This is a genomic window from Phaeobacter sp. JH20_26, from assembly GCF_048056275.1.
Classification (GTDB): Bacteria; Pseudomonadota; Alphaproteobacteria; order Rhodobacterales; family Rhodobacteraceae; genus Phaeobacter; species Phaeobacter bryozoorum.
Genome location: NZ_JAYMWL010000016.1, coordinates 1 through 54741 on the forward strand (window position 1 = coordinate 1; position 54741 = coordinate 54741).

The 54741-nt window shown below is 59.8% G+C and carries 63 protein-coding genes (1 of these 63 only partly in view); 23 read left to right on the forward strand and 40 right to left on the reverse strand.

The features are described from left to right. Nucleotides 1-275 precede the first annotated feature (275 nt). Together VWY60_RS14515 and VWY60_RS14520 are read right to left on the reverse strand one after the other, a co-directional pair. Entirely contained in the window at nt 276-887 is a 612-nt protein-coding gene (locus tag VWY60_RS14515) for a hypothetical protein (RefSeq protein WP_416540983.1), read from the reverse strand. Between the two features lie 128 nt (nt 888-1015). After that, nucleotides 1016-3364 carry a DNA topoisomerase IV subunit A gene (locus tag VWY60_RS14520; protein ID WP_416540984.1) on the reverse strand — a complete coding sequence of 783 codons (2349 nt, stop codon included), beginning with the start codon at nt 3362-3364 and terminating at the stop codon, nt 1016-1018. Between the two features lie 313 nt (nt 3365-3677). Between VWY60_RS14520 and VWY60_RS14525 the strand changes: the two genes are divergently transcribed. The 6 genes from VWY60_RS14525 to VWY60_RS14550 all read left to right on the forward strand — a co-directional run bounded on the left by VWY60_RS14525 (nt 3678) and on the right by VWY60_RS14550 (nt 8100). Beyond that, nucleotides 3678-4391: an SH3 domain-containing protein gene (locus tag VWY60_RS14525; protein WP_416540985.1), complete on the forward strand. Its 714-nt coding sequence runs from the start codon at nt 3678-3680 to the stop codon at nt 4389-4391. Between the two features lie 33 nt (nt 4392-4424). After that, complete coding sequence (locus VWY60_RS14530) at nt 4425-5255, forward strand: SDR family NAD(P)-dependent oxidoreductase (RefSeq protein WP_416540986.1); 831 nt, start codon at nt 4425-4427, stop codon at nt 5253-5255. Nucleotides 5256-5322: 67 nt separating this feature from the next. Further along, nucleotides 5323-5529, forward strand: a complete 207-nt coding sequence (locus VWY60_RS14535; RefSeq protein ID WP_040176068.1) for a twin transmembrane helix small protein — start codon at nt 5323-5325, stop codon at nt 5527-5529. Nucleotides 5530-5532: 3 nt separating this feature from the next. Continuing rightward, nucleotides 5533-6105, forward strand: coding sequence for a cob(I)yrinic acid a,c-diamide adenosyltransferase (locus VWY60_RS14540; RefSeq protein ID WP_340546565.1), 573 nt, complete (start codon nt 5533-5535; stop codon nt 6103-6105). Between the two features lie 310 nt (nt 6106-6415). Next, nucleotides 6416-7174, forward strand: a complete 759-nt coding sequence (locus VWY60_RS14545; RefSeq protein WP_340546564.1) for an electron transfer flavoprotein subunit beta/FixA family protein — start codon at nt 6416-6418, stop codon at nt 7172-7174. Continuing rightward, a complete protein-coding gene (locus VWY60_RS14550; RefSeq protein ID WP_340546563.1) occupies nt 7174-8100 on the forward strand; it encodes an electron transfer flavoprotein subunit alpha/FixB family protein in 927 nt (308 codons plus the stop codon). The genes VWY60_RS14545 and VWY60_RS14550 overlap by 1 nt, the downstream gene beginning before the upstream one ends. Before the next feature lie 79 nt (nt 8101-8179). Here VWY60_RS14550 and VWY60_RS14555 read toward each other — a convergent pair whose 3' ends face one another. Further along, complete coding sequence (locus VWY60_RS14555; RefSeq protein ID WP_340546562.1) at nt 8180-9001, reverse strand: DUF6473 family protein; 822 nt, start codon at nt 8999-9001, stop codon at nt 8180-8182. A 155-nt stretch (nt 9002-9156) separates the two neighbouring features. Between VWY60_RS14555 and VWY60_RS14560 the strand changes: the two genes are divergently transcribed. Further along, a complete protein-coding gene (locus VWY60_RS14560) occupies nt 9157-10032 on the forward strand; it encodes a 3-hydroxybutyryl-CoA dehydrogenase (protein WP_340546561.1) in 876 nt (291 codons plus the stop codon). A gap of 120 nt (nt 10033-10152) precedes the next feature. Here the strand turns inward: VWY60_RS14560 and VWY60_RS14565 are convergent, their stop codons facing one another. Genes VWY60_RS14565 through VWY60_RS14595 form a run of 7 tightly spaced genes read right to left on the reverse strand, consistent with a single transcriptional unit; the run spans nt 10153 to nt 15536 of the window. After that, nucleotides 10153-11043, reverse strand: a complete 891-nt coding sequence (locus VWY60_RS14565) for a lysophospholipid acyltransferase family protein (RefSeq protein ID WP_416538345.1) — start codon at nt 11041-11043, stop codon at nt 10153-10155. A gap of 34 nt (nt 11044-11077) precedes the next feature. After that, nucleotides 11078-11347 carry an HPr family phosphocarrier protein gene (locus VWY60_RS14570; RefSeq protein WP_340546559.1) on the reverse strand — a complete coding sequence of 90 codons (270 nt, stop codon included), beginning with the start codon at nt 11345-11347 and terminating at the stop codon, nt 11078-11080. After that, the gene (locus tag VWY60_RS14575; protein WP_416540987.1) at nt 11348-11755 is read right to left on the reverse strand and encodes a PTS sugar transporter subunit IIA; all 408 of its coding nucleotides are present in this window, start codon (nt 11753-11755) and stop codon (nt 11348-11350) included. A gap of 9 nt (nt 11756-11764) precedes the next feature. Further along, nucleotides 11765-12655 (reverse strand): RNase adapter RapZ, encoded by an 891-nt coding sequence (gene rapZ / locus VWY60_RS14580; RefSeq protein WP_416540988.1) that lies wholly within the window; start codon nt 12653-12655, stop codon nt 11765-11767. After that, nucleotides 12648-13085, reverse strand: a complete 438-nt coding sequence (locus VWY60_RS14585) for an HPr kinase/phosphorylase (RefSeq protein ID WP_340546556.1) — start codon at nt 13083-13085, stop codon at nt 12648-12650. Before VWY60_RS14585 ends, rapZ begins: the two co-directional genes overlap by 8 nt. 3 nt (nt 13086-13088) lie before the next feature. Beyond that, nucleotides 13089-14801: a sensor histidine kinase gene (locus VWY60_RS14590; protein ID WP_340546555.1), complete on the reverse strand. Its 1713-nt coding sequence runs from the start codon at nt 14799-14801 to the stop codon at nt 13089-13091. 33 nt (nt 14802-14834) lie between these two features. Further along, nucleotides 14835-15536 (reverse strand): response regulator transcription factor, encoded by a 702-nt coding sequence (locus VWY60_RS14595; protein ID WP_340546554.1) that lies wholly within the window; start codon nt 15534-15536, stop codon nt 14835-14837. Nucleotides 15537-15884: 348 nt separating this feature from the next. Here VWY60_RS14595 and VWY60_RS14600 point away from each other — a divergent pair, with 348 nt between their 5' ends. Beyond that, on the forward strand, nt 15885-17483 hold the full coding sequence (locus VWY60_RS14600) for a phosphoenolpyruvate carboxykinase (RefSeq protein ID WP_340546553.1): 1599 nt from the start codon (nt 15885-15887) through the stop codon (nt 17481-17483). 70 nt (nt 17484-17553) lie between these two features. Here VWY60_RS14600 and VWY60_RS14605 read toward each other — a convergent pair whose 3' ends face one another. Together VWY60_RS14605 and VWY60_RS14610 are read right to left on the reverse strand one after the other, a co-directional pair. Next, on the reverse strand, nt 17554-18453 hold the full coding sequence (locus VWY60_RS14605; RefSeq protein WP_416540989.1) for a cation diffusion facilitator family transporter: 900 nt from the start codon (nt 18451-18453) through the stop codon (nt 17554-17556). Nucleotides 18454-18510: 57 nt separating this feature from the next. Next, a complete protein-coding gene (locus VWY60_RS14610) occupies nt 18511-19299 on the reverse strand; it encodes a sulfite exporter TauE/SafE family protein (protein WP_416540990.1) in 789 nt (262 codons plus the stop codon). Between the two features lie 146 nt (nt 19300-19445). Between VWY60_RS14610 and VWY60_RS14615 the strand changes: the two genes are divergently transcribed. Together VWY60_RS14615 and VWY60_RS14620 are read left to right on the forward strand one after the other, a co-directional pair. Continuing rightward, complete coding sequence (locus VWY60_RS14615; protein WP_416540991.1) at nt 19446-21131, forward strand: acyl-CoA dehydrogenase family protein; 1686 nt, start codon at nt 19446-19448, stop codon at nt 21129-21131. Between the two features lie 119 nt (nt 21132-21250). Then, nucleotides 21251-21655, forward strand: a complete 405-nt coding sequence (locus VWY60_RS14620) for an META domain-containing protein (protein ID WP_416540992.1) — start codon at nt 21251-21253, stop codon at nt 21653-21655. On the opposite strand, the gene recO is transcribed toward VWY60_RS14620, so the two are convergent. From recO to folK, 11 genes are all read right to left on the reverse strand, one after another. Continuing rightward, the gene (gene recO, locus VWY60_RS14625) at nt 21639-22364 is read right to left on the reverse strand and encodes a DNA repair protein RecO (RefSeq protein ID WP_416538339.1); all 726 of its coding nucleotides are present in this window, start codon (nt 22362-22364) and stop codon (nt 21639-21641) included. The two genes, VWY60_RS14620 and recO, sit on opposite strands and share 17 nt — an antisense overlap. Before the next feature lie 2 nt (nt 22365-22366). Beyond that, nucleotides 22367-22696, reverse strand: a complete 330-nt coding sequence (locus VWY60_RS14630; protein WP_416534640.1) for a DUF1491 family protein — start codon at nt 22694-22696, stop codon at nt 22367-22369. 6 nt (nt 22697-22702) lie between these two features. After that, nucleotides 22703-23608 (reverse strand): GTPase Era, encoded by a 906-nt coding sequence (gene era, locus VWY60_RS14635; RefSeq protein ID WP_340546546.1) that lies wholly within the window; start codon nt 23606-23608, stop codon nt 22703-22705. Further along, nucleotides 23605-24291, reverse strand: coding sequence for a ribonuclease III (gene rnc / locus VWY60_RS14640; protein ID WP_340546545.1), 687 nt, complete (start codon nt 24289-24291; stop codon nt 23605-23607). The genes era and rnc overlap by 4 nt, the downstream gene beginning before the upstream one ends. Beyond that, the gene (gene lepB, locus VWY60_RS14645) at nt 24288-25124 is read right to left on the reverse strand and encodes a signal peptidase I (protein WP_416540993.1); all 837 of its coding nucleotides are present in this window, start codon (nt 25122-25124) and stop codon (nt 24288-24290) included. Before lepB ends, rnc begins: the two co-directional genes overlap by 4 nt. A 63-nt stretch (nt 25125-25187) precedes the next feature. Continuing rightward, on the reverse strand, nt 25188-25619 hold the full coding sequence (gene acpS / locus VWY60_RS14650; protein WP_340546543.1) for a holo-ACP synthase: 432 nt from the start codon (nt 25617-25619) through the stop codon (nt 25188-25190). 59 nt (nt 25620-25678) lie between these two features. Next, entirely contained in the window at nt 25679-26440 is a 762-nt protein-coding gene (locus tag VWY60_RS14655; RefSeq protein WP_416538338.1) for a pyridoxine 5'-phosphate synthase, read from the reverse strand. Nucleotides 26441-26539: 99 nt separating this feature from the next. Then, nucleotides 26540-27193: a DUF2062 domain-containing protein gene (locus VWY60_RS14660; protein ID WP_340546541.1), complete on the reverse strand. Its 654-nt coding sequence runs from the start codon at nt 27191-27193 to the stop codon at nt 26540-26542. 33 nt (nt 27194-27226) lie between these two features. After that, nucleotides 27227-29359 carry a RelA/SpoT family protein gene (locus VWY60_RS14665; RefSeq protein ID WP_340546540.1) on the reverse strand — a complete coding sequence of 711 codons (2133 nt, stop codon included), beginning with the start codon at nt 29357-29359 and terminating at the stop codon, nt 27227-27229. A 40-nt stretch (nt 29360-29399) separates the two neighbouring features. Further along, nucleotides 29400-29753, reverse strand: a complete 354-nt coding sequence (rpoZ, locus tag VWY60_RS14670; protein WP_061049565.1) for a DNA-directed RNA polymerase subunit omega — start codon at nt 29751-29753, stop codon at nt 29400-29402. 93 nt (nt 29754-29846) lie between these two features. After that, on the reverse strand, nt 29847-30416 hold the full coding sequence (folK, locus tag VWY60_RS14675; RefSeq protein ID WP_416540994.1) for a 2-amino-4-hydroxy-6-hydroxymethyldihydropteridine diphosphokinase: 570 nt from the start codon (nt 30414-30416) through the stop codon (nt 29847-29849). A gap of 139 nt (nt 30417-30555) precedes the next feature. Between folK and VWY60_RS14680 the strand changes: the two genes are divergently transcribed. From VWY60_RS14680 to VWY60_RS14710, 7 genes are all read left to right on the forward strand, one after another. After that, a complete protein-coding gene (locus VWY60_RS14680; RefSeq protein WP_340546538.1) occupies nt 30556-31125 on the forward strand; it encodes an NYN domain-containing protein in 570 nt (189 codons plus the stop codon). Between the two features lie 188 nt (nt 31126-31313). Beyond that, entirely contained in the window at nt 31314-32264 is a 951-nt protein-coding gene (gene ispH, locus VWY60_RS14685) for a 4-hydroxy-3-methylbut-2-enyl diphosphate reductase (RefSeq protein ID WP_416540995.1), read from the forward strand. 123 nt (nt 32265-32387) lie between these two features. Further along, nucleotides 32388-33005 carry a LysE family translocator gene (locus tag VWY60_RS14690; protein ID WP_416540996.1) on the forward strand — a complete coding sequence of 206 codons (618 nt, stop codon included), beginning with the start codon at nt 32388-32390 and terminating at the stop codon, nt 33003-33005. Continuing rightward, on the forward strand, nt 33002-33454 hold the full coding sequence (locus VWY60_RS14695) for a DUF3429 domain-containing protein (RefSeq protein ID WP_340546535.1): 453 nt from the start codon (nt 33002-33004) through the stop codon (nt 33452-33454). The genes VWY60_RS14690 and VWY60_RS14695 overlap by 4 nt, the downstream gene beginning before the upstream one ends. Further along, the gene (locus VWY60_RS14700) at nt 33451-34050 is read left to right on the forward strand and encodes a class I SAM-dependent methyltransferase (protein WP_416534648.1); all 600 of its coding nucleotides are present in this window, start codon (nt 33451-33453) and stop codon (nt 34048-34050) included. The genes VWY60_RS14695 and VWY60_RS14700 overlap by 4 nt, the downstream gene beginning before the upstream one ends. Then, entirely contained in the window at nt 34043-34510 is a 468-nt protein-coding gene (rnhA, locus tag VWY60_RS14705; RefSeq protein ID WP_340546533.1) for a ribonuclease HI, read from the forward strand. Before VWY60_RS14700 ends, rnhA begins: the two co-directional genes overlap by 8 nt. Continuing rightward, nucleotides 34507-35130, forward strand: coding sequence for a trimeric intracellular cation channel family protein (locus VWY60_RS14710; protein ID WP_340546532.1), 624 nt, complete (start codon nt 34507-34509; stop codon nt 35128-35130). Before rnhA ends, VWY60_RS14710 begins: the two co-directional genes overlap by 4 nt. Before the next feature lie 20 nt (nt 35131-35150). On the opposite strand, the gene VWY60_RS14715 is transcribed toward VWY60_RS14710, so the two are convergent. The 5 genes from VWY60_RS14715 to def (VWY60_RS14735) all read right to left on the reverse strand — a co-directional run bounded on the left by VWY60_RS14715 (nt 35151) and on the right by def (VWY60_RS14735) (nt 37973). Continuing rightward, nucleotides 35151-35387 carry a hypothetical protein gene (locus VWY60_RS14715; protein ID WP_416534650.1) on the reverse strand — a complete coding sequence of 79 codons (237 nt, stop codon included), beginning with the start codon at nt 35385-35387 and terminating at the stop codon, nt 35151-35153. An 11-nt stretch (nt 35388-35398) separates the two neighbouring features. Then, nucleotides 35399-36304 carry a methionyl-tRNA formyltransferase gene (fmt, locus tag VWY60_RS14720; protein WP_416540997.1) on the reverse strand — a complete coding sequence of 302 codons (906 nt, stop codon included), beginning with the start codon at nt 36302-36304 and terminating at the stop codon, nt 35399-35401. A gap of 71 nt (nt 36305-36375) precedes the next feature. Continuing rightward, the gene (gene def / locus VWY60_RS14725; RefSeq protein ID WP_340546529.1) at nt 36376-36873 is read right to left on the reverse strand and encodes a peptide deformylase; all 498 of its coding nucleotides are present in this window, start codon (nt 36871-36873) and stop codon (nt 36376-36378) included. Continuing rightward, nucleotides 36870-37379, reverse strand: a complete 510-nt coding sequence (def, locus tag VWY60_RS14730) for a peptide deformylase (protein WP_416540998.1) — start codon at nt 37377-37379, stop codon at nt 36870-36872. Before def (VWY60_RS14730) ends, def (VWY60_RS14725) begins: the two co-directional genes overlap by 4 nt. Before the next feature lie 72 nt (nt 37380-37451). Next, a complete protein-coding gene (gene def, locus VWY60_RS14735; RefSeq protein ID WP_340546527.1) occupies nt 37452-37973 on the reverse strand; it encodes a peptide deformylase in 522 nt (173 codons plus the stop codon). A 97-nt stretch (nt 37974-38070) separates the two neighbouring features. On the opposite strand from def (VWY60_RS14735), the gene VWY60_RS14740 reads away from it, so the two are divergent. Continuing rightward, nucleotides 38071-39243 carry a MalY/PatB family protein gene (locus tag VWY60_RS14740; protein ID WP_416540999.1) on the forward strand — a complete coding sequence of 391 codons (1173 nt, stop codon included), beginning with the start codon at nt 38071-38073 and terminating at the stop codon, nt 39241-39243. A gap of 119 nt (nt 39244-39362) precedes the next feature. Here VWY60_RS14740 and VWY60_RS14745 read toward each other — a convergent pair whose 3' ends face one another. Further along, nucleotides 39363-39725, reverse strand: coding sequence for a hypothetical protein (locus VWY60_RS14745; RefSeq protein ID WP_340546525.1), 363 nt, complete (start codon nt 39723-39725; stop codon nt 39363-39365). A 311-nt stretch (nt 39726-40036) separates the two neighbouring features. Here VWY60_RS14745 and VWY60_RS14750 point away from each other — a divergent pair, with 311 nt between their 5' ends. From VWY60_RS14750 to VWY60_RS14765, 4 genes are all read left to right on the forward strand, one after another. Further along, complete coding sequence (locus VWY60_RS14750; RefSeq protein WP_416541000.1) at nt 40037-41011, forward strand: glutathione S-transferase family protein; 975 nt, start codon at nt 40037-40039, stop codon at nt 41009-41011. Between the two features lie 408 nt (nt 41012-41419). Continuing rightward, on the forward strand, nt 41420-42373 hold the full coding sequence (locus VWY60_RS14755; protein ID WP_416541001.1) for a threonine-phosphate decarboxylase: 954 nt from the start codon (nt 41420-41422) through the stop codon (nt 42371-42373). Continuing rightward, nucleotides 42370-43281, forward strand: coding sequence for an adenosylcobinamide-phosphate synthase CbiB (gene cbiB, locus VWY60_RS14760; protein WP_416541002.1), 912 nt, complete (start codon nt 42370-42372; stop codon nt 43279-43281). Before VWY60_RS14755 ends, cbiB begins: the two co-directional genes overlap by 4 nt. A gap of 39 nt (nt 43282-43320) precedes the next feature. Next, nucleotides 43321-44493, forward strand: a complete 1173-nt coding sequence (locus VWY60_RS14765) for a lytic murein transglycosylase (RefSeq protein ID WP_416541003.1) — start codon at nt 43321-43323, stop codon at nt 44491-44493. A 25-nt stretch (nt 44494-44518) separates the two neighbouring features. Here VWY60_RS14765 and VWY60_RS14770 read toward each other — a convergent pair whose 3' ends face one another. The 4 genes from VWY60_RS14770 to VWY60_RS14785 all read right to left on the reverse strand — a co-directional run bounded on the left by VWY60_RS14770 (nt 44519) and on the right by VWY60_RS14785 (nt 49408). Then, nucleotides 44519-44890, reverse strand: a complete 372-nt coding sequence (locus VWY60_RS14770) for a hypothetical protein (RefSeq protein ID WP_340546520.1) — start codon at nt 44888-44890, stop codon at nt 44519-44521. A gap of 75 nt (nt 44891-44965) precedes the next feature. Continuing rightward, on the reverse strand, nt 44966-45433 hold the full coding sequence (locus VWY60_RS14775) for a YbjN domain-containing protein (RefSeq protein ID WP_416534658.1): 468 nt from the start codon (nt 45431-45433) through the stop codon (nt 44966-44968). 58 nt (nt 45434-45491) lie between these two features. Continuing rightward, nucleotides 45492-48947, reverse strand: coding sequence for a chromosome segregation SMC family protein (locus VWY60_RS14780; RefSeq protein WP_416541004.1), 3456 nt, complete (start codon nt 48945-48947; stop codon nt 45492-45494). A 134-nt stretch (nt 48948-49081) separates the two neighbouring features. Further along, nucleotides 49082-49408, reverse strand: a complete 327-nt coding sequence (locus VWY60_RS14785) for a hypothetical protein (RefSeq protein WP_416538328.1) — start codon at nt 49406-49408, stop codon at nt 49082-49084. Nucleotides 49409-49567: 159 nt separating this feature from the next. Here VWY60_RS14785 and VWY60_RS14790 point away from each other — a divergent pair, with 159 nt between their 5' ends. Beyond that, on the forward strand, nt 49568-50338 hold the full coding sequence (locus tag VWY60_RS14790; protein WP_340546517.1) for a FadR/GntR family transcriptional regulator: 771 nt from the start codon (nt 49568-49570) through the stop codon (nt 50336-50338). Nucleotides 50339-50371: 33 nt separating this feature from the next. Here VWY60_RS14790 and VWY60_RS14795 read toward each other — a convergent pair whose 3' ends face one another. The 7 genes from VWY60_RS14795 to VWY60_RS14825 all read right to left on the reverse strand — a co-directional run. Further along, nucleotides 50372-51121 carry an N-acetyltransferase gene (locus tag VWY60_RS14795; RefSeq protein WP_416541005.1) on the reverse strand — a complete coding sequence of 250 codons (750 nt, stop codon included), beginning with the start codon at nt 51119-51121 and terminating at the stop codon, nt 50372-50374. A gap of 194 nt (nt 51122-51315) precedes the next feature. Further along, nucleotides 51316-51876 (reverse strand): F0F1 ATP synthase subunit B, encoded by a 561-nt coding sequence (locus VWY60_RS14800; RefSeq protein ID WP_260082157.1) that lies wholly within the window; start codon nt 51874-51876, stop codon nt 51316-51318. 4 nt (nt 51877-51880) lie between these two features. Further along, nucleotides 51881-52426 (reverse strand): F0F1 ATP synthase subunit B', encoded by a 546-nt coding sequence (locus VWY60_RS14805; RefSeq protein ID WP_260112726.1) that lies wholly within the window; start codon nt 52424-52426, stop codon nt 51881-51883. 86 nt (nt 52427-52512) lie between these two features. Then, nucleotides 52513-52737, reverse strand: a complete 225-nt coding sequence (locus VWY60_RS14810; protein ID WP_008562443.1) for a F0F1 ATP synthase subunit C — start codon at nt 52735-52737, stop codon at nt 52513-52515. A 57-nt stretch (nt 52738-52794) separates the two neighbouring features. Continuing rightward, complete coding sequence (locus VWY60_RS14815) at nt 52795-53598, reverse strand: F0F1 ATP synthase subunit A (RefSeq protein ID WP_340546514.1); 804 nt, start codon at nt 53596-53598, stop codon at nt 52795-52797. A gap of 27 nt (nt 53599-53625) precedes the next feature. Beyond that, nucleotides 53626-53970, reverse strand: coding sequence for an AtpZ/AtpI family protein (locus tag VWY60_RS14820; RefSeq protein WP_374015478.1), 345 nt, complete (start codon nt 53968-53970; stop codon nt 53626-53628). Nucleotides 53971-54167: 197 nt separating this feature from the next. Further along, nucleotides 54168-54741, reverse strand: the 3' portion of a protein-coding gene (locus VWY60_RS14825) for a DMT family transporter (RefSeq protein ID WP_340546512.1). Its footprint extends 320 nt past the window's final position; 574 of the gene's 894 nt are visible here — the last part of the coding sequence; its start codon lies beyond the right edge, outside the window — the gene reads right to left on this strand; the stop codon is at nt 54168-54170.

The following is a 54741-nucleotide window of genomic DNA, read 5'->3' on the forward strand; positions in this document are numbered from 1 at the left end:
CTGTAGGCGCCCTTTTGAATTGGGGGTCGAAACCCGACCCGAATTTCCTCTGCGCGCGCGGCTTATTTGGTTTATAGGTGAAAATCAACCCGTTCCTGTGCGTCCTGTCGCAAATCACCGCCAGATCATGAACCATAGGCCACAGAGTTGCCGCCACAGGGGAATGGCAACAGGGTTCATTGCATCGGGCATGATCGGCCATGTCGGTGTCAGGGGTCCGGCCGGTCAGAGCCTGGCGGAAACGGATCTGGATCCACCGCGCGCGTGAGGCGGAATCAGCCCGCCGCGGCTACCGGTGGTTCTGTCGCCCCGGTGGTGCGCGGTTGGTCGACCTGTCCGGAGGTCTGTTCGGGCCCGAACCAGCCCTCTTTCTTGCGCTGCTCGACCAGCCAATCCTCGATCTGGCCCACAGCGTTGCGCGCCAGTCCCCGCATCTGTTCTTCGCGGGTCCGGGCATGACCGGATCCGACCAGGAAACTGTCTGCCGTTGTTGTCTCAAAGACGGTGAATTTCTTGACGACCTTGTTCAGTTTGGCACCTGCGGCGTCGTCCCAAACGGTCACATTGACCGCCAGAACCGATTTCGGGCTGAGCACGAGGGGTACGCCGCCGGGGGCGACAAAATACCCTTCAACGCTGATCCCGAAATGATAGATCTTGTCGCCCTGATACTGGCTGAAGCGGGCATTGACCTCATTGGTGAGGATATCGACCCATTCCTCTTTTGAGACTTTCCGCGACCCCGGCACCATCTGAACCTTGGATGCGATGACGATGTTATGACCCAGCTTGAAGTTCCCGAGTTCCTCCAGCGGTTCGTCCGGCGCAGCGGCGGTACAGGCGGCGACAGCGACCATGGCGGCCAGGAGGGTAAAGATCCGGATCATAGCAGTCTCATTTCAGTTAGAAGACACCCCCAGATAGCCGCCCGGTACGGAACCGGTAAAGCCGTCATGGCCCTACGGTTCCACCGGGTGGCGCTGAGGTCACAGGTACAGGGCAGCCACATCTGATCCTATTTGAACTTGTAGTTGCGCGGGAACCCGTAGGGCGGCCGTTTGCCGACACCTGCGCGCTTGCCCAACCACTGGCCCAGATCGGCTTCATGACGGGTCTTGCCACCGCCCATTTCCCAGCTGAGACCGTCATCCCAGTTGAACGTGGTGACATCGCTCAAACCGCCATCCAGCTCCAGCGACCCCTGCTTGCCACGGGCCATATTGTATTTCTGCAACCGCACGCCCTTGCCACGGGACAGCTCGGGCATCTCCTCAACCGCGAAGACCAGGAATTTGCCATTCTCAGACACCACTGCAACGTGATCGCCAATCACGGGGATGCAGATCTTGGCACGGTCGTCATCCTTGACGTTCAGCACCTGCTTGCCGCCGCGTGTCTGGGCAACGATATCTTTCTCGGCGCAGATAAAGCCGTTGCCCGCATCCGAGGCGACCAGCAGGCGACCGTCTGGATTGTGGATCAGGATATCGACAATCTCGACCTCATTGGGCAGATCCACCATCAGGCGCAGGGGTTCACCCATGCCGCGCCCGCCGGGCAGGTTGGACGCGGAAATCGTATAAAACCGCCCGTTGGACGCAAAGACCAGAAGCCGGTCCGTGGTTTCGGCATGGAAGATGAAGCGAGGGCCATCGCCATCCTTGAACTTCAATTCCCGGCCCAGGTCGATGTGGCCGGTCATAGCGCGGATCCAGCCCATCTGCGAGCAGACCACGGTGATCGGTTCGCGGTCGATCATCGCTTCGAGCGGCACATCTTCGACTTCGCCCGCCTCGGCAAAGCGGGTGCGACGCGGACCGCCCTCATAGGATTTGCCAAACTGCTTCTTGGTGTCCTTCAGCTGTTCGGCGATGCGGCTCCACTGGAGCTCTTCGGAGGCCAGCAATTCGACCAGCCCGGCGCGTTCTTCCTGCAGGGCATCGCGTTCGCGCACCAGTTCGATCTCTTCCAGGCGACGCAGGCTGCGCAACCGCATGTTCAGGATCGCTTCGGCCTGGACTTCGCTCAGCTCTCCAGGCCCGGCGGCGGGCGAGATATAATCGGCTTCGGTATAGGCGCGCGGGTGATCCAGCGCCCAGTTCTCGCGCATCAACGCGGCCTTGGGATCATCGTCATAACGGATGATATCAATCACGCGATCCAGATTGAGGAAGGCGATAATGAACCCTTCCAGAACCTCGAGCCGGTGGTCGATCTTGTCCATCCGGTGCTGCGACCGGCGCTGCAACACGTCGCGACGATGATCAAGGAAGGCGCGCAGCACCTCCTTCATCGAACAGACCTTGGGGGTCACGCCGTCGATCAGCACGTTCATGTTCAGGCTGAAGCGGATTTCCAGATCCGAATTGCGGAACATCATGTTCATCAGCACTTCGGGATCCACATTCTTGGACTTCGGCTCAAGAATGATGCGGATATCCTCGGCTGATTCGTCCCGAACATCGGCCAGGATCGGAATCTTCTTGGTCTGGATCAGCTCGGCGATCTTTTCGATCAGCTTGGATTTCTGGACCTGATAGGGGATTTCGGTAATGACGATCTGCCACTGGCCACGACCCAGATCCTCAACCTCATGGGTACAGCGCAGACGGAAGGATCCGCGCCCGGTGTTATAGGCCTTGGCGATATTTTCGCGTGGCTCGACAATCACGCCGCCGGTCGGAAAGTCCGGTCCCGGCACGTAGTTCAACAGCGTATCATCACGGGCATCCGGGGTCTTGATCAGATGCAGGCAGGCATCGATCAGTTCGCCGATATTATGCGGCGGGATATTGGTCGCCATGCCCACCGCGATACCGGCCGCACCATTGGCCAGGATATTCGGGAAGGTTGCGGGCAAAACAACCGGTTCGGTCAAACGCCCGTCGTAATTGTCACGGAAATCAACGGCGTTCTCGCTCAGCCCGTCCAGCATCGCCTCGGCTACAAAGGTCATCCGTGCCTCGGTGTAACGAGAGGCCGCCGGGTTATCGCCGTCGATATTGCCGAAGTTGCCCTGCCCGTCGACCAGCGGATAGCGGACGTTGAAATCCTGCGCCAGACGCGCCATCGCGTCGTAGATCGCCGCGTCGCCGTGGGGATGGAAATCACCCATGGTGTCGCCGGAGATCTTGGCCGATTTCAAAAAGCCGCCCGTCGAGGTGAGACGCAGGCGGCTCATCGCGTAGAGAATGCGGCGGTGCACCGGTTTCAGGCCATCGCGGGCATCGGGCAGCGCCCGGTGCATGATGGTGCTGAGAGCATAAGTCAGGTACCGCTCGCCAATCGCACGGCGCAGCGGCTCCAGTATTTCTCCGGTTGCGGGGGAATCGGGGGTGTCTTGATCATCTACCAGGTCGGTCATGCTCTGGTGATACTGCCCCCTCCGGTCTTGGTAAAGCGGGGCCGTGCGAAAATGCGGAGTTACCCCCACATATCGACCCCGCCACAACCGGCAGGGTCTGCCCGTCGCCCGACCACCGCCCGTACGACCGACAAAGCTGGCTTGGGGGAGAAAGTCGCCACCTCTCCCCTACTACGACTCGAAAAACTGCTGTAAGATCTAAGTTAAGCCGGAACAATCTGTGCAGCGGGTGCGTATTACCTGCAGCCGAGCGAATGCTCGATAATCATGAATTTGCACAGGTTTTCAGGCTGATCCTGGGGGGGATTTGTATATGTCACGCTTTGTTATCGCATCATTTCTGTTTTTGGGCTGGGGTTTTTACGAAGCCAGTGGCGGCGCTGATTTTGAGCCGCCCAAAGGCCCCTCTGCTGCCATCGACATCGCCAAGGCTGCTTTTGGCAGTGATGTCGACACCAGCGACACCGCAGCGCGCCGCACCGCGGTGACCGCAGAATCGCTGGTCAGCAAGGTGGCCCTGCGCGTGCCACAGACCGCAGCTACAACCTCAATGAACGCAAAATCGCCGCGCCCCTCCGCAGACCCCAATCTGCGTTCGCGTGTCGCGATGGCGCAGATCGCCGCCGTTGGTGAGGGGCTGACCAACAGTGACGCTGCATTTTCCGTGGCCCAGGCTGCGGCGCCCGCCTCTGCGCGGATACCGGGTTCGGGCGATACGGCAACGGTGCAGCTGGCCTCGCTGTCGGATGGGCTGTCGGGGCAACCCCTGATTCAGGCCGCGCTCGAAGCGGATGCCGCCGAATTGAACCCGGCCGAACCCGCAGAAGACATCCGCACCATCACTGCAACCCGCGTCAACATGCGGACAGGCCCCGGCACGGTTTACCCGATCCTGGATCGGCTCAGCAACGGCGAGAAAGTCACGGTTGTTGAGGACATTGGCACCGGCTGGCTGCACCTGCGCACCGTAAAAGACGGCAAGGTTGGCTGGATTGCGGCTTCCCTGGTGAGCAAGAAACGCCCATAAAGCGCCGGTACAGGTGACCGCGCGAGGGGTTTTATGCGAAAAACGATCCTGATCACAGGCTGCTCCTCCGGGATCGGCCTGGATGCTGCGCATGGTATGCGCGAACGTGGCTGGACCGTGTTCGCCTCCTGCCGCAAACCGGTCGACTGCGACAGGCTGCGCGCGCAAGGATTTGTCAGCCCGCTGATGGATTACACAGATGCAGAAAGTCTGCGCAGCGGTCTGGCAGAAGTTCTGGAGCGCACCGGCGGCACGCTGGACATATTGTTCAACAATGGTGCGCACGGGCTGCCCGGCGCTGTTGAGGACGTCTCCACCGAAGGGCTGCGCAGCATCTTTGAAAGCAATGTCTTTGGCTGGCACGAGCTGACCCGCAACGTCATCCCGGTGATGCGCGCACAGGGGCACGGGCGGATCGTTCAGAATTCCTCGATCCTCGGTTTTGTGAGCTTCCCCTGGCGCGGCGCCTATGTGGCGACCAAACACGCCATCGAAGGGCTGACCGATACCATGCGGGTTGAGCTGCGCGACAGCGGCATCAAGGTCATTCTGATCGAGCCCGGCCCTGTGACGTCGAAGATCCGCGAAAAGGCCATTCCCCATTTCGAGAAATACGTCGATTGGGAGAACTCCGCCCTGCGCGACCGCTATGAGGCCAGCCTTCTGAAGCGGCTCTATGAAAGCAATGGACCAGACAGGTTCGAACTCCCGGCATCCTCAGTCACGGCCAAACTGATCCATGCCTGCGAGAGCCGACGGCCACGTCCGCGTTACTATGTCACCGTGCCGACCCATATCGGAGGTGTGCTAAAACGCATCCTGACCACGCGCGCGATTGACCGTATCCTCGCGCGGCTTAGATAGCTGATGCGCGGCGGGCCCTGCCATGAAGGCGGCGGCTGTCGCGGCAAGAAACAAGGAATATGAGAAGATGGGCGATCCGCTCTACATCCTGGCGATTGCTGCGATCGCCGCAACCGTCATCGTGCTGGTAATCGGCATTGGTGGCTTCGGCGCCGGCGGCGCCTTCAATGCCAGAAATGCCAACAAGATGATGCGCCTGCGCATCCTGTTTCAGTTCCTCGCCGTGGTGTTCATCCTCGGATATGTCTATCTTCGCGCTCAGGGAGGTCAGTAAATCATGGTCGTATTGAACAAGATCTACACCCGTACCGGCGACAAGGGCGACACCGCTCTTGGCAATGGAGACCGCGTTGCCAAACATTCCGCGCGGGTCAATGCCTATGGCACCTCGGACGAGCTGAATGCCTTTGTCGGGGTGGCGCGACTGGAGGCCGATGGTGAGATGGACGCGGCGCTGGCGCGTATTCAGAATGACCTGTTTGACCTGGGCGCGGACCTCTGCCGACCTGAAATGGACAAAGATGCCAATGCCGAATACCCGCCACTGCGTGTTGCCGATGCACAGGTTGCGCGTCTGGAGGCGGAAATTGATGTCATGAACGCCAATCTCGCGCCTCTGCGCAGCTTTGTGCTGCCCGGCGGCGCAGCTCTCTCCGCACATCTCCATGTATGTCGTACCGTGGCGCGCCGCGCCGAACGTCTGGCAACCGAGCTTGCCACGCAGGAGGACATCAATCCGGCAGCGGTGAAATATCTCAACCGGCTGTCCGACTGGTTCTTTGTTGCGTCGCGTGCTGCCAATGACAACGGCGCGCGCGATGTGCTCTGGGTGCCCGGCGCCAATCGGTAAGCGCCGCAATGACAATACCCCACGCGCCCGGCCGAGCGGCGCGTGGCAGAGCTGGTCGGTGATCGCATAGCGCTGCGGCAACCTGTCCCATCGAGATCAAGCACCGGTATAGCTGCCGCTGCGGCAGTGCAGCATTATCGGCGAAACATTCCTGCAAAACTGCTAATGCAAACCGTCAGACGCGACGTCGGAGGGCGGTAACGTGACGATTTTGCCCTGTTGCGGCGCAATCTAAGCCGCTATCAACATCGCGAGAGCATGGAGGAGAGTCGCCCCGGCGGCTTACCGTTTGTTAAGGAGAGAACGCAAAATGAAGGTACTTGTGCCTGTCAAGCGCGTGATTGACTACAACGTGAAGGTCCGCGTCAAAGCGGACGGCAGCGGTGTCGATCTCGCCAACGTCAAAATGTCGATGAACCCGTTTGACGAAATCGCCGTCGAAGAGGCGATCCGCCTCAAGGAAGCCGGCAAAGCTGATGAGATCGTCGTTGTCTCCATCGGTGTGAAGCAGGCGCAGGAAACCCTGCGGACCGCGCTCGCCATGGGTGCCGACCGCGCGATCCTGGTTGTTGCAGCAGATGACGTGCATACCGACATCGAGCCGCTGGCCGTTGCCAAAATCCTCGCCAAAGTGGTCGAGGAAGAGCAGCCCGGCCTGGTTCTGGCAGGCAAGCAGGCGATCGACAACGACATGAATGCCACCGGTCAGATGCTGTCGGCGCTTCTGGGCTGGTCGCAGGGCACCTTTGCCTCTGAGCTGGACATCGATGGCGATAGCGCCGTTGTGACCCGCGAAGTGGACGGCGGCCTGCAGACCATCAAGGTGAAGATGCCCGCCATCGTCACCGTTGACCTGCGCCTGAACGAGCCGCGTTACGCTTCGCTGCCGAACATCATGAAGGCCAAGAAAAAGCCGCTGGACGAGAAAACCGCCGCCGACTACGGCGTCGATGTCTCCCCGCGTCTGGAAATCATCTCCACCACTGAACCCGCAGCCCGTGCCGCAGGCATCATCGTGGGCTCCGTGGATGAGTTGGTCGGTAAACTCAAAGAAGCGGGGGCTGTGTAATGGCTGTTCTTCTCCTTGCCGAAGTGACCGATGGCGCCCTGGCGCTGGACGCAACCGCAAAAGCCGTGACCGCGGCAAGCAAGCTGGGCGACGTGACCGTTCTGGCCGCTGGCGCCTCTGCGGCAGCAGCCGGTGCAGAAGCCGCCAAGATTGCAGGCGTGTCGAAGGTTCTGGTTGCTGAAGACGCCTCGCTCGGCCACCGTCTGGCGGAACCGACTGCTGCGCTGATCGCCTCGCTGGCATCCGACTATGAGCACATCGTGGCGCCTGCGACCACTGACGCCAAGAACGTCTTGCCCCGCGTTGCAGCCCTGCTGGACGTGATGGTCATTTCGGACGTATCCGGTGTTGTCGATGGCGACACATTCGAGCGTCCGATCTACGCAGGCAACGCGGTTCAGACCGTAAAGTCGCGCGACGCCAAAAAGGTGATCTCGTTCCGGACATCCACCTTCGACGCGGCTGGTGACGGCGGCTCCGCCTCCGTTGACACCATTTCCGCTGCCGAAAACCCCGGCCTGTCCGAATGGGTCGAGGACAAAGTCGCCGCCAGCGATCGCCCCGAGCTGACCTCGGCCGGTGTTGTTGTGTCCGGTGGTCGTGGTGTTGGGTCCGAAGAGGACTTCAAACTGATCGAAAACCTGGCCGACAAGCTGGGTGCGGCGGTTGGCGCCTCCCGCGCGGCCGTGGATTCGGGCTATGCACCGAACGACTGGCAGGTGGGTCAAACCGGCAAGGTCGTGGCGCCTGAGCTTTATGTTGCGGTTGGGATCTCCGGCGCAATTCAGCACCTGGCAGGCATGAAGGACTCCAAGATCATCGTTGCGATCAACAAGGATGAAGAGGCTCCGATCTTCCAGGTTGCCGATTACGGCCTGGTGGCCGACCTGTTCCAGGCCGTGCCCGAGCTGATCGAAAAACTGTAAGCGCATCGCGTAAACATGTGAAAAGCCCGCGACATCTGTCGCGGGCTTTTTTTGTTTCCAACAACCTTTCGGGTCGCGATCAGTTCCTGAGGCGGGGTTGCAGATACTGCGCCACCTGCGCCGCAATTCTAACATGCTCCTTCGGGCCGACCATTCGCTGGGCCGACGGCAAATCAAGCTGTCCGTAGAACATGCCGTCAATGTCTGCGGCATCCCGCGCGGTATGGACAGGGATCTCAACAACCCCGAGCACGCGCGCACGCAGTGCATCCACCATCGGCCGGTCAACCAGCGCAGGCTCATGCCCAAACAGGGCCTGATGATCGACGTCGTAATGGATCCAGAGCAAAGTCACCTCCCCATTAAGCGCCGCGATCAGCTCTCCCATACGGTCAACCCAGGTCTCTTGCAGATGATCACGAACGGTTTCGTAACGGGTTCTGCAACAAGATCGGAGCGCGCTCAGCAGGTGCTTGTTAAAGTGATACTCCGTGAAATCCATTTCCGGATACAGATCCCGCAGCGGCTCATGAGCGCATAAGAACCTGTCATTGCGCCGGGGATGAACCTTGTAATAGCCGTTGGAGATATTCTGTGCCCCCAGCACCTGGACAAGAGATGCTTCGGCCTTGCGGGCAATATCCAGAATATCCGGATCGCTCAAAAAGCTGTCGACCCCGGCATTCACGCTGCCAAGGTTTACGCAGGGGCGCTGTAGAATCGTTTCTGCTTCGGCCACGAAGGGACGTTCGACAAAGCGTCCAAAGACCTCTGTGCCGCCAATAAATGCCAAATATGGTTCAGTCAGATTACGCGCCGGCCCGCGGACCAATAATTTCGAGCCCGCATAGCTGCAAGGCTCGCCCGCAAGCGCTGTCGCGCTCTTGAGTTCATAGCTCATAATACCCACCAAATTTCACCCGAGACTCACTTAATCCGAGATCCGTTGACGAATTGCTAATGCTCAACTTTGCCTAAAAACCCGGCCAATCGGCCTTGTGCCGCCCACGGACCCGCCAGTATGATCCGCCGGAAAACTCCCAAGAGGCATGAGCGATGGACATCCAGAAAATAGGCGTGATTGGTGCAGGCCAGATGGGCAATGGCATCGCACATGTGATGGCGCTGGCAGGCTATGATGTTGTTTTGAATGACATAAGCCAACAGGCCTTGGACAGTGCCGTGAATGCGGTGAAGAAGAACCTGACCCGGCAGGCCAGCAAGGGCAAGATTGAGCAGGCGGATGTTGACGCTGCACTAGGGCGCATTTCGACAACGTTAACGCTGGCGGATGTCGGCAAGACTGATCTGGTCATCGAAGCGGCGACAGAACGCGAAACGGTGAAGCAGGCCATTTTCGAGGATCTGCTGCCGCATCTGCTGCCGCACACGATTCTCACCTCCAACACCTCGTCGATCTCGATCACCCGACTGGCCAGCCGGACCGACCGACCGGAGCGTTTCATGGGGTTTCACTTCATGAACCCGGTGCCGGTCATGCAGCTGGTCGAACTGATCCGCGGCATCGCCACAGATGAGGCCACTTTCTCGGCCTGTCACGCGGTGGTGGAAAAACTGGGCAAGACCGCAGCAAGCGCGGAGGATTTCCCCGCCTTTATCGTCAATCGGATCCTGATGCCGATGATCAATGAGGCGGTCTACACCCTGTATGAAGGCGTGGGATCCGTGAAATCCATTGATGAGTCGATGAAGCTGGGCGCCAATCATCCGATGGGACCATTGGAGCTGGCTGATTTCATCGGTCTGGATACCTGTCTTGCTATCATGAATGTACTACATGATGGTCTGGCGGACACCAAATACCGCCCCTGCCCGCTGCTGACGAAATATGTCGAAGCAGGCTGGCTGGGCCGGAAAACGCAACGCGGGTTCTATGATTACCGGGGCGAGATCCCAGTGCCGACGCGATAGGCGGATATCTCAGAAAGGGGGCGCTGCCCCCTTCGCAGGCGAAACCGTCTGCCAGACGGTTTCCGGGAAGCCTGCTCATCCCCCGGGATATTTCCAGCCAGAAGATGACGCGCGGCGGCTCTAGCCCAGCTTACCGAGCGACAGCGTATGTTCGCGCAGCCAGGCCATAAAGCCGCGCGGATCGCTCTGCAGCTTTTCCATCTGCGCATCGCTAAGGGGTTCACCGACAACCGGGCTCTGCGGCTTGTTGCAGGATCGCACGATCTCATGCAGCAACAACCCCTGACGCAGGATCGGCGAGACCTGATTGGCGATCTGGTACCAGCGAGAATTGCTGCCCGGAAAAAAGATGGGCACCACACGCGCGCCGGAGCGGCGAATGAGCTGGGCGGTGAACACGTTCCATTCCCGCTCGATTGCGGGGCCGAACCAGCTGTCCGAGGACATCACCACACCGGAGGGAAACAGCGCGACCACGCCCCCCTCTTTCAGATGCGCCATCGTTTTGGCCCGCATTTCGACCATCTTGCTTTGTGCTTCGGGGTCATGGGGAAACGGGACCGGGATCATAAAAGAGGTTGCCGCCTCGTCCAGGCCGGTCAGCACGGAGCGGGTCAGGATGCGATAATCCTGACGCACCCTGCCAATGAGATCCGCAAAGATCATCCCATCGACCATCCCATGCGGGTGATTTGCAACCACCACCACCGGCCCCTCTCGCGGGATGCGCAGGATTTGCTCCTGCGGTGTTTCCAGATCGATTCCCATGACATTGAGGGCACCGCGCCAGAATTTCTGGCCCCGGTATTCGGCGTTGCTGCGCTCGAACCGGCGCACCATCCTGAGGATCGTCAGCTTGCCCGTGCACCATTCGATGGCGCGGATCGCAAAAGACGTCCAGCGGTCGTCAAAGGAATTGGCATAGGTGAGAGTCCGGCGGTCATAGATCTCGCCGGTCTCTTCGGTCCCTGGCGTCGCGCCAGCGTCGCGATCATGCGCAGTATCCGCCAAGTGCCTTGTCCTGTTCCGTAGCTTTGAATGAGCCTCAGTAGCCTTCGCCGAACTTGTCAGCAACAAGCGTGTCCAACGCCGAGGCAAGCGCCTCTGCATCCGGGCCCGAGGTCTCGATGTCAATAGTCGTTCCTTTTGAGGCTGCCAACATCAAAAGCCCCATGATGCTGTCCCCGGAGGCCGACAGCCCGTCCCGCGAGACTTCGGCCGTGGCATCAAAGCCCTCGACCACCTCGACCAGCTTCGCTGAGGCGCGCGCGTGCAGTCCTTTTTCATTGACGATTTTCAGCGTTTTACGAACCATTTAGTGCGCTTGCTCCCCTTCGGGGTTGATATTTTGGGCGTTAATGTACTTGCGGCCCGCCTCCATGGCATGCCTGACCGCATCCGCAACAGGCAGATGGCGGGATTTTGCCAGTTTGATGAGCATCGGCAGATTGGCCCCGTAGAGGATCCGGCGATCTGGTGGCGTACAGGCCAAGAGGCTGAGGTTCGACGGAGAACCGCCAAACAGGTCCGTGACCACAACGACACCGCCGCCGCTATCGACGGCATCGGCAGCACGGCAGATCTCGCGCTGCTTCTCATCCCGGTCGTCTTCTGGGCCTATGCTGATCGCCTCCAGGAAGACCTGAGGACCCACAACATGTTCCACGGCGGCCAGATATTCTCTGGCCAGCCCCCCATGTGCAACGATCACGATTCCGATCAAGCCGGTCCCTCACTTCTGTCGCTGGCCGTGCAGCTCGCGGTGTCTAATTGACACCTGCTGCCCGTTTTCCGCAAGGTCCTTGGCCAGGGTTTCTGCCATCGTGACCGAGCGGTGCTGCCCTCCGGTGCATCCAAATGCTATAGAGAGATGCGATTTACCCTCTTCTCGATACGCAGGCAACAGCAAGCGGATCAGATCAAGCACCCGGTCAAAGAACGGCTGATAGCGGCTGTCCTCCTTAACATAGCTCTGCACCTTCGGATCCCGCCCGTCTAGGCTTCGCAAGTCTTTCTCCCAATAGGGATTGCGCAGGAACCGGCAGTCGAACACCATATCAATGCTGCGTGGCACGCCGCGTTTGTAGGAAAAGCTCTGCAAGGAAACCGCCAGCGCCCGCCCTTCGGGGGCAAAGCGGCGTTCGATATCCGCCTTCAGCTGGTGGATGTTCATCTCCGAGGTATCAAGCAACAGGTCGGAACGGTCGCGGATCGGCAGCATCAGATCAATCTCGCGAAGCACCCCGACCTCAGGATCCTCGGCCGGGGCAAGCGGATGGCGGCGCCGGGTCTCCGAGTAGCGTCGCAGCAGGACATCGGGGTCGGCATCGAGGTAGAGCACGGTCAGATGTAGATCCCGGCGCGCAGCCAGCATGTCGATAACATCGAGCAAGGCGGCGGGGGAGAAATCCCGGTTGCGACTGTCCAGACCCAGCGCCATCGGTCGGGTCAGGCTGTTGGTCTCCACCAGACCGGGCAGCAGGCGCAAAGGCAGATTGTCAATCGCCTCAAAACCGAGGTCCTCCAGCACGTTGATGGCCGTGGTGCGCCCGGCACCGGACGGGCCTGTCACCAGAACAATCGGCACCGCCGTTGGATCAGGAACAGCATCCGGGTCAGGCATCGGGATTCAAGGCTCCGTGTTTGAGAAACTGCAGCAGTGCAGGGGCGAAATGCGGGCCGTCGACACGACGCAGCTGGCGGATTGGCCGGTTGAGGATCGTGGTTTCAATCTGGGGCGGCAGGCGTTCGGTTTCAACATGATCCAGATCGACGACACCGGCCAAATGCGCCTGGTCTGCTGCCCGGGCGAACAGCAGGCCCAACCCGCGCGCCTCGATCATATTGCGCAATGGTTCCGGCGCGCTGACCACCAGAGCGTCATCGCTGGCAGTTATGATCACCTGATCATCCGCGATCAGCTCCGCCCCGAGCGCCATCATTTGCAAGGCCAGTGTCGATTTTCCACTGCCGGAGCCGCCCGTGATCAACAGACCCTGCCCCGCCACCGCGACACAGCTGGCGTGAAGCCGACAGGTCGGCGTCGCAGCCATGGGTCAGACCGGGAGGCCGACGACAAACCGAGCCCCCAGAGGTTCCGAGGTGATGTCAGCTTCGGTCGGGCGGATATTCTCGGCCCAGATCACACCACCGTGTGCTTCGACGATCTGTTTGGAAATCGCCAGACCAAGGCCCGAGTTATTGCCAAAATGCTCAACGGGCCGTTGTGAATAGAAGCGTTTGAACACCTTGCTCAGGGCCTGATCGGGGATGCCGGGACCGGTATCTTCAACCACGACCAGAACGCGGTTGTCGCGACGGCGCGCCCAGACGCGGATGGCATCGCCGTCCTCGCAGAAGGAAATCGCGTTGGTGATCAGGTTGACGAAGACCTGCGCCAGCCGGGCCTCCAGCCCCTGAATTGTTATCGGTGTCTTTGGCAGGTCGGTGATATAGTCGATCCCCTTGCCGCGCGCATCCTCGCCAAGGAATTGATTGAGGTTGCCAAGCATATGGAGGAGATCAAAGCTCTCCTCCTCCTCTTTCACCAGCTCAGCGTCCAGCCGCGAGGCATTGGAGATATCGCTGACCAACCGGTCCAGACGCCGCACGTCGTGTTCGATGACATCCAGCAGCTTGTCACGCTGATCTTCGCGTTTGACCATCCGTAGCGTACCGACCGCCGATTGGAGGCTGGCCAGCGGGTTCTTGATCTCATGAGCCACATCTGCGGCAAACTGTTCATTGCTGTCGATGCGATTATAGAGCGCCTTGACCATACCACGCAGGGCGCGGCTGAGACGGCCAATTTCATCCGGGCGGGCGCTCAGATCGGGAATGCGAATGCGCCCAGGCTTTGATTTTCGGGAGTCGCCATCGCGACCCAGCTCTGCGGCTTCTGCGAGGTCTGCGAGCGGGTTTGCGATCGTTGAGGCCAGCACCAGGCTCAACCCGATGGATACGACCAGCGCGACCACAAACATCTGCAGGACGCGCTCCTGCTCGCCGCGAACCAATGCGTCGATTTCGCCGGTTGGTGAGGCCAGCGTGACAACGCCGATCGCTTCTCCCTGAAACAGGATCGGCGTGGCAGCGGAGAAGACCGTGCCGCCGCTGGTATCAACAACGGCCTTTACCTCTGTCCCGCCGACCAGCGCCTGTTGCACCATAGCGCGCAGCTGATCCTCAAGAGGCTGGGCCGGGGTCTCCGGCGTGTCCGACTTCAACAATCCGCCCACAAAGGACCAAACAGCCGCCAGAGCATCGCTGATCAGGGTTGCTGATGGGCTGGCGTCATTGAGAAGGTCCAGCGCGCCGCCCTGTTCGATCCCCTTGGTCTGGGCAATCAGCGTCCCTGCGGTGTCAAAGACAAACACTTCCGCACCGGCCCGCAGGCTGATGTTCTGAAGGGTCGTTACCGGATCTATCCCGTCGCCGACCGCAAGGCTCACGGTGCCCAGTTCAGGCAGCTGTGCCTCAAACACATCCGAGATCAGCATCGCTTCGGCCGCCAGGGCACCTGCGCGCTGAAGCACAAGGCTCTGACGCGAGGAATTGAGATAGAGGATACCCGACACCAGAATGATCAGCGCAATAAGGTTCAGCGTGATGATCCTGCGTGTGAGCGGCGACGCCCGCAGCGTCAGGACGCCGCGACGGGCCCGCCGGTCCTGAAGTTCACGCGCGACGTTCTGCTCCGGCGCGACCCAATCATCGCCCAGAACAACATCACTATCCCGCCGTGGGCGGGTTATGCCAGAATCGCGCATCGGCGTTGTACTCCGCCTGACCCTGAGCAGGGCTTACTCTTCATTGTAACGGTACCCGATACCATAAAGGGTCTCAATCGCCGAGAATTCAGGGTCCGCATTGCGCATTTTCTTGCGCAAGCGTTTGATGTGGCTGTCGATGGTCCGGTCGTCCACATAGACCTGATCGTCATAGGCGACATCCATCAGCTGGTCGCGGCTTTTGACGAAACCCGGTCGCTGTGCCAGTGCCTGCAGGAGCAGGAATTCAGTCACCGTGAGCGATACATCCTGCCCCTTCCAGCTGACAGAATGGCGTAGGGGATCCATCCGCAGGTTGCCACGCTCCATCACCTTGTTTTCGGTGGTGGTGGCCACTGCATCGCCGCTGATCGCCTCCTGACGGCGGAGCAATGCGCGGATGCGTTCGACCAGCAGCCGCTGCGAAAACGGTTTCTTGACGTAGTCATCAGCGCCCATGCGCAGGCCCAGAACCTCGTCGATCTCATCATCCTTGGAGGTGAGGAAGATCACCGGCATCTGGGTCTTCTGGCGCAGTCGCTGCAACAGGTCCATGCCGTCCATCCGTGGCATCTTGATATCAAGGACGGCCATATCGGGCAGCTTCTTGTTGAACGCGTCCAACGCAGCCTGCCCGTCATTATAGGTCTCAACCTCGAAGCCTTCAGCCTCAAGGGTCATCGAGACCGAAGTCAGGATATTCCGATCATCATCGACTAAAGCAATCTTAGACATCTGATTGGCCCCTAATCTGCTCTTTTTTGCGTTTTTTAGACGTTCATCGCCGTTCTACCTCGGCGAATCAATGCCAATTGAGGAATCTCGACACAGTTTCGCCTCAATTGAGACAAAAATACCTTAGCAGGCGCTGAACATTCCGGCATCTACCCTCGCAAATTGTCTTTAAAAAAAATGGTTGCGCTAAACATCGCCTTGATGGCGCTAACTGCGTCAAACCGTTCTGTTCAGCCAGTAAAACCTCATGTTAAGACCACCCACATCGGCCGGTTGTGCCGATCTCTGCCCCAGGGCGCGGCTTTTATTGTTTGCGGCCTTCAATGGTCGACACAGGAGAAAGAACACATGGCATCTGGACGGGTTAACCCGCAATTCCGCCTCGAAGATCAAGGTATCGAAGGACTGGGGAACGTCTATTACAACCTCATGGAGCCAGCTCTGATCGAGGCAGCTCTGAAGCGCGACGAAGGTACTCTTGGCAACGGCGGCGCCTTCCTGGTGACCACCGGCAAGTTCACCGGCCGCTCCCCCAAGGACAAGCACGTGGTGAAAACCGACAGCGTCGCTGATACCATCTGGTGGGAAAACAACGCCGAGATGAGCCCAGAGGGCTTTGATGCGCTCTACGAGGACATGCTCGTCCATATGCAGGGCAAGGATTATTACGTGCAAGATCTGGTCGGCGGGGCCGACCCTGTCCATGCGATCAATGTGCGCATGGTCACCGAACTGGCCTGGCACGGGCTGTTCATCCGCACCATGTTGCGCCGCCCGGATCGTGAGGATCTGGATGATTTCATCGCCGACTTCACCGTGATCAACTGCCCGAGCTTCCAGGCGAACCCTGAGCGCCACAACTGTCGCAGTGAGACCGTGATTGCGATGAACTTCGATCGCAAGATGATCCTGATTGGCGGTACGGAATATGCCGGTGAGAACAAGAAATCCGTCTTCTCGCTGCTGAACTACCTGCTGCCGGAAAAAGGCATCATGCCGATGCACTGCTCCGCCAACCACGCCAAGGGCAACCCTGTGGACACCGCCGTGTTCTTTGGCCTCTCCGGCACCGGCAAGACCACCCTCTCCGCAGACCCCGACCGGGTGCTGATCGGCGACGATGAACATGGCTGGGCCGACAACGGCACCTTCAACTTTGAAGGCGGCTGCTATGCCAAGACCATCAACCTGAATGCCGAGGCAGAGCCGGAAATCTACGCCACTACTTCCAAGTTCGGCACCGTGATCGAGAACATGGTGTTCGACCCAGAGACCAAGAAGCTGGATTTCAACGACGACAGCCTGACGGCCAATATGCGCTGCGCCTACCCGCTGCACTATATCTCCAACGCCTCGGAAAGCGCCCGTGGCGGCCACCCGAAGAATATCATCATGCTGACCTGCGATGCCTTCGGCGTGCTGCCTCCGATCGCGCGGCTGACCCCAGCGCAGGCGATGTACCACTTCCTGTCCGGCTTCACCTCCAAGGTGGCGGGCACCGAGCGCGGCGTGACCGAGCCGGAGCCGACCTTCTCCACCTGCTTTGGCGCGCCCTTCATGCCGCGCCGCCCGGAGGTTTACGGCAACCTGCTGCGTGAGAAGATCGCCCAGCACGGCGCCACCTGCTGGCTGGTAAACACCGGCTGGACCGGCGGCGCCTATGGTATCGGTTCACGGATGCCGATCCGCGCAACCCGCGCTCTGCTGACCGCCGCCCTGGATGGTTCGCTGGCCGAGGCTGAGTTCCGCAAGGATGGCAACTTTGGCTTTGACGTACCTGTGACCGTTCCGGGCGTGGCCGAGGTTCTGCTGGATCCGCGCCGGACCTGGGACGATCAGGCCGCATATGACGCGCAGGCTGCGAAGCTGGTTCAGATGTTCTCCGACAACTTCGAGCAGTACCTGCCCTACATCGACGATGATGTGAAGGCAGCCGCGATCAGCTAAGCCGACCACAGTCAGATCAGAAAAGCCCCGGTCCATGGCCGGGGCTTTTTCGTGTCTAGCAATGACCGATCTACTGACCCGGTTTGATCCCGCCATCTTCCAGTTTGTGTTCCGGTTCCACGTGGATCGTAACCTGCGCTGTAGGCAGGGAGACGCGAATCGCCTCTTCGATACGATCACAGATCGCGTGCGACGCCCGCACGGTCATCTCTCCTGCGACAACCATATGGAACTCGACAAAAACCGCCTGCCCGGCGCGCCGGGTTTTTAGACCGTGCACCTGCAAGGCACCCTGCGCGGTCCGGTGGATGATCTCGGCAATCTCCTCGCGTTCGTGGGATGGCGCGGCCTGATCCATCAACCCGCCAACAGAACTGGCTACGACGCGGTACCCTTCGCGCAGGATATTGACTGCCACAAGCAGCGCCAGAAGCGGATCCAGCCATGGCCAGCCTGTCGCAAGCGCAAGACCAAGGCCGCAAAGAACCCCGGCAGAGGTCCAGACGTCGCTCATCAGGTGGCGCCCACCGGCAGATAAGGCAGGCGAGGCCAAGGCCGTACCACGCCCGATCAGAACCCCCGCCCACCAGAGATTGACCAGCATCGCCACGGCATTCACCAGCAGCCCGAACGGGCTCCACACCAATGGCGCCGGGGTGCGCAGCGCCTCTATCGCCTCGTGCAGGATCAGAAGGGCCGCGACGATAATCATGATCCCTTCCAGCACCGCCGAGAAATACTCGGCCTTGTGATGGCCAAAGGGGTGACCAGCATCAGGCGGGCGATTGGCGTAGCGAACCGCGAACCACGCCATGATAGCACCACCGATATTGACCAGAGACTCCATCGCATCGGAAAACAGGGCAATTGATCCGGTCATCCACCAGGCCAGCGCCTTCAGCGCCAGCACCAGCAGCGCAACGACAATAGATGCAGTGGCCAACTGTTCCGCGCCAAATCTCTTCACCATATGCCGTCCTTCGTCTGCCCGTTCGGATCATACAGGCTCAAGTGATGGTGTTAGAGCCTATGAGATGAGGCCCCGCCGCAGCAGATTTGCCCCCGCCAGCAGCAATACAACCAAAGTTACCCGCCGAAAGGTGACCTGATTGATCCGATCCTGCAACCGTCCGCCGATCCACATTCCCAGAATCGCTGGAGGGATCAGCAGCATTGAAAAGGGCGCGGTCTCGGCTCTCATGACGCCGGACCCGATATGCGCCACCAGCAGCGCCACGGCGCCCAGCCCGTAGATGACTCCCTGTACCCGCATCTGCTCGCGCTTTTCGGTTCCAAGCGCCGTCAGATAGGCTACCGTGGGCGGCCCCCAGATACCGGAGAAACCACCGATGAAGCCGGCGACAGCAGCGACCGTTGCCTCAATACGCGGTGTGGCGCTGGAAATGGGGATTGGAATCCCAAACAGCTGCAACAAAGCAAACAGGGTGACCGGCCCACCTATCAGGATCAGCATGACGTCCTGTGGCAATACGCGGACCAGCTGCGCACTGCCCAGCAGAAAGATCAGACCCACAAGCAGAAAGACTCTGAACCGCCGAATCGACTCCCAGGCCGCCATTACCCCTTGCCGCAGGGCCTGCATCCCATTGGTCACCAGCGTGGGCAGGATCAATCCGGCAAGTGCGATATCGGGCGGTAAGAACAGGCTAAGTCCTGAAACAAGGATCATCGGCATGGCAAAACCAACCATCCCCTTGACCGTGCCGGCAAGTGCTGCAATCGCAAACGCAAAGATCAAGTTTTCCGGGGTAAGACCCGCAGAGAGGAAAACGGTAAGGATCGAATTATCGGACATGATCAAACCCTTAGCACAGGTTTCCATCGCCGTGCGCGCAAAATCGTTACGTAATTTTTGATCCAATCATAATGCCGCAGGGTATTTTTGTTGCGCTGCAGCTGCAAAATGATTTACCACTGAGCCAGCTGAAAAGGATGTGATTCATGGCCCACGACGGACAGGACCCGCAAATGCAACCAACGCTTATTCCTGATTTGCTGGCGCTGACCGCTGCTGCGCTGGAACCGGTTGACCAGCTGCTGGAGGCGGCCCGTAGCACCGTCCGCGATCAGGTCAGCGAAGGCGGCCGGGTCTCTGGCGCGCTGGTCGAGGCCAACCAGACCGCCGCCCATGGCCTCGCCTGGCTCGCGACCTACGCCTACAGCCTGCGCCAGATGCACCGCTGGGCCAGCGACCTGCACTCAAATGGCAAGTTTGGCGAGATGGAGCACCTGCTGCTACAAATCGGTTTTGGCGAATACCTCTGGCAGATCTACGGCGGCATCCAGATGAACCAGGGCGAAATCCTGCGTTTGCAGGATCTGGGCCTGTCGCAAGAGAGCCAGCGGATGCTGATGGCCCCTGCCGTCATGACGCTCTGTGACAGCGGCAACACGCAGGCTGCGCGCGTCCGGCTGGTTGAGCTGATGCAGGAACAGGCCGGATCGGTGATGTTCGGCGCCTCGGGTCTGGACGAAGAACTGGAGATGATCCGCGACCAGTTCCGTCGCTACGCGGTCGAAAAGGTCGAGCCAAACGCCCATGACTGGCATCTGAAGGATGAGCTGATTCCGATGGAGATCATCGAGGAACTGGCCGAGATGGGCGTCTTTGGTCTGACCATCCCCGAAGAATACGGCGGCTTTGGTCTCTCCAAGGCGTCGATGTGTGTTGTCTCCGAAGAGCTGTCGCGCGGCTATATCGGTGTTGGCAGCCTTGGCACCCGCTCCGAGATTGCCGCCGAGCTGATCATCGCAGGCGGCACTGAAGAACAGAAAGCCAATTGGCTGCCCAAGATTGCCAGCGCGGAAATCCTGCCGACGGCGGTATTCACCGAGCCGAATACAGGCTCTGATCTTGGATCTCTTCGCACCCGCGCGGTGAAGGATGACAATGGCGACTACAAGATTACCGGCAACAAGACATGGATCACCCATGCCGCCCGGACCCATGTGATGACCCTCCTCGCGCGGACCGACCCCGACAGCACAGATCACCGTGGCCTGTCGATGTTCCTTGCGGAAAAAACACCGGGCACCGATAAAACCCCGTTCCCAACCGACGGTATGACCGGTGGCGAGATCGAGGTTCTGGGCTATCGCGGCATGAAGGAATACGAGCTGGGCTTTGACGGGTTTCACGTGAAGCGTGAGAACCTCCTCGGTGGTGAAGAGGGCAAAGGTTTCAAACAGCTGATGGAAACGTTTGAATCCGCCCGTATCCAGACCGCAGCCCGCGCCATCGGTGTTGCGCAATCGGCTCTCGATATCGCTATGCAATATGCCCAGGACCGCAAGCAGTTCGGCAAGCCGCTGATCGCCTTCCCGCGTGTGGCATCGAAGCTGGCGATGATGGCGGTAGAGATCATGATCGCGCGTCAGCTAACCTATTTCTCCGCCTGGGAAAAGGACAACGGCCATCGCTGTGACCTAGAGGCGGGCATGGCAAAACTGCTTGGCGCACGTGTTGCCTGGGCGGCTGCCGACAACGGCCTGCAGATCCACGGAGGCAATGGGTTTGCCTTGGAATACAAAATCAGCCGCGTGCTCTGCGATGCCCGCATTCTCAACATCTTTGAAGGCGCAGCAGAAATTCAGGCGCAAGTCATCGCGAGACGCCTCTTGGCCTGAGTTCAGTCATTAACTCCCCTGGACACTCCTCTGACCCGGTGCGTTTCGCGCCGGGTCTTTTTTATCTTTGCGCGTCCCTGGTTGGTTGACCTCGCCCCCTCATCGAGTAGCGTGCGGCGATGCGGACCAAGTTTTTCTCTCTCGTCACCCTTACTTGCGCTTTGCCCCTAACGGGCTGTTTCGGCGATGAAACCCTGCGCGGCTACGGCGGCCGTGGCGTGCTATGGCAGCTGCAGGAGATCGACGGCCATATTGTGAAAGACGCCACAACCCTGTCCTTTGATCGCGGGGAGAACGTGTCCGGCACCCTGCCCTGCAATCGTTTCACCGCACGGCTGGACGTCCCCTACCCGTGGTTTGACCTAGCGCAGATGGCGACCACGCGCCGTGTCTGTCCAGCTCTCGGAGAAGAGGTGGCGGTTCTCGACGCCTTGCAGCAGATGCAGATCGTGGAGATCAAGGGCGACGTCATGATCCTGTCAAATGAAACCGGGCGCGAGATGGTTTTCAAGGCTGCCGACTGAGCAAATCCAAAAAGCGCCCCCGCGCCTCTGGCAGCGGGATGTTGCCCAGCGATGGTGCAAGCCTGTGTTCCAGAAAGAAACCCGTGGTGGACAAAGCCGCCACGATGTCCTGCGTCTCGGCCCCTCCACGTCCCAGTAACACGTCCGGCAAGGGCAACATGCGGTCGGCCCATTCCCCCGCCCCAGAGCGCGACACCGCTCGCCCGCTTTTGGGGGAGACATAGATCAGCTCATGTCGACTGCCAGTGACGGCGCAGTGATCGAGATCCAAGCCGAAGCCCATCTCCTCCAGCAGCGCAACTTCCCAGCGCAGATAGGCCAGAGGCCAGATATCGTCACGCCCCAGAAGGTCCAGAAGCTGCGCGCTGCGCAGATACAGGTCCGGGTGCGGTTCACGTTCAGGCAGGCAGAAGGCCAGCAGCGCCGTCACCGCGTTCAGCCCGGCAAGCGCCAATCGGCTGGACATTGCCGTGGCGGCGCGGCTGCGGATCAGCTCAGCCTGATAGCTGCCAAGATGGTCTTCGAGCCGCGCGCGCCAGGTCAGGTCCAGTTGGGCACCCGGCTGCAACACCGGCGCCATCCGGCGCCCCGCGCCACCGCGGACGATCCCGGAGTGACGCCCGTGTTCGACGGTAAACGCATCCACGATGGCAGCACTTTCCCCATGGCGGCGCATCGTCAGCAATATGCCTTCGTCGCGCCACTCCATGATCAATCCAGCCCCGGCTCGTCCAGCAAATGCCGCCCATCGCGATCTTCGACCTCGATTACCCAGAGGTCAGGGTCGAAACTGCGCTGTTTGGCGATGGCGGCATCGACATCCGCCTCATCCCCCTCGGCCAGAGTGACCCAGCTGCGCAAGCCGCTCATCAGGTCATAGGAGCGGTGCAGAGCCTGCGCCCGACGGTCCAGCGTGTTCAGCTTCACCAATACGGCCCCCGCTGTGTCATCACCATGAGAGGTCACAAAGGCAGGGATATCGGCGAGCCGCAATCGGGTGAGATAGGCCTGCACCCAGAAACTGGCGGTCAGCCGCGCCATATGGGATCAATTCCCGTCCTTGAAATCGAGGCCCATCTCGGAATAGCGCTCGGATTCTTCCAGCCAGTTCGGGCGGACCTTCACCTGCAGGAAGAGATGCACCTTGCGGTCCAGGAACTCTTCCAGCTCAGCGCGCGCCGCCTGGCTCACAGCCTTGATGGTCTCGCCACGCTTGCCCAGAATGATGCCCTTGTGACCATCGCGCACGACATAGATGATCTGGTCGATCTTGGCGGAGCCATCTTTGCGCTCTTCCCAGTTTTCGGTTTCCACCGTCAGTTGGTACGGCAGTTCCTGGTGCAGGCGCAGGGTCAGTTTCTCGCGGGTCATCTCTGCGGCGATCATCCGCATTGGCAGATCGGCGATCTGGTCCTCAGGGTAGAGCCACGGGCCCTCTGGCAGCTGCTCCGCCAGCCAGCTGCGCAGATGGTCGACACCGTGGCCCTTCTCGGCCGAGATCATAAATGTGTCGGCAAAGGGGTAGCGGTCGTTGAGTTCCTTGGTCAGGCCAAGAAGCACTTCGGATTGAACACGGTCGATCTTGTTGATTGCGAGGGCAATCTTGCGCCCCTCGCCGATGTTCTCCAAACCTTCCAGGATGCGCTCTACCCCTTCGGTGATACCACGATGCGCCTCAACCATCAGAACAACCACATCAGCGTCCGCAGCTCCACCCCAGGCGGCAGCAACCATCGCGCGGTCCAGACGCCGCCGCGGCTGGAACAGACCAGGCGTGTCGACAAAGACGATCTGGCTCTCCCCCTCCATGGCGACACCGCGGATGCGGGCGCGAGTGGTCTGCACCTTATGGGTTACAATCGACACCTTTGCCCCAACCATACGGTTGAGAAGGGTGGATTTGCCCGCGTTGGGCTCACCAATCAGGGCAACAAAGCCGGCGCGTGTGGTCATTTTTCCTGCTCCAATCGAGCCAACAGAGATTTGGCTGCGGCCTGTTCGGCCTGACGTTTTGATCCGGCGGTTGCGCGGCCTTCGGTGCCGTCCTGCAGCTGCACGGAGATGGTAAATTCCGGCTGGTGGTCGGGCCCCTTGCGCTCAACCAGTACATAGGTGGGCGGCTGCTCTCCGCGCGCCTGAGCAAATTCCTGCAATGTGGTCTTGGGATCGCGCGCATCCGCCTCGACTCGGCCAATTCGATGGCCCCAGAGCCGCAGGATCAACTGCTGCGCGGCCTCAAAACCACCGTCCTTGTAGACTGCGGCGATGACCGCCTCCATTGCATCCCCCAGCAAGGCCAGTTTGCGTCGACCGCCTGACATGGTCTCGGAGCGGCCCAGTTTCAGCACGGCCCCCAGATCAATCTCCCGTGCCACATCGGCACAGGTTTCCTTGCGCACCAAGGCGTTGAACCGTGGCGCCAGCTGGCCCTCGGTTGCGGTCTTGTCCGTATCCAACAACGCCGTCGCCATCACTAACCCCAGAACCCGGTCGCCCAGAAATTCAAGCCGCTGGTTGTCCTGCCGGTTCGGAGACGAGACCGAGGCATGTGTGAGGGCGCGCACCAAGAGTGCCGGCTGGGAGAAATGATAGCCGATCCGCGTCTCAAACGCGCGCATTTCTTTAGAGAGTTTCACTCGATCCCCTTGAAGAAGCGATCCGCGCGCCAGGTCCAGAAAAACAGCATCGACCGGCCAGCCGAGGAGAACATGATCCGATCTGCGCGACCAATGAGATTTTCGAAAGGCACATAGCCGACACCACCGGCCGATTGCGGCAGTCGGCTGTCGGAGGAATTGTCGCGATTGTCACCCATGAAGAAATAGTGACCAGCAGGCACCTGATAAATGCCTGTGTGATCCATACCCTGATTGCCGATGTTGAGCACAACGTACTGACTGCCGCCCGGCAGAGTTTCGATCTGGCGGGATTTCGTGCAGGTTGCCCCTTCACCCACAGGGGCGTTTTCACAAAGAGGATAAGATCCGGCAGGTCCCTGCGGCGCCATCAGCTCCTCGAACTCGCCTGCATCCTGCAGGGCAACAGCCGCGCCATTAATATGCAGGATGCCGTTTTTGACCTGGATCTTGTCCCCCGGCAAGCCAACCAGCCGCTTGATGAAATCGTTCTGGTTTACCGGGTGGCGAAACACAACGACATCGCCGCGTTCGGGTTCATCGGCCCAGATGCGCGAGTTATCACCGTCAAGGAAGCCACAGATATCACTGCTGTCGATGTCGATGCCGACGCTGGGGAATTTCAGGCTGGGGCAGGACGCCGAAGAGTAGCCGTAAGCCATTTTGTTCACGAACAAAAAGTCGCCGATCAGCAGGGTTTCCTTCATCGAGCCCGAAGGGATCCAGAACGGCTGAAAGAACAGGGTGCGGAATACACCTGCGATCAGCAGGGCGTAGACAATGGTCTTGACCGTCTCAAGGATCGAACTTCCGACTGTTGCTTTGGCCGTCATCAGGCTCTCCGGTCTAACTGTAAACAAGGGTCCGGCGCTACATGCGGGGCCGCTCCGGGTAAGTCAAGCATCGCCCGGCGTCGCAAGCGGTTCACTGGTGATTAGGCGCGCTTCGATGACGACAAAAGCCTGCGCCCAGGGATGATCATCAGTCAATGTGACATGGATGATGGCCTCGTGACCCGGGGGAGTCATCTTTGCCAGCCGATCTGCGGCCCAGCCGGTGACATGCATGACCGGCTGGCCGCTGCGCAGATTGGAAACGGCCATGTCTTTCCAGGCGATTCCCATCCGCAACCCGGTGCCGAGTGCCTTGGAGCAGGCCTCCTTGGCAGCCCAGCGTTTGGCATAGGTTCCGGCGACATCCATGCGCCGCTCGGCCTTGCGCTGTTCGATTTCGGTGAAAACACGGTTTTTGAACCGGTCACCAAACCGGTCCAAAGTGCGCTGAATACGCTCGATATTTGCCAAGTCAGTGCCAACGCCCAATATCATGCCCCGATCAAAGGCGATCTGACCGGAACTGGCAAGACCCGTGGGCGTCGGTGGCTGTCCTAGACGCGCGCCTCATCCATCAGGCGGCGCATTTCGGCGATGGCCGGGGTCAACCCTCTGAAGATGGCCTCGCCGATCAGGAAATGGCCGATGTTCAGTTCGCGCACCTCTGGAAAAGCTGCGATCGGTTGCACACAATCATAGGTCAGACCATGGCCCGCGTGAACCTCCAGCCCCAGGGAATGGGCAAAGCTGGACATTTCGCGCAGGGCTGCCAGCTCGGCATCGCGCTTGGCAAAATCGCCCTCGGCATGAGCCTCACAATAGGCACCCGTATGCAGCTCGATCACCTCAGCACCGATGCGATGTGCCGCCTCGATCTGCCGCTGGTCAGCGGCAATGAAGATCGACACCCTGCACCCGGCATCGCGCAACGGCGCGATGTAATGGGCCAGTTTGTTTTCCTCGCGGGCCACTTCCAGCCCCCCCTCGGTCGTGCGTTCTTCCCGCTTTTCCGGCACGATACAAACCGCATGGGGTTTGTGGCGCAGGGCGATCTTCTGCATTTCTTCGGTCGCGGCCATCTCAAAATTCAGAGGCACGCTCAACGCTTCCATCAGCCCGTCGATATCGCGATCGGTGATGTGACGGCGGTCTTCGCGAAGATGGGCGGTGATCCCGTCGGCTCCGGCTTCCTCGGCCAGCTTGGCAGCGCGCACCGGATCAGGTACCTGGCCGCCGCGTGCATTGCGAACGGTGGCCACGTGGTCAATGTTCACGCCAAGCCGCAGGTCTGTGTTGTGCGAGGAAGTCTGTGCCATGGATCGCAGTTCCCAATTGAGTGCCTTTTGCCTGACACTAGGGGTTGCGCTGGCAAGGGCAAGCCCGGAAACCGCCAAATCGCGCAGTTTGGCAGCGGCTTAGCTGCTGCTGTCGTCTGCGGCGTCCAGCGAGGCGCGTTTCTTGATCACGTCGAACTTAGCCTTGATCTTGGTGCGGCGGCGCTGCTGATAGGCGCGGATGACCGGTACACTCAGCACATAGCAGACGGTTGCGGTGATGAGGCCGGGGATCACGCCACCGACGAGATAAGGATAGAACACATCGTGGTAGAACAGGGTCAGCCCCTGCCAATCCGCCGGTCGATCAGTTACCAAAGCGATCAGGTTGTCAAAAAGATCATTCCCGGCGGCCAGAAATTTCCCGACCAGAGACTTGTCGACATCGGCGTCGAACTCTGTCCCAAGGATCCAGTGGCCGGTCTGCAGAGAGGCAACGCCGATCGGCACATAGGTGAGCGGGTTGCCAAAAAACGTGCCGCTGAGGGCGGCGAGGATATTGCCGTTCATCAGCCGCGCGATAATCGCGGCCACAACGAAATGCATCCCGTAGAATGGGGTAAAGGTGGTGAATACCCCCGCCCAGACACCGCGGGCGATCCGCTCCGGCGAATCGGGCAGACGACGCACACGATGCTTCACATAGTGAAACGCGCGCCCCCACCCGCCCCGCGGCCACAGGAAATCGGCAACCGCGCGCAGAGGCGGACGTCTATCACGGCGCCTGAATACCAAAGGTTCGCGTCCTTCCCAAATCCTACTGAACGGCTACCCAAGCTTTGGGCGGCTTTCCGGCACATCGCGGTACCGTGCAACGGCGGCGACATCGCTCTCTGCTTCCAGCATCAACATCAGCGAATGCAGCTGCTCTACATCCCGCAGTTCGACATTAATCATCAGCCGGTAAAAGTCTGGTTTCCGATCGACAAATTCAAGGTCGGAGATATTGGCCTTTTTTTCGCCGATCAATGTGCAAATACGTCCCAGGACACCGGCGTCATTGCCAATCGTCAGCTCCAGCGTCACGCCGTAGACTGCGGGGTGGGTCCCACTGTGCCAGTGCAGATCGACCCAGCGTTCGGGCTGATCCTCGACCTCTCCCAAAGCGTCGCAATCTGCAGCATGGACCACAACACCCCGGCCACGATAGGTGATGCCGATGATCCGTTCGCCGGGCAGTGGCTGGCAGCAGGGGGCCCGCTCGAAGCTCTGCCCCGGCTCAAGGCCAATCACCGCACGACGCGGCGAAACCTCATCGCTGTTGTCAGCGGCCAGTTCCGGATAGACCGCCTGAACCACATCATGCGCGGTGAGTACCGCAGCCCCCAAACGGGCCAGCAATTCATCGACCGTACTGACGCGAAGCGCACGGGCCGCCGTCTCCAACGCCTTGTCAGTGGCCTTGCGCCCGACATGTTCAAACGCGGATCGCGCCAACTCGTGGCCCAGTTTCACGAACCGGGCGCGGTCAGCCTCGCGCAGGGCACGGCGGATCGCGGTACGCGCCTTGCCGGTGGTTGCAATATCCAGCCAGCTTACCTGCGGGGTCTGGCCCTCAGCAGTGATGATCTCAACCGACTGGCCATTGCGCAGGCGTGTCCAAAGCGGCACGCGGATCGAATCCACCTTGGCCCCGACGCAGGCGTGGCCGATGCGGGTGTGAATGGCATAGGCGTAGTCGATCGGAGTCGCGCCCTTTGGGAGCTTGATCACATCGCCTTTGGGAGTGAAGCAGAACACCTGGTCGGAATACATCTCCAGTTTGACGGCTTCGAGGAATTCATCGTGATCCTCCTCCGCATCAAACTGCTCCGTCAGGGACGCAATCCATTTGGCCGGATCAACCGCAAAGGGGTTCTCAGAGCGCACGCCATCGCGGTAGGACCAATGGGCCGCCACACCGGTTTCTGCCACATCGTGCATCTGCCGGGTGCGGATCTGCACCTCTACCCGCTTGCCGTCGCGCCCGGAGACGGTTGCATGGATCGACCGATAGCCGTTGGACTTTGGCTGGCTGATGTAATCCTTGAACCGCCCAGGGACAGCACGCCAACGCTGATGTATGGCGCCCAGGGCCCGGTAACAGTCTTCCTCGCTCGTTGTGATAATGCGGAACCCGTAGATATCGGACAGTCGCGAAAAGCCCTGATCCTTTTCCTGCATCTTGCGCCAGATGGAATAGGGTTTCTTGGCGCGGCCAAAAACTTCGGCTTCGATCCCGGTCTTTTCCAGTTCGGCCCGCATGTCGCCGGTGATCCGATGGATCACATCGCCGGTTTCCCGCTGTAGCGTGACAAAGCGGCGGATAATTGACTGGCGACCTTCTGGATTGAGCACGCGAAAGGCCAGATCCTCCAGTTCCTCGCGCATCCATTGCATCCCCATGCGACCAGCCAGTGGCGCATAGATATCCATGGTTTCACGGGCTTTCTGGGCCTGTTTCTCCGGGCGCATCGCTTTGATGGTGCGCATGTTGTGCAGACGGTCGGCAAGCTTCACGAGGATAACCCGCAGGTCCTTGGACATTGCCATGAACAGCTTGCGGAAATTTTCTGCCTGTTTGGTTTCGCGGCTGGACAGCTGGAGATTGGTCAGCTTGGTGACACCATCAACAAGCATCGCCACCTCTTTGCCAAAGCGGCTGGCGATTTCGTCGTAAGACGCCTTGGTATCTTCGATGGTGTCGTGCAGCAGCGCCGTGATGATCGTGGCGTCATCCAGCCGCTGCTCTGTCAGGATGGCAGCAACCGCCACGGGATGGGTGAAATAGGCCTCACCCGAATGGCGGAACTGCCCGTCGTGCATCTGTTCGCCGAACGCATAAGCATCAGCGATCCTGTCCGCATTGGTCCTGGGATTGTAGTTGCGGACCAGAGCAATCAGGTCTTCTGGTGAAATCATTTCCGGTCCGCAGCCTCAGCTCATTATGTCTTGCGACGTCTTAACCCTGCCCTTGCGCCTCCATCAGCGCACGCAGCAGTTTCTCTTCCGACATATCATCCGTGGCAGGCTTGTCGCTTTCCGCGCCCATCAGCAGGGCCATCGAGTCATCCTCCGGCTCATCAACCTCGATCTGGGTCTGGTTGCTTTCGATCAGACGCTCACGCAGGGAGTCGGCGCTCTGCGTTTCATCAGCGATCTCACGCAGGGACACGACGGGGTTCTTGTCGTTGTCACGCTCAACCGTGAGCGGCGCACCAGCGGCAATCTCACGAGCGCGATGCGCTGCGAGCATCACCAGCTCAAAGCGGTTGGGAACCTTGTCTACGCAGTCTTCAACCGTCACGCGGGCCATGGGCGACTCTCCAAATCAAAAATAAGTCCAGAAGGGTGACTTCTAAAACCAAAGCTTTCTCTTGACAAGCGCCGAATGGGGCGCATTGGCGGCTCAGACCGGCGAAATCTCGGTCAAATCGGACATTGGCAGCGCCGCACAGAGCTGACGCACGGTCTGACCCAGAATCGGATGGCGCCAATCAGGTGCAACATCGCGCAGCGGCACCAGCACAAAGCCACGATCCTGAAGCCTGGGATGCGGCAACAGCAGCTGGCCCGGCGCCTCTTTCATCTGCAGATCCAGTGGCAGATCCCTCCACCGTTCGAAGGTCGCCACATCCGGACAGACCAGATCGTCATAAGCGACCAGATCCAGATCCAGTGTCCGCATGCCCCAGCGCTGCACACGTCGGCGGGCAAAATCCGCCTCCACCTCATGCAACAGATCCAACAGTTCACGCGGGGGCAGGTTTGTGCCGATCGCAATCGCTGCGTTCACATAGTCAGGACCCGAGCCCGCCGGGAAGCAAGGCGTTTGATAGAAGCGCGAGATTGCCCTCAGGCTGATGTCTGATTCGGACAACTGCCCAACAGCCCCTATGAGGGTATGCTCAACCGACTGTTCGCCGATAGGCAGGTTCCCCCCCATGGCGATAAGCGCCTCTGACCGGAATTCGGTCATTTTTGCCCTCGTTTCTTAATCCCGATACACTTGCGGCAAATGTCAAATAACCTACATTAAGTCCACCCGTTTTAGCGTATTTCAGCATTCACTCACGGAACCTCACTGCTGGGACGGACCTACCGGAAGGACATATTTGATGTTTTACAAGGACGAACGGCTCGCGCTGTTCATCGATGGATCGAACCTATATGCGGCAGCAAAGGCGCTTGGGTTTGACATCGATTACAAGTTGCTCAGGCAGGAATTCATGCGCCGGGGCAAGTTGTTGCGCGCGTTTTACTACACAGCTCTGCTGGAAAATGATGAGTACTCTCCGATCCGGCCATTGGTTGACTGGTTGCATTACAACGGTTTCACCATGGTGACCAAACCAGCCAAGGAATATACCGACAGCATGGGTCGGCGTAAGGTGAAGGGGAATATGGATATCGAGCTGACGGTCGATGCCATGGAACTTGCTCCCCGCGTGGACCATATCGTGCTGTTCTCCGGTGATGGTGATTTCCGCCCGTTGATCGCCAGCCTGCAGCGGCAGGGTGTGCGCGTCTCCGTTGTCTCCACCATCCGCAGCCAGCCGCCAATGATCTCGGACGAGCTGCGCCGACAGGCCGATAATTTCATCGAGCTGGAAGAGTTGAAGGACGTGATCGGCCGCCCTCCCCGCGAACAAAGTGACCCGCGCTCCGTATCAGCCGCCACCGGCTGATACGGATCTGTGGCCTGCCGGAGGCCACCACTACCCAGACATGGCCCGCAGCAGTACCTTAACTGTTTGCGGGCTTTTGCTTGCGCCGTTTTTGGTTTCCTTGTCGCCGGGACCGCCGCTTAATCAATTGCCACGGGGCTGGACCTCGCCGACAGAAAGCCCTAGCTCTGAGCGATAAGGAGACCGCGATGACCAAGCCCCCCCTCACGCTATATCTCGCCGCGCCGCGCGGCTTTTGTGCCGGTGTCGACCGGGCGATCAAGATCGTCGAAATGGCGCTCGAGAAATGGGGGGCGCCTGTCTATGTGCGCCATGAGATCGTGCACAACAAATATGTGGTCGACGGGCTGCGCGACAAAGGGGCCGTCTTCGTTGAAGAGCTGGATGAATGCCCCGATGATCGGCCGGTCATCTTTTCAGCGCATGGCGTCCCGAAGTCGATCCCGGCCGAGGCAGACCGGCGCCAGATGATCTATGTCGATGCCACATGCCCGCTGGTGTCGAAGGTTCATATCGAGGCGCAGCGTCATGCGGAAAACGGGCTCCAGATGATCATGATCGGTCACAAGGGACATCCTGAAACCATCGGCACCATGGGACAGCTGCCCGAGGGAGAAGTGCTGCTGGTGGAAACCCCGGATGATGTCACCACAGTGACGGTTCGCGATCCTGACAATCTCGCTTATGTCACCCAGACGACCCTGTCGGTCGATGACACCAAGGATATTGTTGCAGCACTTCAGGCTCGGTTTCCGAATATTGTCGGCCCTCACAAGGAAGACATCTGCTATGCTACCACCAACCGCCAGGAGGCCGTCAAGGAAGTCGCCCCGAAGGCAGATGCCCTATTGGTTGTCGGCGCTCCCAATTCATCGAACTCACGACGGTTGGTCGAAGTTGGCGTCAAGGCGGGATGCCAATATGCACAGCTGGTACAACGGGCCGAAAACATTGATTGGCGCGCGCTTGAGGGAATTTCCTCGGTCGCGATCACCGCTGGTGCCTCTGCGCCCGAGCTCTTGGTGAATGAAGTCATCGATGCCTTCCGCGAGCGGTTCGAGGTAAAAGTCGAGCTGGTGGAAACCGCGATTGAACGGGTTGAGTTCAAAGTTCCCCGGGTTCTGCGGGAAACAGCCTGAGGCGGCTTGTCCCCTGCAAACGATAATGACGCAGCCGGTCTGCGGGATTTCTTTGTCTTGCAACTGACCGGCAGCCGATTACCCTTGGCCTGAACCACCTTGTCTATCAAAGGAGCTGGTCAATTGATTTCACTGCAATTTCTGATCACCGCATTTGTCGTCGTCCTAGCGCCAGGGACCGGTGTGCTCTACACGCTGGCGCTTGGTCTTGGTCAGGGGTGGCGTGCCGCGATTTGGGCAGCGGTTGGCTGCACCTTTGGCATCGTGCCCCATCTTGTGGCTGCGTCACTGGGGCTGGCTGCGGTTCTGCACACCTCGGCGGTGCTGTTTCAGGCGGTGAAGATTGCGGGCGTTCTGTATCTTCTGTATCTGGCCTGGCAAATGCTGAAAACTGACGGCGCGCTGTCATTGTCCGGCGCGCCTGCTGCTCCGGATCATGGTCTAAGGATCGCCAAGCGAGGCGCCCTGATCAACATCCTGAACCCAAAACTTTCGGTGTTTTTTCTGGCGCTTCTCCCGCCGTTCCTGTCAGGCGCGGCCGCAACAGCGACACAGGAGATGGTCGTGCTTGGCTTGATTTTCATGGCCATGACTTTTGGTGTCTTTGTGTTCTACGGGCTCTTTGCAGCGCAGGCGCGAAGCTTGATCCTGGGGTCGGACACCGTGATCAAATGGCTGAACCGCAGCTTTGCTGCGCTGTTTGCCGCGCTGGCGGCCCGATTGGCGATGGAACGGGCGTGAGCAGGATACCACCGGCACCGCTGGTCTTGGGGCTGGCCGGGCTGATCCCATTCGTCTGGGGAGCACTCACCACGCAGATCCCGGCGTTGCAGGTCTGGGGTGCCAGCCATCTTGGGGCGCGGTTTGTCGGCCCCTATGTGCAGCTGTTCTATGGCTCTGTGATCCTCAGCTTCATGTCCGGCGTGCTCTGGGGATTTGCGACCAAGACATCGGGTATGCAGGCGGCAACTGGTTATGCCTTGTCCGTGCTGCCAGCGCTTTGGGCATTTTTCATGACCGGCGGTGGACCGACCAGCGCGGGCATAAACCTGATCTACGGCTTTGCCGGCCTGTTGCTGCTGGATTATGCCTTTTACGTTTGGCGTCTGACCCCATCATGGTGGATGCAGCTGCGCCTGCTGCTGACCGGCATTGTGGTCGCCAGCCTCGCCGTCGGTGTCTACCTGTGAGCGGGCCTGACCGCGAGACACTGGAGATCTACAACAACAAGGCAGCGGATTATGCTGACCGGAACCAGACACACCTGCGAGAAGACCCACGCCTGCACGAGTTCATTGCTGCCTGCCCGCCGAACGCACGGGTGCTGGATCTGGGCTGCGGTCCCGGCACCTCCAGCGCGGTTATGGCCGCAGCCGGGTTGCGCCCTGTGGCGATGGATGCTTCCGTGGAAATGATCGCACTGGCGGAACATATGCCGGGTGTTGAGACGTGTCTCGCCAGTTTTGATGAGCTGTCGGGGTGCGACATCTATGATGGCATCTGGGCCAATTTCAGTCTGCTACATGCGCCGCGTGCCGATTTTCCGCGTCACCTGAGGGCCATCCGGCAGGCGCTGCGGTCAGGTCGGCCCTTTTACATCGCGCTAAAGCTCGGTAAGGGCGAGGCCCGCGATGCCCTTGGGCGATATTATACCTACTACGAGGAAGACGAATTGATCGATCTATTGCGCACTGCTGGGTTCACCCCGGACAATCGCACCACCGGCGAAAACGCAGGGCTGGACGGCGCCATGGCGCGCTGGATTTCGGTGGCCTGTCATGGCTGATCTCTTCGCCTACACGGATGGCGCCTGCTCCGGCAATCCTGGCCCGGGTGGCTGGGGGGTTTTGCTTCGCGCAATGGACGGCGACACTGTTGTCAAGGAAAAGGAACTGCAGGGCGGCGAAGCCGAGACCACCAACAACCGGATGGAACTGCTGGCAGCGATCAATGCCCTGGAAAGCCTGGCGCGCCCCTCTACCCTCACCGTGGTGACCGATTCAGCCTACGTCAAAAACGGTGTCACCGGCTGGATCCACGGCTGGAAACGAAATGGCTGGAAGACCGCGTCAAAGAAACCCGTGAAAAACGTTGAGCTGTGGCAACGTCTGGACGAGGCGCAGCGCCGTCACACGGTCACGTGGGAATGGGTCAAAGGCCACGCAGGCCATCCCGAGAACGAACGCGCCGATGAACTTGCGCGTGCAGGCATGGCCCCGTTCAAGACTGGCAAAGCAAAGGCATGACCATCCTTACCCTTCTGGACTATGCGTCCGTTCTGGTCTTTGCGGCCTCCGGCGCCCTGGTGGCCAGCCGGGCACAGCTCGACATTGTCGGCTTTGCTTTCGTGGCCTGCCTGACCGCCGTCGGCGGAGGGACGGTGCGGGATCTTTTGCTGGATCGCAACCCAGTGTTCTGGATCGGCGATTCTACGATAATCCTGTTGGCGGCGGTGACTGCGGTGATTGTCTTCTTCACCGCCCATTTGGTGGAAAGTCGGCTGCGCTGGATTGTCTGGCTCGACAGTTTTGCACTGGCAATCGCAGTTTCGGCGGGCACCGGCGCTGCCTTGCTAACCGGCCAGACGCCGGTGATCGTTGTGCTGATGGGCATGGCAACAGGCACCCTGGGCGGGTTGATGCGTGATGTGGTCTGCAATGAAGTGCCGCTGGTGCTGAAACAGGGCGAGCTCTATATCTCATGCGCCATGGCAGGCGCGATTACGGCGGTGGTCAGCATGGCATTTGGCCTGCCGACCCGCTGGGCGCTTGTGGCCTGCGCGGTGGTCTGCTGGGTTTTGCGGGCGGGCTCAATCGCATTTGGCTGGCATCTGCCAGTTTATCGTTCACGCCCGCCGCGCAGCTGAGCAACAGTCGGCAGGCAGGTTCAGCGGCGCCAGTGAAACGGCACGATGATCAACGCGCCGACGGATGCGGCAATGGCGTTCCAACCCGGTGCGCGAAAGCCGACGCCAAACATGATCACCACAAAATGGAACAGGAACGCGCCGCCAACGCAGATGATGATCGACGAGAGATACCCATTGTGGGTAAAACCGGTGCGCTCCGCCAGGTAGCCGACGATCCCGGCAATAACGACGCTGCCGAACAGGGCCAGAAACATACCCGCCTCCCTTAAAGCTGTGTGCCGCGCGCTACGGGAAAGCCACGCAGGAAAATCTCGCGTTCCTGTGCTCCCTTGCCTGCCCGCTGCAATCGCAACAGCTCAACCGCGCCCTCACCACAGGCAACCCGCAGCGCATCGTCCAGAACGATTCCCGCCACGCCGGCCCCGTCGACAACGCGGGATGCCAACAGCTTTACGCGCTGACCCTCGATCTCGCACCAGGCACCGGGAAACGGAGACAACCCGCGGATCGTCCGATCAACCTCCACCGCGGAGCGTTGCCAGTCGATGCGGGCTTCGGCCTTGTCGATCTTATGGGCATAGGTCACGCCCGCGTCCGGCTGCACCTCAGGTGTCAGGTCAGACAGCCCATCCAGGGCACGGACGATCAGGTCTGCCCCCATTTCCGACAGCCGATCATGGAGCTGGGCGGTGGTTTCCTCCGGGCCAATCTCGGTCGCTTCGCGCAGCAGGACCGGGCCGGTGTCAAGCCCCGCCTCCATCTGCATGATGCAGACGCCAGTTTGACTGTCGCCCGCCATGATGGCGCGGTGAATGGGTGCCGCTCCGCGCCAACGCGGCAGCAGGCTCGCATGGATATTGAGGCAGCCGTGTCTGGGGGCATCCAGCACCGCCTGTGGCAGGATCAAACCATAGGCCACGACCACCGCGACATCCGCCCGTAGATCCGCGAATTCGGCCTGCTGCTCGGCCCCCTTGAGGCTGACCGGGTGACGGACATCAAGACCCAGTTCAATCGCGCGGGCATGAACGGGCGTTGGTCGATCCTTCTTGCCGCGCCCGGCCGGACGGGGCGGTTGGCAGTAGACCGCAGCAATCTCATGACCCGCGTCAACCAGGGCATCCAGCACCGGAACCGAAAACTCCGGCGTCCCCATGAAAACAATACGCATCCGCTGCCCCTTACTCTCAATCCATTCGCCTGAAACAGGCCCCGAACCGCGGGTTTGTCCCCGCACGTGTCTCAGCCATTCAGCTTCTTCGCCTTGCGGATCAGCATATCGCGTTTCACCTTCGACAGCCGGTCAAAATACATACGGCCATTCAGGTGATCGATCTGATGTTGCACGCTGGTGGCCTCGATCCCGACGAAATCCCGTTCGACCACCGCGCCGGTTTCATCCATATATCGCACGGTCACCGCGCGTGGTCGTTTGATTTTGGCCGAGACGCCGGGGAGGTTGGGACTGGCTTCCTCATGTTCCCGAAGCGCGACCGAAGCGTGCAGGATTTCGGGATTCGCCAGCCGGACAGCGCGCCCTCGTTCGCTGGAGCCGTCGACAACTGCCAGTCGCTGCAGGACGCCGATCTGGTTTGCGGCCAAGCCAACACCGGGCATTGCCTCCATCGTGTCGATCATATCCTGCCAGAGGGTCAGCGTATCCTCGGTGATTTCGCTCACGTCCTCGGCGCGGCTGCGCAGATGCTTGTCGGGCCAGGGCAGGCAGGGGCGCACGGTCATCGGGGTGTCTCCAGATTAGTTTCATAGGTGGCAAGGGCCGCATCGCGCGCCTCTGGGTCCACCCGGTCAAAAGTGACACGACCATCAAGATGATCGTATTCATGCTGCACGCAAGCCGCAGCAAACCCGTCAAACCGGCGCTGATGGCGCACGCCCTCCATGTCGGTCCAACCGAGATCTACCCAGGCTGGGCGCGTCACATCGAGACTGAGGCCCCTGATCGACAGGCACCCCTCGGTGCGTGTCGCCATCTCATCGGAAAGGGCGATGATCTCTGGGTTCAGGCAGACCAGCGGGTCGCGCGTGCCTTCCTTCCAGGTCGTATCCATAACAAATACCCGTGCCAGAACACCGACCTGGGGCGCGGCCAGTCCACGACCCGGCGCGGCATACATGGTATCGAGCATATCGCGCACCAGATCCGCAACCTCTGATGGGTCAGTCACCGGCGGAGCTGGGGTGCTCAGCACCGGGTCGGGCCAAGCCCTGATCTGGAGAACCGTCATCTTGTCCACCTTTCCGGGTCAAAGCAGCCGACGTACGCCATCTCGTCCACAGACGGAGCCACCCGCCCAACGTCAGCTACCGCGTCCGCGCTCGCGCTTCAGTTTCTGCATTTTCCGTGTGATCATCTGCCGTTTCAACGGTTTCAGGTAATCAATGAACAGCTTGCCGTTCAAATGGTCGATCTCATGCTGGACGCAGGTCGCCCAAAGACCATCAAAGGTTTCCCGCTGGGGATTGCCGTTGCGATCCATCCATTCGACGTCAACCACCTTGGGGCGTGTCACCTCGGCGTATTGATCGGGAATGGACAGGCAGCCTTCCTCATAGACATTGATGTCATCCGATGCTGCAACCACTTCTGGGTTGAACATGACCAGAGGGCGGGCCGGGCCATCCTCTTCCTTGACACAATCCAGCACGATAAGGCGGTCCAGCACGCCGATCTGCGGCGCGGCAAGGCCGATACCCGGCGCAGCATACATGGTTTCCAGCATGTCGTCGGCCAGCGTGCGCAATGCGTCCGAAAGGTCGGGAACAGCTGGGCATACCTTCTTGAGGCGGGGATCAGGATGGATCAGGATCGGTCGTTTCATGCCGCTGATTTAGGCCATTGACGCCCGCCCTGCAACGGCCCCCTTGCGTGTCGCTGGATTGCCGTTAGCTTCGCCCCTGAACAACGGGAGTTCAGACATGGATTTTGACAAGATCATTGACCGCCGGAATACACATTGCATCAAATGGGACATGATGGAGGATCTCTATGGCGTGCCACGCGACGAAGGTCTGTCGATGTGGGTGGCCGATATGGATTTCGCAGTGCCATCGGTCGTGACCGACAAGATGCGGGAAATGGCCGACCATGGTGTCTATGGCTATGTGAACTGCGACAGCCCCTACCGGTCCGCAATCTGCTGGTGGATGCAGAACCGTCACGGTTGGTCGGTCGACCCCGACGCGATTTTCACGACAACCGGTCTAGTGAACGGCGTCGGTATGTGTCTGGATACCTATACGCAACCGGGTGACGGCATTGTGCTGTTCACGCCGGTCTATCACGCCTTCGCCAAGGTTATTCGCAACGCCGGACGTGAGGTGGTCGAATGCGAACTTGCCGTCAACGATGGGCGCTACGAAATGGATTTTGCGGCCTATGATGCGCAGATGACCGGTTCGGAAAAGATGGTCATCCTCTGCTCTCCCCATAACCCGGTCGGCCGTGTCTGGACCCAGGATGAACTGCGCGGCGTTGCCGATTTTGCCAAGCGGCACGATCTGATCCTGCTCTCCGATGAAATTCATCACGATCTGGTATTCGACGGTGCAACTCATATCCCGATGCAAAACGCGGCACCGGATATCACCGATCGCCTGTTGATGCTGACCGCGCCGTCCAAGACGTTCAACTTTGCCGGTATGCACACCGGTCAGGTCATCATTCCCGATCCCGATCTGCGCGCAAAATTCTCCCGCCGGATGCTGGCGCTGGCGTTGTCGCCGAACTCTCCCGGCCAATGGGCAACGGCTGCCGCCTACTCTCCGGAAGGCGCCGCCTGGGTGGATGAACTGGTGCCCTATCTGGACCGCAACCGGCAGATCTTCGATGCCGCCGTGAACGAGATCCCCGGTCTACATTCAACCCGGCTGGAAGCGACCTATCTGGCCTGGGTCGATTTCTCCGGCACTGGCATGAGCCGCGAGGAGTTCACCGCACGGGTTGAAAACGACGCGAAGATTGCTGCCAACCACGGGCCCAGTTTTGGAACTGGTGGCGGCAGCTTCCTGCGGTTCAACCTAGGCACCCAGCGCGCACGGGTCGAAGAGGCCTGCGAGCGTCTGCGCAGGGCATTCGCCGACCTTCAATAATGCCGGGTGGAAAATCGGTCTCGCTCAGATACGCGAGACCGAGGAGAAAAAACGGGGGCTCTATTTAAGGCCCCCGTTTTCCAATCAAATATCAATATACCCAAGAAAATTCGCCCGGCTTAGAGCCGCAGGTCATCCTGTGCAATCAGCCCCACCGGCGCGTCCGGAGCACGGTAGAAATCCAATGGTGCCTTGTCCGAGGCCGGTGTTGCGCGTTTGAACTCATACCGCATTTCGCCGCCCTCCTCATCAGAGGCAACGATCAGGCATTGGGACAGATGCCGACTGCCGTCAAACAGATCAACCAGGCCCCGCAGCTGCGGTGCATCTGCCGCCTCGATCGAAAAGCCGTCTTTCCACATGCGCAAGACCGGAAACATGTGATCGTCTACAGCCACGCGCAGGCGGCTCTTGCGTTTCATTCCATCCAGCCGCGCGGCATCCAGCGCGTCCAGCACAGACTTCGGAACAAATGTCGTCATCGCAGTGACCTTTCGATCTGGCAAACGCTGGTGTCATCGCATGGCAATAATTCTTCCAGCGCGAGCGGGCGTTTTGCCCGGTTCACCACAAGTGTGAACTTGGAAAGGATAAAATCAAGTGAACTTTTTGAGTCATTTCCACATCTTTCGCGCAGCACCACTTTTGATCTGCGCGTTGCAGGCTGGATACGCCCCTTGTCGCAGCTGTGCACTGGCGCAGGGATGATGCGCGTAAACTGCGATGGGCGCGCGCCCCCGCTCAACCTAGGTTACCTCTCGACATATGTATTCACAGCATACAGGAGACGGTGATGGGCCTCTTGATTGATGGCGTCTGGCACGACCAATGGTACGACACAGCATCAACCGGTGGCGCGTTTAAACGCTCGCAGGCGCAATTTCGAAACTGGATCACCAAAGACGGTCTGGCCGGGCCAACCGGCAAAGGAGGCTTTGCCGCGGAGAGCGGGCGTTATCATCTCTATGTCTCGCTGGCCTGCCCATGGGCGCATCGTGCGCTCATCTTCCGCCAGCTCAAAGGGCTGGCAGATCATGTCAGCGTTTCGGTCGTACACCCGGATATGCTGAACTCAGGGTGGAGTTTTGCCAAGGACGACCACGGCGCGACGGGTGACACGCTGTTCGGGAATGATCATCTCCACCAGATATACACCCGCGCCGACCCACAGTATTCCGGTCGGGTCACCGTGCCAATCCTCTGGGACAAAACGCAAAATACCATCGTTTCCAATGAAAGCGCCGACATCATCCGCATGTTCAACAGCGCCTTCGACGGCATCAGCCACAATGATGATGACTACTGGCCCGAAGAACTGCGCGAACCGATCGAAGCCGTGAACAATCGGGTCTATTCCACCCTGAACAATGGGGTTTACAAATGCGGGTTTGCCACCACGCAGGAGGCCTATGACGCCGCTGTTGAGCCGCTGTTCGAGACCCTCGACTGGCTGGAAGACATCCTGTCCGAACATCGCTTCCTGCTTGGCGACGTGTTGACCGAGGCAGACTGGCGGCTGTTCACCACCCTTGTCCGTTTTGATCCGGTCTATCACCTGCATTTCAAATGCAATCGGCGACGGCTGATCGATTATCCGAATCTCTGGGCCTATACTCGCGCGCTGTATCAATGGCCGGGCGTGGCTGGCACCGTCGGAATGGATCACATCGTGCGCCACTATCACTACAGCCATGAGACCATCAACCCGCATCGGATCATCCCGATCAACCCGCAGATCGACTGGATGGCGCCTCACGGCCGCGACTGACCTGTCAGCCTGCCACTGTCGCATGGTTGCTGCCGTGCCTGCCTGCAACCGCGCATTCGTGGTACGCCGAATGCGCGGGCTACAATCCTCACGTGGTTCACGGATTGTCGCCCATGGATGTTCCTTGCCGCTGTGATCGGCGATCACAACCGTCGATGCGGGAATCGACAGTTGCTCCCGGACAGCCGGTTTCCGGCAAACGAGATATTACGTCCCTATTGTCGGGTATTCGCCAAGCACACCCATAGCGAGATTTCCCGCGCCGCAATCTCCCCGAGATTAGCGAATTGTTGATTGCATGGGGCTATGGTTGCTTTCTCGTCATTGCTGCTCCATACGGCGGTATTGGGTCAGCGGTTTTCTTGGCCCTCGGTTCTGGTTCATTTGTTAAGGCCCAAGATGACAGGCATGCTGGATCTGACAGAGGTCCCTCAGCGGGACCACGGCGGCAACCTTAGTGCCGCTATTTCGGAATATGGTGGTGTAGCCAGAGATTGGGTCGATATTTCGACCGGGATCAACCCCGTGCCATATCCGGTCACTGGCCTGACATCCGCGGATTGGGGTGCCCTGCCCGACCAGGCGGCACAGGCCGATCTGGTTGCCGCAGCGCGCGCCTTCTGGAAGGTGCCGAAAGATGCAAAAATCCTCGCTGCCCCAGGCGCCTCGGCGCTGATTGCCGCCATTCCGGCCTTGGCTGACCCACGGTGGGTGCAGATCACGCCACCGACCTATAACGAACATGCCGCTGCCTTTACCACTCACGGGTGGCAGACCGTCACCGGGGGCCCGGCAGAGGCGCGGGTTCTGGTCCATCCAAACAATCCCGACGGACGCCGGTGGAGTGCTGAGGATGCACAGGCCCCGCTGGTCGTGATTGATGAGAGTTTTTGCGATGTCTGCCCTGAGGACAGCCTTATTCATCTTGCAGATCGCCCGGGCGTTATCATCCTCAAGAGTTTCGGCAAATTCTGGGGCCTCGCGGGCCTGCGGCTTGGCTTTGCTATCGGCGACCCCTGCCTGATCGACGGTCTAGCAGCTTGGCAAGGCCCCTGGGCGGTCTCCGGTCCGGCCTTGCGCATCGGCGCGCAGGCCTTGCGGGACGAGGACTGGGCCACCACCACACGGCTGAGGCTGCGGCAGGATGCCGAGCGCCTGGATCAGATGCTCATCGCCAAGGGCGCCCAGATTGTCGGTGGCACCGATTTGTTCCGCCTATATGATGTGGACGACGCTGCGGCCTGGCAGACCCAGCTTGCACGCGCACATATCTGGACGCGTATTTTCCCCTATTCAAAAAACTATCTGCGTCTCGGCCTGCCCACAGGGGATGGCTGGGCGAGGCTTGAGGCGGCTCTGTGACAACTGCGGAACTGCTTATACCGGCCTTACTGCTGGATGCTGTTTTTGGCGAACCACGCTGGCTCTGGACGCGGCTGCCGCACCCTGCGGTTTTGATGGGGCGTGCGGTTGAGCTTACCGACCGGTCGCTCAACACCGGCAAACAACGCAAGGCCAAAGGTGTTCTGGCCATCGTCCTTCTGGTTCTTGGGGCAGGCTGGCTTGGCTGGGTTCTGTCGCTGTTTGGGCCGGTCATGCAGTTTCTGGTAGCTGCGGTTCTGCTGGCACAACGATCGCTTTGCGAACACGTCGAAGCAGTTGCCCACGGCCTGCGCCACGATCTCGCAGAGGGTCGTACGGCGGTTTCTATGATCGTCAGCCGCGATACCACCGGCATGACAACCCCGCAGATCGCGCGGTCAGCCATCGAAAGCGGTGCCGAAAATTTCTCCGACGGGGTGATCGCCCCCGCATTCTGGTTTCTTGTGGGTGGCCTGCCCGGGCTGATGATCTACAAGATCACCAATACAGCCGACAGCATGATTGGCTATAAAACGCCGCGCCACAGAAATTTTGGTTGGGCAGCTGCACGGCTGGATGACGCGCTGAACCTGATACCGGCGCGGCTGTCAGCGTTGATGATCGCAGCCGTTGGTCGCGTGCTGCCAAGCTGGCCCGAAATTGCACAGGACGCAGGCCGCCATCGCTCCCCGAATGCAGGCTGGCCCGAGGCTGCGATGGCACGCGCGCTTCAGGTCGCGCTGGCCGGGCCCCGCTCCTACGATGGAAAAATGCAGGATTTTCCTTGGGTCAATGCTGTCGGCTCCAAAAGCGCCAGTGCCCATAGTATCACCCGTTGCGTTCGTCTGCTTTGGATGTCTTGGGCGCTGGGGCTTGCGCTAACGGTTGCCATTGCCGCGCTATTGTAGCTAACAAGGGGCAGCACTCTCAAAAAGGACACGCCAACCGTGTTGCGCCCCAGCCTTCTCGCCCTCGTCTCATTCCTGCTCCCTCTTCAGGCCCAAGCACAATGTGGCGGCGGATTTCGCAATTTCGTCCAGTTGATGAAAGAAGAAGCGCTGACCGGCGGATATGATAGCGCTACGGTGAACCGGTTCTTCGAAGGTGTTCGGCAGGATCAGTCGGTCCTGAAAGCGGACCGCGCGCAGGGTGTATTCCAAAAACCGTTCATCGAATTTTCGCGGCGCCTGATTTCCAAAAACCGGCTGGACCGGGGTCTGGCGATGGCGCGCAAATATGATACGACCTTCCGCCGGATCGAGACGACCTATGGCATAGATCGCAGCGTGCTGCTTGCGTTCTGGGCCTTCGAAACCGACTATGGCGCCGTTCAAGGGGATTTCAACACGCTGAACGCCCTTGTAACCCTATCCCATGACTGCCGCCGACCGGAGCTGTTCCGCCCGCAGGTGTTTGCGGCGCTGGAACTGTTTCGTCAGGGCAACTTTGATCCACACCGCACCACCGGCGCCTGGGCGGGCGAAATTGGAATGGTGCAGATGCTGCCCGGCGATATCCTCGAAAACGGGGTCGATGCTGATGGTGACGGCCTCGTCAGCCTCAAGACCTCCGCTCCCGATGCGCTGATGTCCGGGGCGAAGATGTTGTCGCATTTGGGCTGGCGGCCCGGCGAACCCTGGTTGCAGCAGGTGACAATACCCGAAGATCTGGACCTCCGCCTGAGTGGTGTTCATCACAAGCAGACAGTCGGCGATTGGCGGGCTTTGGGCGTGCGGTCCCGGTCCGGTCGGCTGGCAGCCACCGGCACCAAGGCTGCACTCATTCTGCCACAGGGTCACAAAGGGCCTGCCTTCTTGGCCTATCCGAACTTCGACGTCTATTTCGAGTGGAACCAGAGCTTTACCTATGTGCTGACGGCGGCATATTTCGCCACCCGCCTGTCAGGAGCCGCCCCCTATGATGCGGGCGCACCTGATACAGGTCTTGTGGCCAAGCAGATGGAACAGCTTCAGCGCAAACTCATCGCGCGGGGCCATGACGTCGGCAATGTGGATGGCATCCTTGGCGCCAAGACACGGATCGCGGTGCAAAAAGAGCAGGAGCGCCTGGGCTTACCAGCCGACGCCTGGCCGACCGAAACGCTGCTGTCGCGTCTCTGATCAGCTGGTGCAGCACCCCTGATATTCACCGGATCGAGCGCACCGGGAACCTCTGACCGTCGGAGGTGATTACCACCGTGCGGTCACGGTTTGTCACATATTGATCGCAGCGTGAGGCGCCGTTGACAAAGGTTACGCATATGAGGCCGTCCGGCTTGACGCTGTAGCTGCCCCAGGCCGTACCTCCGCCATTCTTCGCAGAATATGTGTAGGCGTAGGCCCCATCCGAGCCGAACAGCGCCTCGCCATCATCGTAAAAGACAAAGGAACGTCCGGGCAGCGCCGCCAAGGCCTCGGCATCAAAAGGTCGGTCTCCGCTGCGCATCGCACCGTCTTGGGCCGACACGGTACCGAAGCCGGCAACTGCAGCAAGGAAAACATAAAAGGCCAGCAACATGGGGTATCTCATGCAGCCAGCCTAGCGGTATTTCAGAGTCTGATCTGTCACGTTTCGGTGACGAAACCTTCTGGGTCACCAATCAATGAATTCTTCGAATTCCTGAATGATCCGGGACCAGTAGCTCAAGAGCTCGGCGAAATCGTCCGGGTTCATCCCGCTTTTGCCAAGATAGACGTCCAGCTCAACCCGAGCGGATCCCTCGTCCGAGATATAAGCACGGCCAAAGCGGTTCTCCGTGTTCCATTCGTTGATCTTCGCCACACGCACGCCGCCATCCGTCTGGTAGCCCGAAAAGAACTGTATCGCATCGCAGTTCCTATTGTTCTCGCAGCCATAGAAATAGATTGAGAAGTCATTGCCGTAATAGTCGACCTTTAGCTTGGGGTCGCCCACATCGTCAGTTGTGACCTCAAAATCGACCCCTTCAGTCTCAAAAAAATTTGCAAGCGTGGTTGCATCCTTCGCAAGGATATTTTCAGCGTGCCCCAGACCAGGAATGGCGACCAGGGCTGCGGCTGTCAGTAGAGAAAGAAATTTCATTGCAAATCCTGTCATTGTCGCGACGACGATAGAACCAGCGGCCTTGTTGAACAAGGGTTCAGGCGACCAGAGATTCGGCCTTCTTGAGATCGACAGATACCAGCTGGCTCACGCCTTTCTCCTGCATGGTCACGCCAAACAACCGATCCATCCGCGCCATGGTCACCGCGTGGTGCGTGATGATCAGAAAACGGGTGTCGGTCTGTCGGCACATCTCATCCAGAAGATCACAGAAACGGGTGACATTGGCATCATCCAGAGGTGCGTCGACTTCGTCCAACACACAGATCGGTGCCGGGTTCGACAGAAACACCGCAAAAATCAAAGCCATGGCGGTCAGAGTCTGTTCTCCGCCGGACAACAGTGAGAGCGTTGACAGCTTCTTACCCGGTGGCTGGCACATGATCTCAAGCCCGGCGTCCAGCGGGTCGTCACTTTCGACCATAACCAGATTGGCCTCGCCGCCGCCGAACAGATGGGTGAACAGCATGGTAAAGCTGGCGTTCACCTCCTCAAAGGCGGTCAGAAGCCGTTCACGTCCCTCACGATTGAGGCTGGCGATCCCTGCGCGCAATGTCTTCACCGCCTCTTCCAGGTCGGCTTTCTCGGTGACCAGCTGGTCATGCTCTTCCTGCACCACACGGGCGTCTTCTTCGGCGCGCAGATTGACGGCTCCCAGCGCATCGCGCTGGCGCTTGTGACGGTTGACCTCCGCTTCCAGCTCCTCTGCATTGGGCATGTCTTCAGGCGTGGCATCAAGGCGGGCCAACAGGTCGTCCGGCACGGTCTGCTGTTCCTCACGGATCCGCGCCTCCGCATGTCCCACCGCCTCACGGGCGGCATCGCAACGCGCTTCGGAGCGGGCTCGTGCTTCGCGTGCCTCTGACGCAAGGCGCGCGCACTCGCGCTCGGCCTGTACAGCATCGCGCAACACGGTTTCAGCGCCGATCAGCGCGTCCGACGCGGCAGCCTTGCGCGCCTCTGCCTCTTCAATCGCGGCATTCAGTTCGTCATGTCTCTCCGCAATTTCAGCTGGAACCGCATGGGCCTCTTCCAGCTCGTCTTCTGTTGCCGCGCGACGCTCGGTCAGCTCGGCAATGCGCCTCTCGGCGCTGTCCAGACGATGACGCCAGCCGGAGAGCTCTTTGGTCACCTGCTGTCCGCGTGCGGTCCGAGCCTCGCCTTCGCGACGCAATTCATCCTGCGTTGATCGATGCGTCAGCATAGTGATCCGCGCGGCTTCGACCGCTTGCTTCACATCCTCGACCTTGGCGCGCGCTTCGGAGAGGTCTTCAAGGCCCTCCACCGCAGTCTCAGCCTCAGCCAGCTGCGCCTTTGCCGCCACTGCATCCTCGTCATGGCGGGTCACTGCAATGCTGAGAGTTTCAAGTTTGCCTTCGGAGAGGTTGCGGTGGCTTTCGGCCCTGCTCAGCGCACGCGCGGCATCGGCGACGCGCTGATCCGCGACCCGGCGCGCCTGACGGGCGGCCTGATCAGCGGCGGTCACCTCCTCAAGCTTTCGCATCAGGACCTCATGTGCCGCCCTGGCGCCATCGGCACGCGCTCCTACATGCTCCATGTCCTGTTTCAGCGTCTCGAGACGGTTCATCTGCTCCAAACGCAGCGCTGCAGCACTGGGTGCATCCTCCGCCCAGGCGCGGAACCCGTCCCAGCGCCACAGATCCCCCTCCAATGTCACAAGACGCTGCCCCGGCAACAAGCGCGAATGCAGGTCTCTTGCGGCATCACTGTCGACCAGACCAACCTGCGAAATCCGGCGCTGCAGCGCTGCCGGGCAGCTGACATGCAGAGACAGCGGCACAGCGCCCGCAGGCAGAGCCGCATCGCCGTCATAAGGCGGCAGGGTAACCCATCCACTTGGCCCGTCGATCTCAGCAAGAGGCGCACGCAGATCATCTGCCAGCGCCGCCCCGAGTGCCTTTTCATAACCGGCGGCGACACGCATTTCATCCAGAACATGCCCGCCCTCGGCAGTGTCACGTTCCACCAGCTTCGCAAGGGCCGTCACCTCAGCACGCAGCGCACCCAGCTCTCCTTCGGCTTCGGAGCGGCGAGCACGGGCCTCTGCTTCTCGCGATTGGGTGTCATTGCGGGCTTCATCCGCCGCCGCGAGGGTTTCATCTGCCAGTTCAGCAGCCGCGCGCGTCTCTTCTTCAGCGCCGACTGCCGCTTCAAATGCGGCCTCGGCTTCGGCCAGTGTTTCGCGGGCGGCCGCCATCGCCTCGCGGGAACTGCCGCCTTCCTCTTCCGCACGACTCAGTGCGCGACGGCAATCCTCAACCTGGCGCTGCGCGGACTGGTGGCGCGCGGCTAACCGTGCCACATCTTCGGTCAAACTCGTCAGATGCTCTTCGCGCGCCTGAAGAACAGATCCGGCCTCGCGGGATCGCTCAACGGCTTCGGCCATGCGGTCATCATGGCCAATGGCCGCCCGCGCCAATTCGCGCTGTTCCCAGTCCAGCCGCTCGATTGTCTCGCCGGCATCCCGGTTCAGCCCGCTTTCACGTTCGATATCAAGGCCCAACTGCGCCACACGGTTGGTCAGCGTCTCGATTGTCTGGCGTGCCTGTGACTCTTGATCGCTCAGCGCATCGCGCTGCACGAACAGACGTTGCAGGACCGCCGCTGCGATCGCTTCTTCCTCGCGCAGAGGCGGCAATGCGCCCTCTGCTTCTAGTCGCTTCCCATCTGCGACACGGGCTAGCGCCTCGGCCTTGGCGGCCTGCGTCTCACGCGCGCGTAGGACATCTTCTGCCTCAAGCCGCGCGTCATCGGCCTCGCGCCAGCGGCGATACAGCAACATCCCCTCCGCCCGGCGCAGCTGCTCACCGATATCACGATAGCGCTGCGCCTGTCGGGCCTGACGGGCCAGTTGCGAAAGCTGAGCAGCCAGTTGCTCGATCACGTCATCCACGCGCAGCAGGTTCTGTTCGGTGTTCTTGAGCTTCAGTTCAGCCTCATGCCGCCTCTGGTAGAGTCCCGAAATACCTGCAGCCTCCTCCAGAATACGCCGCCGGGCCTTCGGTTTGGCATTGATCAGTTCGGCAATCTGTCCCTGTCGAACCAACGCTGGCGAATGTGCGCCGGTCGAGGCATCAGCAAACAGCATCTGCACGTCGCGGGCGCGCACATCCTTACCATTGGTCTTGTAGGCACTGCCAACATCACGGGTGATGCGGCGCAGAATTTCCAGATTGTCACTTTCGTTGAACCCGGACGGCGCAAGCCGCTCGCTATTGTCGATTTGCAGGCTGACCTCAGCAAAGTTACGCGCAGGCCGGGAACTTGTCCCCGCAAAGATCACGTCCTCCATGCCACCGCCGCGCATGGCCTTCGGGCGGTTTTCGCCCATCACCCAACGCAGCGCCTCGAGCAGGTTCGATTTGCCGCAGCCATTTGGCCCGACAACCCCAGTCAGGCCATCCGCGATCAGCAGATCCGTTGGGTCCACAAAGCTCTTGAAGCCATTCAGTCTGAGTTTCGAGAAGCGCAAGCCGATATCCTATGATTCATTGGGGTCCAAGTGTCATGGGTTTGTTACACCACTGTCAATGTGGCCGCCCCCCAAATCCGCTAGCTCAGCGCGATATCGCCACCATATATTGTGGATAACTTTCTATTTCCCGCTTAACCGGCTACGCAGTCCAATCGCCCGACCAGCACGGCCTGATCGCCCAGTACATAGCCCACGCTACACCCACTGGCCAATTCCATGGCACGGGCCGCCCGACCTCTGATCGGTCCAAGCCGCGGCGCATACTGTGGGTTGACGCGAACGGCTTCTGCCAACCGACCGCGCATCCTGACATCAAAAACGCTGCCGTCCACGGCAATCCTCTGCACGGTCTGGCCCCGAAAATGCGGGCTTGCGGTATCGCAGGCGGCAAGTAATACGACAAGGAGGAATGTAAAAATCGAGCGGAATAGAACCGTGGATCTGGCCGGGTCGAACATGCGTATCACCGTGACGGTTGTGACAAATTCTTCGGTCTTGCTCTCACAGCTAGCATGGAACGCGCAGGTTGTCTGCCGAATGGATGCCGCCCTCTTGCAGCCGCACCTGCCGCGTGGTCATATGTTTTGACCAATAACGCACCTCAGAAGGCAATCATCATGCCCTTTCAAAAAGTTCAGCCCGAAAAACTCTCTGCTTCAGTGGTGCGCCAGATCGAACAGTTCATTCTGCGAGGCATCCTGACACCGGGCGAGCGGTTGCCTGCGGAACGCGAACTGGCGGAGCGTCTGGGCGTATCGCGGCCATCCCTACGGGACGCGCTGGCAGAATTGCAGAGCCGAGGCCTGCTCACGTCGCGGGCCGGTGCCGGTGTTTTTGTTGCCGATGTGCTCGGCTCAGCCTTTTCGCCTGCCCTGGTGCAGCTCTTTGCCAGCCATGATGAGGCCGTTTTCGACTACCTCAGCTTTCGCCGGGACATGGAAGGCCTCGCGGCGGAGCGCGCGGCCAAATACGGTTCCGACTATGATCTTCAGGTCATTCAGACCATCTTTGAAAAGATGGAACAGGCCGGTGATCCTGCCACTTCAGAGGAAGCGGCAGCTCTGGACGCGCAGTTCCATTCCGCGATCATGGATGCGAGCCACAATGTCGTCATGCTGCATATGATGCGGTCGATGTTCGACCTGCTGCGGGAGGGAGTCTTCTACAACCGCCAGATCATGTTCCAACAGCACACCACGCGCGAGGCCCTGCTCGCGCAGCACAGCGCCATCAACGCCGCTTTGCAGGCGCGCGACCCGGATGCAGCGCGGGCGGCGGTCGAAACCCATCTGGATTACGTGAAACAGGCGCTCAGCGACCATCAGCGCACCCTGCGTAACGCGGAAATCGCCAAGCAGAGGCTTGAGCACGAAATCAGCAAGTCCTGAGCCAGGCGCCGCCCCCATTCAGCACGGCCGGGATCAGGCTTCGGGCATGGACGCGAGCCACTCCGCCACGACCTCTTCGGGGTATCCTCGGTGGAAATGCGACTTCCACGGGTAGGCTGGCCGATCGGTGCCGTCTTTCAGCCGGACCTTATTCGCATCCCCCCTGTCGACCGCCGGGTTCCCAACCGCGATCCGATGATCTGCAACATCTCTCGTGACTGCGCTACAGGCTCCAACCAGGGCACCCTCGCCGACAGTCACCCCGGGGAGGACGGTTGTCATCGTGGCAATCACAGCAAATGACTTGATCCGAGCGCCAAGCAATACCTCGCTGGGCGGATGGGGGTCATTGGTCAGCACAACATAGGGAAAGATCCAGACATAATCGTCGATGACGCTCTTTTGGCCGATATGGACATTGCTGTGCAGCCGGACGTAATCACCAACCGCGCAATGGCCCTGAATATCGCCCAGAGTGCCTATCTGGAAACCGCGTCCGGCCGAGGTCAGTTCACGGACGGTGACACGATGACCGGTCACCAGCCCCTCTCCAAAAGTCGAGCTTTCATAGAAAACGCTGTGTGAACGTATGTTGGAGCGTGCCGAGATCCGCAGCGGCGACCCATCCCCAAGCCGGGTTTCAACGCCGAGTTCGCAATTGCTTCCTATGCTTGTGCCCTCACCGATCTCGACATTGTCATGGATGATCGAGAACGGACCGATTTCCACGCTTGGGTGAATCTTGGCATTGGGGCTGACAATGGCCGTCGGGTGGGCGCGCATGTGAGTCTCCTTCGGGACTTGGAGGCCCGAGCTCCGGCTCGGGATCTTGGCTCACTTCTATCGTTCGGCCCGCGTCCGATCCACCATTTAGGTCAGCAATCGCGCCACTCCAATGGCCGAGCCCACAGCTGGGCGAACAAAAAACCCGGCCACATGAGCCGGGTTTTTTAATACGCGCCGATAACAAGTGCAGGTTAGTGCAGCTTGGCGTCCACGTCAGCGATAGCAGCGTCGATCAGCTTGTTGGCTTCTGTCGCTGTCATCTGCTTCGAAATCACAGCATCCGCCGCCGCAATAGCAACGAGGATGGCCTGATCGCGTACTTCTTTCACCGCAGAATCCTGCGCTGCCTTGATCTGCTCCTCGGCAGCCGTCATACGACGGGCGATCGAGACTTCCAGATCCGCCTTGGCCTGCTCAGCCGCCTTGGCAGCATCTTCACGTGCCGAAGCAACGATCCGGTCAGCCTGCGCCTGAACTTCCTGCTGCTTACGTTCGTAAGACGCCAGAATGGTCTGGGCTTCTTCACGCAGGGCACGGGCCTCTTCGAGGTCCTTCTTGATGCCTTCCGCACGGGCGTCAAGCTGACCCCCCAGCAGACCGGGCACCTTGGCATAGAGCAGAATACCGACGAACAGCAGGAACGCGAGCGTCACGACAAAGTCGGTGTTGCTCATCGACAGGAACGGGCCAGACGCCGCAAACGCGGGGCTGGTGGCACCAAAGGTCAGAGCAAGAGCCAATACTGAGCGCATGTTCTTATCCTTTCATCCGGTCGGCAACCGCGGCTGCGACGGCTTTTTCGTCTGCCTTGCCGCCAAATGCGGCGACGATTTCGGCGGCGGTATCTACAGCGACGGCTTCGACGCTGGCGATGGCACCGGCCTTGATCTCGGCGATGACGGCTTCTGATTCAGTTGCTTTGGCCGATATCTGTGCGTCTGCCTTGGCAATGGCCTCATCCAGATCTGCCTGGATTTCCGCACGGGTCTCAGCAGCGATGCGCTGAGCCTCGGCACGGGCATCCGCCAGAGCTTGATTGTAAGCGGTTTCGGCCTCAACGGCTTTGGCCTTCAGGTCTTCAGCCGCGGCGAGGTCGTTGGTAATGGTTCCCTGACGCTCGGCCAACACTGCCGCAATGCGGGGCAGCGCGATGCGCGACAGGATAAAATAGATCACGACGAGCGTGACCACGAGCCAGAAGATCTGGTTCGCATAGGTCGAGAAGTCCAGCTGCGGCATGCCGCCCGAACCGTGGGCAGCCTCTGCGGCACCGTGACCTGCGTCCTGCGTCTGAGTTGCCATGTCGTCCTCCTAGGGAACTTGCCGTTACACCGGGCGGCGCAGTCGTCCACACCGCCCGGCCGTAAGGAAAATGGTTCCGAAGGGTCTTAGACGGCGAACATCAGCAGCAGAGCGACCAGGAACGAGAAGATGCCCAGAGCTTCTGCAAATGCGATGCCGATGAAGAGGGTTGCGGTCTGGGAAGCAGCCGCGGAGGGGTTGCGCAGAGCGCCTGCCAGGAAGTTAGCAGCAACATTGCCAACACCCAGTGCAGCAATACCAGTACCCATGCCAGCCAGGCCAGCGCCGATGTGTGCGAGTTCGCCTTCCATTGTGTATCTCCTTACGATTGGAAGTTGAGGATCTTGTTGTTCGGACCTAACCGCGACTTAATGCGACGGATGAAGCGCGTCCTTCAGGTACACGCAGGTCAGAATTGTGAACACGTAGGCCTGAATGAAGGCCACGAGAACTTCGAGTGCGTAAACCGCGGTGATGGCAAAGATCGGCAGGAAGCTGAACAGGCCCAATGCGCCTGCAAAACCTGCGAATACCTTCAAAACCGCGTGGCCAGCCATCACGTTACCTGCAAGACGAATGCAATGGCTGACGGGGCGCACGAAATAGGAAATCAGTTCGATGATCGCGAGCACCGGGCGCAGCGCCAACGGTGCGGAGCTGACCCAGAACAGGCCCAGGAACTTGGTGCCGTGCAGCACAAAGCCGGTCACGGTCACGGTCACAAAAACCAGCATCGCTAGAACCGCAGTTACGGCAAAATGCGAGGTGGTGGTGAAGCTGCCGGGGATCAGGCCCAGCATGTTCGCGGTCAGGATGAACATGAACAGGGTCATGATGTAGGGGAAGAACTTCAGACCGTCTTTACCGGTGACGTCTTCGACCATCTTGTAGATGAACCCGTAGGCAAGTTCAGCAACCGACTGAATGCGCGACGGAACAATCGCGCGCTTGGACGATCCCAGTACCATCAGAGCGAAGATTGCGACAATCGCCAGCCCCATCCACAGGGTCACGTTGGTCGGGGTGTAGAAGTTCAGCTCTGCTGCGCCACCCAGCGGCTTTACCAGGAACTGGTCAGTCGGGTGAATCTGGAGCCCCGGAATAGCGGGCGCAAAGAACAGCCCAGACGCAAGTACCAGCAGAAAAGCTGCACCAAAGATTAGTTTGCCCATTGTCCCGTTTCTCCTGTCGCCGGGGGATCAATCCCGGTCTTGCGCATCTTGTTCGGCCATTTCGGCCAGTTTCTTTTCCTGGATCTCTTGCGCGCTGCGGAGCATTGTCTTTACCCCGGCCGCCAAACCCAGCATTGTGAACAGCACCAGAAAGATCGGTATGGTCCCAAAAAGAAGATCCAAACCGTACCCGATGCCAAAGCCGATCATCAGACCGGCCACCAATTCAATCACCATTCTCCAGGCATCGCTTGCCGTCGAATAATGTTCGTCCACACGTGGCTTGGGCTCATGGGCCTTACGCGCCTCTGCCAGCCTGGCCTCGAGCTGCGCCAAACGCTGCTTTTCCGGCTCTTGTGACACGGGCGCCATCCTCACGTGAATTCTGATGCGGTGCTAAGGAGTCCTAGGTCCAGAGTCAACAACGCAGATTGCACTGCGGCAGGACGCGCAAGATACTGAAAATAATAAATATTAAAGACAACCCCTCTTGGCCGCGGATGACTTTTCGTTGCGGCCCCGTGAAACTCACCCTGAAAACTCATATTCAACCAAAAGGTTGATTTTCCTCAGAGCGCGGGTTTGCGCCGGATTTTGCCAACCAAACGGCCGTCGATCATCACCAGCCCGAGCAAGATCGCAGCCATGCCCGCCAGATGCTCCACTTTAAGAGGTTCCTGAAGCACCCAGGCCCCCATCACCAAAGCCGAAACCGGCGCAATCAAGGTGGGCAGGGTAATATTGGTTGGCCCCACCCGCGGCAGAACCCAGTAGAACAGGATAAAGGCGGCGGAGGTCAGAATGAAACCAATCACCAGCAGCGCACCCCAGGTCTCCAGCCGTGTGATGACAGGCACGCCTTCGGCCCAGATCGCAAGCGGCGCGATCGCGGCTGTTGCTCCGGTCAGGGCGATGGCAACCAGGACCACCGGATCCATATCGCGAAACTGCCGGGCAATATTGACTGAGAACGCATAGCACAGCGGCGCACAAAGCGTCACGAGCACGGCCCATATCTCGGATTGCCGCCCCCCTTGCAAAAGCGGCAACGACAGCACCAGAATACCGAGGAACCCAAACATCACACCCATTGATTTCAGCACTGTCGCCCGCTCTCCACCCGGCCAGAAATGCGCCACAACA

Coding starts and splice junctions, on each gene's coding strand:
- VWY60_RS14515 (WP_416540983.1), bottom strand. CDS start 887: ATGATCCGGATCTTTACCCTCCTGGCCGCCATGGTCGCTGTCGCCGCC.
- VWY60_RS14520 (WP_416540984.1), bottom strand. CDS start 3,364: ATGACCGACCTGGTAGATGATCAAGACACCCCCGATTCCCCCGCAACC.
- VWY60_RS14525 (WP_416540985.1), top strand. CDS start 3,678: ATGTCACGCTTTGTTATCGCATCATTTCTGTTTTTGGGCTGGGGTTTT.
- VWY60_RS14530 (WP_416540986.1), top strand. CDS start 4,425: ATGCGAAAAACGATCCTGATCACAGGCTGCTCCTCCGGGATCGGCCTG.
- VWY60_RS14535 (WP_040176068.1), top strand. CDS start 5,323: ATGGGCGATCCGCTCTACATCCTGGCGATTGCTGCGATCGCCGCAACC.
- VWY60_RS14540 (WP_340546565.1), top strand. CDS start 5,533: ATGGTCGTATTGAACAAGATCTACACCCGTACCGGCGACAAGGGCGAC.
- VWY60_RS14545 (WP_340546564.1), top strand. CDS start 6,416: ATGAAGGTACTTGTGCCTGTCAAGCGCGTGATTGACTACAACGTGAAG.
- VWY60_RS14550 (WP_340546563.1), top strand. CDS start 7,174: ATGGCTGTTCTTCTCCTTGCCGAAGTGACCGATGGCGCCCTGGCGCTG.
- VWY60_RS14555 (WP_340546562.1), bottom strand. CDS start 9,001: ATGAGCTATGAACTCAAGAGCGCGACAGCGCTTGCGGGCGAGCCTTGC.
- VWY60_RS14560 (WP_340546561.1), top strand. CDS start 9,157: ATGGACATCCAGAAAATAGGCGTGATTGGTGCAGGCCAGATGGGCAAT.
- VWY60_RS14570 (WP_340546559.1), bottom strand. CDS start 11,347: ATGGTTCGTAAAACGCTGAAAATCGTCAATGAAAAAGGACTGCACGCG.
- rapZ (WP_416540988.1), bottom strand. CDS start 12,655: ATGCCTGACCCGGATGCTGTTCCTGATCCAACGGCGGTGCCGATTGTT.
- VWY60_RS14585 (WP_340546556.1), bottom strand. CDS start 13,085: ATGGCTGCGACGCCGACCTGTCGGCTTCACGCCAGCTGTGTCGCGGTG.
- VWY60_RS14590 (WP_340546555.1), bottom strand. CDS start 14,801: ATGCGCGATTCTGGCATAACCCGCCCACGGCGGGATAGTGATGTTGTT.
- VWY60_RS14595 (WP_340546554.1), bottom strand. CDS start 15,536: ATGTCTAAGATTGCTTTAGTCGATGATGATCGGAATATCCTGACTTCG.
- VWY60_RS14600 (WP_340546553.1), top strand. CDS start 15,885: ATGGCATCTGGACGGGTTAACCCGCAATTCCGCCTCGAAGATCAAGGT.
- VWY60_RS14605 (WP_416540989.1), bottom strand. CDS start 18,453: ATGGTGAAGAGATTTGGCGCGGAACAGTTGGCCACTGCATCTATTGTC.
- VWY60_RS14610 (WP_416540990.1), bottom strand. CDS start 19,299: ATGTCCGATAATTCGATCCTTACCGTTTTCCTCTCTGCGGGTCTTACC.
- VWY60_RS14615 (WP_416540991.1), top strand. CDS start 19,446: ATGGCCCACGACGGACAGGACCCGCAAATGCAACCAACGCTTATTCCT.
- VWY60_RS14620 (WP_416540992.1), top strand. CDS start 21,251: ATGCGGACCAAGTTTTTCTCTCTCGTCACCCTTACTTGCGCTTTGCCC.
- recO (WP_416538339.1), bottom strand. CDS start 22,364: ATGGAGTGGCGCGACGAAGGCATATTGCTGACGATGCGCCGCCATGGG.
- VWY60_RS14630 (WP_416534640.1), bottom strand. CDS start 22,696: ATGGCGCGGCTGACCGCCAGTTTCTGGGTGCAGGCCTATCTCACCCGA.
- era (WP_340546546.1), bottom strand. CDS start 23,608: ATGACCACACGCGCCGGCTTTGTTGCCCTGATTGGTGAGCCCAACGCG.
- lepB (WP_416540993.1), bottom strand. CDS start 25,124: ATGACGGCCAAAGCAACAGTCGGAAGTTCGATCCTTGAGACGGTCAAG.
- acpS (WP_340546543.1), bottom strand. CDS start 25,619: ATGATATTGGGCGTTGGCACTGACTTGGCAAATATCGAGCGTATTCAG.
- VWY60_RS14655 (WP_416538338.1), bottom strand. CDS start 26,440: ATGGCACAGACTTCCTCGCACAACACAGACCTGCGGCTTGGCGTGAAC.
- VWY60_RS14665 (WP_340546540.1), bottom strand. CDS start 29,359: ATGATTTCACCAGAAGACCTGATTGCTCTGGTCCGCAACTACAATCCC.
- rpoZ (WP_061049565.1), bottom strand. CDS start 29,753: ATGGCCCGCGTGACGGTTGAAGACTGCGTAGACAAGGTTCCCAACCGC.
- folK (WP_416540994.1), bottom strand. CDS start 30,416: ATGACCGAATTCCGGTCAGAGGCGCTTATCGCCATGGGGGGGAACCTG.
- VWY60_RS14680 (WP_340546538.1), top strand. CDS start 30,556: ATGTTTTACAAGGACGAACGGCTCGCGCTGTTCATCGATGGATCGAAC.
- ispH (WP_416540995.1), top strand. CDS start 31,314: ATGACCAAGCCCCCCCTCACGCTATATCTCGCCGCGCCGCGCGGCTTT.
- rnhA (WP_340546533.1), top strand. CDS start 34,043: ATGGCTGATCTCTTCGCCTACACGGATGGCGCCTGCTCCGGCAATCCT.
- VWY60_RS14710 (WP_340546532.1), top strand. CDS start 34,507: ATGACCATCCTTACCCTTCTGGACTATGCGTCCGTTCTGGTCTTTGCG.
- VWY60_RS14715 (WP_416534650.1), bottom strand. CDS start 35,387: ATGTTTCTGGCCCTGTTCGGCAGCGTCGTTATTGCCGGGATCGTCGGC.
- fmt (WP_416540997.1), bottom strand. CDS start 36,304: ATGCGTATTGTTTTCATGGGGACGCCGGAGTTTTCGGTTCCGGTGCTG.
- def (WP_340546529.1), bottom strand. CDS start 36,873: ATGACCGTGCGCCCCTGCCTGCCCTGGCCCGACAAGCATCTGCGCAGC.
- def (WP_416540998.1), bottom strand. CDS start 37,379: ATGACGGTTCTCCAGATCAGGGCTTGGCCCGACCCGGTGCTGAGCACC.
- def (WP_340546527.1), bottom strand. CDS start 37,973: ATGAAACGACCGATCCTGATCCATCCTGATCCCCGCCTCAAGAAGGTA.
- VWY60_RS14740 (WP_416540999.1), top strand. CDS start 38,071: ATGGATTTTGACAAGATCATTGACCGCCGGAATACACATTGCATCAAA.
- VWY60_RS14745 (WP_340546525.1), bottom strand. CDS start 39,725: ATGACGACATTTGTTCCGAAGTCTGTGCTGGACGCGCTGGATGCCGCG.
- VWY60_RS14750 (WP_416541000.1), top strand. CDS start 40,037: ATGGGCCTCTTGATTGATGGCGTCTGGCACGACCAATGGTACGACACA.
- VWY60_RS14755 (WP_416541001.1), top strand. CDS start 41,420: ATGCTGGATCTGACAGAGGTCCCTCAGCGGGACCACGGCGGCAACCTT.
- VWY60_RS14770 (WP_340546520.1), bottom strand. CDS start 44,890: ATGTTGCTGGCCTTTTATGTTTTCCTTGCTGCAGTTGCCGGCTTCGGT.
- VWY60_RS14775 (WP_416534658.1), bottom strand. CDS start 45,433: ATGAAATTTCTTTCTCTACTGACAGCCGCAGCCCTGGTCGCCATTCCT.
- VWY60_RS14785 (WP_416538328.1), bottom strand. CDS start 49,408: ATGTTCGACCCGGCCAGATCCACGGTTCTATTCCGCTCGATTTTTACA.
- VWY60_RS14790 (WP_340546517.1), top strand. CDS start 49,568: ATGCCCTTTCAAAAAGTTCAGCCCGAAAAACTCTCTGCTTCAGTGGTG.
- VWY60_RS14795 (WP_416541005.1), bottom strand. CDS start 51,121: ATGCGCGCCCACCCGACGGCCATTGTCAGCCCCAATGCCAAGATTCAC.
- VWY60_RS14800 (WP_260082157.1), bottom strand. CDS start 51,876: ATGCGCTCAGTATTGGCTCTTGCTCTGACCTTTGGTGCCACCAGCCCC.
- VWY60_RS14805 (WP_260112726.1), bottom strand. CDS start 52,426: ATGGCAACTCAGACGCAGGACGCAGGTCACGGTGCCGCAGAGGCTGCC.
- VWY60_RS14810 (WP_008562443.1), bottom strand. CDS start 52,737: ATGGAAGGCGAACTCGCACACATCGGCGCTGGCCTGGCTGGCATGGGT.
- VWY60_RS14815 (WP_340546514.1), bottom strand. CDS start 53,598: ATGGGCAAACTAATCTTTGGTGCAGCTTTTCTGCTGGTACTTGCGTCT.
- VWY60_RS14820 (WP_374015478.1), bottom strand. CDS start 53,970: ATGGCGCCCGTGTCACAAGAGCCGGAAAAGCAGCGTTTGGCGCAGCTC.